The sequence below is a fragment of the Brevibacillus formosus genome (assembly GCF_003013405.1).
GTDB classification, from domain to species: domain Bacteria; phylum Bacillota; class Bacilli; order Brevibacillales; family Brevibacillaceae; genus Brevibacillus; species Brevibacillus formosus.
In genome coordinates this window covers 346,029-403,699 of sequence record NZ_PXZL01000007.1, presented here as the reverse complement: position 1 = coordinate 403,699, position 57,671 = coordinate 346,029, and the positions used below count along the sequence as shown (strand labels likewise).

51 protein-coding genes and 1 riboswitch (2 of these 52 cut by a window edge) are annotated in these 57,671 nt (G+C 48.2%); of the genes, 32 read left to right on the top strand and 19 right to left on the bottom strand.

Going from position 1 to position 57,671, the window contains the following annotated elements; all coding sequences use genetic code 11:
- Positions 1 to 4,743: the 3' portion of an AAA family ATPase gene (locus C7R91_RS08625; protein ID WP_047070086.1), read on the top strand. The gene continues 1,173 nt to the left of window position 1, outside the view; 4,743 of the gene's 5,916 nt are visible here — the last part of the coding sequence; its start codon lies off the left edge, out of view; the stop codon is at positions 4,741 to 4,743.
- A 52-nt stretch (positions 4,744 to 4,795) separates the two neighbouring features.
- On the opposite strand, the gene C7R91_RS08620 is transcribed toward C7R91_RS08625, so the two are convergent.
- From C7R91_RS08620 to C7R91_RS08610, 3 genes are all read right to left on the bottom strand, one after another.
- Positions 4,796 to 5,152, bottom strand: a complete 357-nt coding sequence (locus C7R91_RS08620; RefSeq protein ID WP_047070085.1) for a response regulator — start codon at positions 5,150 to 5,152, stop codon at positions 4,796 to 4,798.
- Positions 5,153 to 5,346: 194 nt separating this feature from the next.
- On the bottom strand, positions 5,347 to 5,709 hold the full coding sequence (locus C7R91_RS08615; RefSeq protein ID WP_015893867.1) for a carboxymuconolactone decarboxylase family protein: 363 nt from the start codon (positions 5,707 to 5,709) through the stop codon (positions 5,347 to 5,349).
- 87 nt (positions 5,710 to 5,796) lie between these two features.
- Positions 5,797 to 6,471 (bottom strand): Crp/Fnr family transcriptional regulator, encoded by a 675-nt coding sequence (locus tag C7R91_RS08610; protein WP_047070084.1) that lies wholly within the window; start codon positions 6,469 to 6,471, stop codon positions 5,797 to 5,799.
- A gap of 198 nt (positions 6,472 to 6,669) precedes the next feature.
- Here C7R91_RS08610 and C7R91_RS08605 point away from each other — a divergent pair, with 198 nt between their 5' ends.
- The 5 genes from C7R91_RS08605 (at position 6,670) to C7R91_RS08585 (ending at position 11,423) form a co-directional block, all read left to right on the top strand.
- Positions 6,670 to 7,434, top strand: coding sequence for a DUF4097 family beta strand repeat-containing protein (locus C7R91_RS08605; RefSeq protein WP_047070082.1), 765 nt, complete (start codon positions 6,670 to 6,672; stop codon positions 7,432 to 7,434).
- Positions 7,435 to 7,682: 248 nt separating this feature from the next.
- Entirely contained in the window at positions 7,683 to 8,636 is a 954-nt protein-coding gene (locus C7R91_RS08600) for an ABC transporter permease (protein ID WP_047070081.1), read from the top strand.
- Positions 8,633 to 9,574, top strand: coding sequence for an iron chelate uptake ABC transporter family permease subunit (locus tag C7R91_RS08595; protein WP_047070079.1), 942 nt, complete (start codon positions 8,633 to 8,635; stop codon positions 9,572 to 9,574). The genes C7R91_RS08600 and C7R91_RS08595 overlap by 4 nt, the downstream gene beginning before the upstream one ends.
- Positions 9,571 to 10,329, top strand: coding sequence for an iron ABC transporter ATP-binding protein (locus tag C7R91_RS08590; protein ID WP_047070077.1), 759 nt, complete (start codon positions 9,571 to 9,573; stop codon positions 10,327 to 10,329). The genes C7R91_RS08595 and C7R91_RS08590 overlap by 4 nt, the downstream gene beginning before the upstream one ends.
- A 104-nt stretch (positions 10,330 to 10,433) precedes the next feature.
- Positions 10,434 to 11,423 (top strand): siderophore ABC transporter substrate-binding protein, encoded by a 990-nt coding sequence (locus C7R91_RS08585; RefSeq protein WP_047070076.1) that lies wholly within the window; start codon positions 10,434 to 10,436, stop codon positions 11,421 to 11,423.
- Between the two features lie 89 nt (positions 11,424 to 11,512).
- Here C7R91_RS08585 and C7R91_RS08580 read toward each other — a convergent pair whose 3' ends face one another.
- The 7 genes from C7R91_RS08580 to C7R91_RS08550 all read right to left on the bottom strand — a co-directional run bounded on the left by C7R91_RS08580 (position 11,513) and on the right by C7R91_RS08550 (position 16,852).
- A complete protein-coding gene (locus tag C7R91_RS08580) occupies positions 11,513 to 12,169 on the bottom strand; it encodes a DJ-1/PfpI family protein (RefSeq protein ID WP_047070074.1) in 657 nt (218 codons plus the stop codon).
- Between the two features lie 205 nt (positions 12,170 to 12,374).
- Complete coding sequence (locus C7R91_RS08575; protein WP_047070073.1) at positions 12,375 to 13,238, bottom strand: ABC transporter ATP-binding protein; 864 nt, start codon at positions 13,236 to 13,238, stop codon at positions 12,375 to 12,377.
- A 176-nt stretch (positions 13,239 to 13,414) separates the two neighbouring features.
- Positions 13,415 to 13,708, bottom strand: a complete 294-nt coding sequence (locus tag C7R91_RS08570; RefSeq protein ID WP_047070071.1) for a YxcD family protein — start codon at positions 13,706 to 13,708, stop codon at positions 13,415 to 13,417.
- Entirely contained in the window at positions 13,696 to 14,130 is a 435-nt protein-coding gene (locus C7R91_RS08565; RefSeq protein ID WP_047070069.1) for a hypothetical protein, read from the bottom strand. Before C7R91_RS08565 ends, C7R91_RS08570 begins: the two co-directional genes overlap by 13 nt.
- Before the next feature lie 149 nt (positions 14,131 to 14,279).
- Complete coding sequence (locus C7R91_RS08560; RefSeq protein WP_047070067.1) at positions 14,280 to 14,942, bottom strand: methionine ABC transporter permease; 663 nt, start codon at positions 14,940 to 14,942, stop codon at positions 14,280 to 14,282.
- Positions 14,942 to 15,979 carry a methionine ABC transporter ATP-binding protein gene (locus C7R91_RS08555; protein WP_047070066.1) on the bottom strand — a complete coding sequence of 346 codons (1,038 nt, stop codon included), beginning with the start codon at positions 15,977 to 15,979 and terminating at the stop codon, positions 14,942 to 14,944. Before C7R91_RS08555 ends, C7R91_RS08560 begins: the two co-directional genes overlap by 1 nt.
- Before the next feature lie 42 nt (positions 15,980 to 16,021).
- Complete coding sequence (locus C7R91_RS08550) at positions 16,022 to 16,852, bottom strand: MetQ/NlpA family ABC transporter substrate-binding protein (RefSeq protein ID WP_015893854.1); 831 nt, start codon at positions 16,850 to 16,852, stop codon at positions 16,022 to 16,024.
- 103 nt (positions 16,853 to 16,955) lie between these two features.
- Positions 16,956 to 17,058: riboswitch (SAM riboswitch) on the bottom strand.
- 220 nt (positions 17,059 to 17,278) lie between these two features.
- Between C7R91_RS08550 and C7R91_RS08545 the strand changes: the two genes are divergently transcribed.
- From C7R91_RS08545 to fumC, 11 genes are all read left to right on the top strand, one after another.
- On the top strand, positions 17,279 to 17,635 hold the full coding sequence (locus C7R91_RS08545) for a Na-translocating system protein MpsC family protein (protein WP_173610495.1): 357 nt from the start codon (positions 17,279 to 17,281) through the stop codon (positions 17,633 to 17,635).
- Positions 17,636 to 17,831: 196 nt separating this feature from the next.
- A complete protein-coding gene (locus tag C7R91_RS08540; protein ID WP_047070063.1) occupies positions 17,832 to 18,905 on the top strand; it encodes an ABC transporter substrate-binding protein in 1,074 nt (357 codons plus the stop codon).
- Positions 18,906 to 18,991: 86 nt separating this feature from the next.
- Positions 18,992 to 19,921, top strand: a complete 930-nt coding sequence (locus C7R91_RS08535) for a nucleoside hydrolase (protein ID WP_047070062.1) — start codon at positions 18,992 to 18,994, stop codon at positions 19,919 to 19,921.
- 26 nt (positions 19,922 to 19,947) lie between these two features.
- On the top strand, positions 19,948 to 20,769 hold the full coding sequence (locus tag C7R91_RS08530) for an ABC transporter permease (RefSeq protein WP_047070061.1): 822 nt from the start codon (positions 19,948 to 19,950) through the stop codon (positions 20,767 to 20,769).
- Positions 20,770 to 20,774: 5 nt separating this feature from the next.
- On the top strand, positions 20,775 to 21,563 hold the full coding sequence (locus C7R91_RS08525) for an ABC transporter permease (protein ID WP_047070060.1): 789 nt from the start codon (positions 20,775 to 20,777) through the stop codon (positions 21,561 to 21,563).
- Positions 21,564 to 21,578: 15 nt separating this feature from the next.
- A complete protein-coding gene (locus tag C7R91_RS08520; protein ID WP_047070059.1) occupies positions 21,579 to 22,640 on the top strand; it encodes an ABC transporter ATP-binding protein in 1,062 nt (353 codons plus the stop codon).
- 18 nt (positions 22,641 to 22,658) lie between these two features.
- On the top strand, positions 22,659 to 24,368 hold the full coding sequence (locus C7R91_RS08515; RefSeq protein ID WP_047070058.1) for an adenine deaminase: 1,710 nt from the start codon (positions 22,659 to 22,661) through the stop codon (positions 24,366 to 24,368).
- 236 nt (positions 24,369 to 24,604) lie between these two features.
- A complete protein-coding gene (locus tag C7R91_RS08510; RefSeq protein ID WP_047070057.1) occupies positions 24,605 to 26,089 on the top strand; it encodes a lytic polysaccharide monooxygenase in 1,485 nt (494 codons plus the stop codon).
- Between the two features lie 169 nt (positions 26,090 to 26,258).
- Positions 26,259 to 27,614: an MATE family efflux transporter gene (locus tag C7R91_RS08505; RefSeq protein WP_047070056.1), complete on the top strand. Its 1,356-nt coding sequence runs from the start codon at positions 26,259 to 26,261 to the stop codon at positions 27,612 to 27,614.
- 155 nt (positions 27,615 to 27,769) lie between these two features.
- Entirely contained in the window at positions 27,770 to 28,465 is a 696-nt protein-coding gene (locus C7R91_RS08500) for an MgtC/SapB family protein (protein ID WP_047070055.1), read from the top strand.
- A 504-nt stretch (positions 28,466 to 28,969) separates the two neighbouring features.
- On the top strand, positions 28,970 to 30,358 hold the full coding sequence (gene fumC / locus C7R91_RS08495) for a class II fumarate hydratase (protein WP_047070054.1): 1,389 nt from the start codon (positions 28,970 to 28,972) through the stop codon (positions 30,356 to 30,358).
- A 62-nt stretch (positions 30,359 to 30,420) separates the two neighbouring features.
- Here the strand turns inward: fumC and C7R91_RS08490 are convergent, their stop codons facing one another.
- On the bottom strand, positions 30,421 to 31,188 hold the full coding sequence (locus C7R91_RS08490) for an SDR family oxidoreductase (protein ID WP_047070053.1): 768 nt from the start codon (positions 31,186 to 31,188) through the stop codon (positions 30,421 to 30,423).
- A gap of 165 nt (positions 31,189 to 31,353) precedes the next feature.
- Between C7R91_RS08490 and C7R91_RS08485 the strand changes: the two genes are divergently transcribed.
- From C7R91_RS08485 to C7R91_RS08475, 3 genes are all read left to right on the top strand, one after another.
- Entirely contained in the window at positions 31,354 to 32,043 is a 690-nt protein-coding gene (locus C7R91_RS08485; RefSeq protein ID WP_218033839.1) for a response regulator transcription factor, read from the top strand.
- On the top strand, positions 32,033 to 33,142 hold the full coding sequence (locus tag C7R91_RS08480; protein ID WP_083995078.1) for a sensor histidine kinase: 1,110 nt from the start codon (positions 32,033 to 32,035) through the stop codon (positions 33,140 to 33,142). Before C7R91_RS08485 ends, C7R91_RS08480 begins: the two co-directional genes overlap by 11 nt.
- A gap of 168 nt (positions 33,143 to 33,310) precedes the next feature.
- A complete protein-coding gene (locus C7R91_RS08475; protein WP_047070048.1) occupies positions 33,311 to 33,856 on the top strand; it encodes a VanZ family protein in 546 nt (181 codons plus the stop codon).
- 113 nt (positions 33,857 to 33,969) lie between these two features.
- On the opposite strand, the gene C7R91_RS08470 is transcribed toward C7R91_RS08475, so the two are convergent.
- Entirely contained in the window at positions 33,970 to 34,161 is a 192-nt protein-coding gene (locus tag C7R91_RS08470) for a hypothetical protein (protein WP_047070047.1), read from the bottom strand.
- A 90-nt stretch (positions 34,162 to 34,251) separates the two neighbouring features.
- Between C7R91_RS08470 and recQ the strand changes: the two genes are divergently transcribed.
- Together recQ and C7R91_RS08460 are read left to right on the top strand one after the other, a co-directional pair.
- A complete protein-coding gene (gene recQ, locus C7R91_RS08465; protein ID WP_047070046.1) occupies positions 34,252 to 36,027 on the top strand; it encodes a DNA helicase RecQ in 1,776 nt (591 codons plus the stop codon).
- A 198-nt stretch (positions 36,028 to 36,225) separates the two neighbouring features.
- Positions 36,226 to 38,169 carry a bifunctional metallophosphatase/5'-nucleotidase gene (locus C7R91_RS08460; protein WP_371863598.1) on the top strand — a complete coding sequence of 648 codons (1,944 nt, stop codon included), beginning with the start codon at positions 36,226 to 36,228 and terminating at the stop codon, positions 38,167 to 38,169.
- 63 nt (positions 38,170 to 38,232) lie between these two features.
- On the opposite strand, the gene lplT is transcribed toward C7R91_RS08460, so the two are convergent.
- From lplT to C7R91_RS08440, 4 genes are all read right to left on the bottom strand, one after another.
- Complete coding sequence (gene lplT / locus C7R91_RS08455) at positions 38,233 to 39,423, bottom strand: lysophospholipid transporter LplT (RefSeq protein ID WP_047070044.1); 1,191 nt, start codon at positions 39,421 to 39,423, stop codon at positions 38,233 to 38,235.
- A gap of 1 nt (position 39,424) precedes the next feature.
- A complete protein-coding gene (locus C7R91_RS08450) occupies positions 39,425 to 41,533 on the bottom strand; it encodes an AMP-binding protein (protein WP_047070043.1) in 2,109 nt (702 codons plus the stop codon).
- Positions 41,534 to 41,641: 108 nt separating this feature from the next.
- Positions 41,642 to 42,280 (bottom strand): response regulator, encoded by a 639-nt coding sequence (locus C7R91_RS08445; RefSeq protein WP_047070042.1) that lies wholly within the window; start codon positions 42,278 to 42,280, stop codon positions 41,642 to 41,644.
- A gap of 19 nt (positions 42,281 to 42,299) precedes the next feature.
- Positions 42,300 to 43,679, bottom strand: coding sequence for a HAMP domain-containing sensor histidine kinase (locus C7R91_RS08440; RefSeq protein WP_047070041.1), 1,380 nt, complete (start codon positions 43,677 to 43,679; stop codon positions 42,300 to 42,302).
- Positions 43,680 to 43,877: 198 nt separating this feature from the next.
- On the opposite strand from C7R91_RS08440, the gene C7R91_RS08430 reads away from it, so the two are divergent.
- The 8 genes from C7R91_RS08430 (at position 43,878) to C7R91_RS08395 (ending at position 51,991) form a co-directional block, all read left to right on the top strand.
- Positions 43,878 to 46,556, top strand: coding sequence for a sigma-54-dependent transcriptional regulator (locus C7R91_RS08430; RefSeq protein ID WP_047070039.1), 2,679 nt, complete (start codon positions 43,878 to 43,880; stop codon positions 46,554 to 46,556).
- A 205-nt stretch (positions 46,557 to 46,761) separates the two neighbouring features.
- Positions 46,762 to 47,064 (top strand): PTS sugar transporter subunit IIB, encoded by a 303-nt coding sequence (locus C7R91_RS08425; RefSeq protein ID WP_015893830.1) that lies wholly within the window; start codon positions 46,762 to 46,764, stop codon positions 47,062 to 47,064.
- A 7-nt stretch (positions 47,065 to 47,071) separates the two neighbouring features.
- The gene (gene celB, locus C7R91_RS08420; RefSeq protein WP_047070038.1) at positions 47,072 to 48,421 is read left to right on the top strand and encodes a PTS cellobiose transporter subunit IIC; all 1,350 of its coding nucleotides are present in this window, start codon (positions 47,072 to 47,074) and stop codon (positions 48,419 to 48,421) included.
- Positions 48,422 to 48,442: 21 nt separating this feature from the next.
- The gene (gene chbG / locus C7R91_RS08415) at positions 48,443 to 49,189 is read left to right on the top strand and encodes a chitin disaccharide deacetylase (protein ID WP_047070036.1); all 747 of its coding nucleotides are present in this window, start codon (positions 48,443 to 48,445) and stop codon (positions 49,187 to 49,189) included.
- Positions 49,190 to 49,200: 11 nt separating this feature from the next.
- Positions 49,201 to 49,527 carry a PTS sugar transporter subunit IIA gene (locus C7R91_RS08410; RefSeq protein WP_047070034.1) on the top strand — a complete coding sequence of 109 codons (327 nt, stop codon included), beginning with the start codon at positions 49,201 to 49,203 and terminating at the stop codon, positions 49,525 to 49,527.
- Positions 49,524 to 50,846 carry a 6-phospho-beta-glucosidase gene (locus C7R91_RS08405; RefSeq protein ID WP_047070033.1) on the top strand — a complete coding sequence of 441 codons (1,323 nt, stop codon included), beginning with the start codon at positions 49,524 to 49,526 and terminating at the stop codon, positions 50,844 to 50,846. The genes C7R91_RS08410 and C7R91_RS08405 overlap by 4 nt, the downstream gene beginning before the upstream one ends.
- A gap of 13 nt (positions 50,847 to 50,859) precedes the next feature.
- On the top strand, positions 50,860 to 51,699 hold the full coding sequence (locus C7R91_RS08400; protein WP_047070031.1) for a Cof-type HAD-IIB family hydrolase: 840 nt from the start codon (positions 50,860 to 50,862) through the stop codon (positions 51,697 to 51,699).
- A gap of 28 nt (positions 51,700 to 51,727) precedes the next feature.
- On the top strand, positions 51,728 to 51,991 hold the full coding sequence (locus tag C7R91_RS08395; RefSeq protein WP_083995077.1) for an HPr family phosphocarrier protein: 264 nt from the start codon (positions 51,728 to 51,730) through the stop codon (positions 51,989 to 51,991).
- Positions 51,992 to 52,054: 63 nt separating this feature from the next.
- Here C7R91_RS08395 and C7R91_RS08390 read toward each other — a convergent pair whose 3' ends face one another.
- Both C7R91_RS08390 and C7R91_RS08385 read right to left on the bottom strand, forming a co-directional pair.
- Positions 52,055 to 54,208: a sensor histidine kinase gene (locus tag C7R91_RS08390; RefSeq protein ID WP_047070029.1), complete on the bottom strand. Its 2,154-nt coding sequence runs from the start codon at positions 54,206 to 54,208 to the stop codon at positions 52,055 to 52,057.
- A complete protein-coding gene (locus tag C7R91_RS08385) occupies positions 54,186 to 54,878 on the bottom strand; it encodes a response regulator transcription factor (protein WP_047070028.1) in 693 nt (230 codons plus the stop codon). The genes C7R91_RS08390 and C7R91_RS08385 overlap by 23 nt, the downstream gene beginning before the upstream one ends.
- A 168-nt stretch (positions 54,879 to 55,046) precedes the next feature.
- Here C7R91_RS08385 and C7R91_RS08380 point away from each other — a divergent pair, with 168 nt between their 5' ends.
- Both C7R91_RS08380 and C7R91_RS08375 read left to right on the top strand, forming a co-directional pair.
- Complete coding sequence (locus C7R91_RS08380) at positions 55,047 to 55,673, top strand: class I SAM-dependent methyltransferase (protein ID WP_083995076.1); 627 nt, start codon at positions 55,047 to 55,049, stop codon at positions 55,671 to 55,673.
- Positions 55,674 to 55,691: 18 nt separating this feature from the next.
- Positions 55,692 to 57,311, top strand: coding sequence for a DEAD/DEAH box helicase (locus tag C7R91_RS08375; RefSeq protein WP_047070026.1), 1,620 nt, complete (start codon positions 55,692 to 55,694; stop codon positions 57,309 to 57,311).
- Positions 57,312 to 57,368: 57 nt separating this feature from the next.
- On the opposite strand, the gene C7R91_RS08370 is transcribed toward C7R91_RS08375, so the two are convergent.
- A protein-coding gene (locus tag C7R91_RS08370) for a DUF779 domain-containing protein (RefSeq protein ID WP_047070024.1) crosses the window boundary here: on the bottom strand, positions 57,369 to 57,671 show its 3' portion. It continues 48 nt past the right edge of the window; only the last 303 of its 351 coding nucleotides appear in the window; the start codon falls outside the window, past its right edge; it ends in the stop codon at positions 57,369 to 57,371.

Genomic DNA, 57,671 nt, shown 5'->3' with positions numbered 1-57,671 from the left:
CTCGCTTGGCGAGAGATGATACTCGACGCCATGCAAGGACTTGGTCAAGTGATCGTGGATGTCATTCCACAGCTTGAAACAGTGATCGGCAAACAGCCTGCCGTACCTGAGCTGCCTGCAGCAGAAGCAAAAAATCGCTTTCAATGGGTGATGCAACGCTTTATTCGAATTTGGGCGCGACCAGACCATCCACTCGTCTTGTTCCTGGATGATTTGCAGTGGGCGGATTCTTCTTCGCTTTTCCTGATCCGAGAGTTGGTTGCGGATATGCAGATCAGTCATCTTCTATTGATTTGCGCTTATCGTGAGCATGATGGCAGCATGATGAATCCGTTGATTGCCATTTTGACAGAGACAGGCATCAAGAGCCGCATTTTGCGCCAATTCACGTTATTGCCGCTTCGAGAACACGAATTCAATGCGTTAGTAGCAGATACATTGCATAGTGATCCGGACATGACGAAGCCGCTGGTTACGATTATCATGCAAAAAACAGCCGGGAATCCGTTTTATGTAAGAGAATTCATTAAAACACTATATGATCGCAATTTGCTGTGGTATGTGAGAGAAGAACGGAACTGGCAATGGGATTTGGCCGAAATTGAGAAGCTGGGTACTACGGAAAATGTGGCCGATTTTCTTGTGGAAAAAATGAGAAGATTGCCTGATTCTACTCAGCAGCAGCTCGCTTATGCTGCTTGTCTGGGCAATTCATTTTTGCTTCATTTGATAGCCAAGTCACGGAATCAAACGGAGTCAGAAGCCATTCAGCATATATGGCCTGCGATTGAGGAAGGTCTCATCTATCCGATTGAAGGAGCGGAATATCTGACATACGCTGCGCTTGTGGAAGAAGAAGTGGCGTCTCAGATGAGGATTCGTTTCCGTTTTGTGCATGATCGGATTCAACAGGCCGCCTATTCGTTGTTAGCAGAGGCAGAGCGCGGACAAATGCACGTCAAGCTGGGCAGGATGATGTGGGAAATGTCTCAAGTAAGTGAATCTGGCTTTCTGTTCGAAATTTGCGATCATATGTATCGGGGCAAAGAGATACTGGAGGATCAGGCGGAGCGCATGCATGTTGCGCACTGTCATTTGCTCGCTGGGCAAAAAGCGAAATCCTCTGCGGCATTTGAGTCCGCCTTGCAGTATTTCCAACGCGGTCTCGAGCTGGTGGGGGAAGAGGGCTGGCAGCGCGATCATGATCTGACCATGGAGCTGTGTGCGTTGTCTGCGGAGACGACGTACCTCTGTAACCAATTGGATGAGGCCAAACAATTGTTTGAACGCGGGATTCAGCATGCCAAAACAGACCGAGAACGAGTCCGCATTTTGGAAATGGAAATTCGCATGTATACGCGACTGGCTGAATTTCCGCGTGTCATGGAGATCGCAAGCGAGGCCTTGGGGTTATTGGGCGTACCGATTCCGAAAAAGCCTGGCAAGCTCGATATCATTAAGGAAATGTTTCATATCAAGCGCCTCCTCAAGGGCCGGAAAATAGATGAGCTGCTGTATTTGCCGGATGTTCCCGATGAAAATTATCAGATGGCGATGAGCATCATCAGCTACGCCGGGCCATCTGCTTACTATGTCAATCTCAATTGGTTTGCTTTAACGATATTGCGTGCCCTTCATCTGTCGCTCGTGCACGGAAACGCGGTCGCCTCCGCAAATGGTTATACCGGTTACGGGATCGTACAAGCTGCTCAATTCGGAAATTATCGGGAGGCTTACGAATTTGGGCAATTGGCTTGCCGTGTAGCAGACAGCTTCGCCGATCCGATTGCCATGACGAAGGCGTATGGCGCGTTTGCCCTACTGATCAATCACTGGTGCGAGCATGCGCGGACGAACATCCCTCTTTTGAAAAAAGCGATTCAGCTCGGCTTGGACGGCGGGGGCAACATTTATGCTGCCTACAATGCCCATGGGCTTTTGGAGGCCATGCTCTATTGCGGTGTGCCGGTGGAAGAATTGGAGCAGCAAATCGAGGAATACAGCGATATGATTCAACAAATCAAGGTCGTTGATCACGATGATCGGCTCCTGTTATTGCGCCAGGCGCTGCATGCTTTTACACGGTGGACGGACGATGAACGAACGGCGTTTTGCCATGATGGCTTTGACGAAGCTGCCTATGTAAACAACCTGCAAAAAGAAGGAAATAGCTACAAGCGGTACATGTACCACTACTATAAATCGATGGTTCATCTCATGTACGGGAACCACCTGGAGGCTGCCGAGCTGCTGGCTGAAGCGGAGCAATGGATGGATTCAGTAAGCGGACAGGTTCTTGTCAGTCAGCAAGTTTTTATGCAAACACTGGCATTGACAGGGCTCTATGAGATCGCCAGCCGACAGGAAAAATCGAAGTACGGGAAAAAAATCAAAGCAAATCTCAAAAAAATGAAGACGTGGGCAAACGAATGCCCGGAAAATTTTCAGCACAAGTGGTTGCTGATGTACGCTGAATGGCTCCGTGTCACGGAGAAAAAACAAGAAGCCGGTCCTTTTTATGAACAGGCAGTCCAACTTGCCAAAAAAGATGTTTTCTTACAAAACGAGGCAATGGCAAATGAATTGGCCGCCCAGCATTACTTGGCCCTCGGACTCGAAACGATTGCGAAGGCATATATGACGGAGGCGCACGAGGTTTACATGCTTTGGGGAGCGGTCGCCAAGGCACGGGAGATTGGGGAACGGTACCCTTATCTTTTGCAACGGGCAAGAAGCTTGGGTGCTTCTGCCGAGATTGCCACGACTGACCAGACAGCAGACCTCGTCGATTTAATGAGTGTCATCAAGGCGTCGCAAACGATTGCTAGCGAGCTCCGCTTGGAAATGCTGCTGGCGACGATGCTGCGCACGGTGATGAGCAATGCAGGTGCGGAGAAGGGAATCCTCCTGCTGAAAAAAGATGGTGACTGGCTCATTGAAGCGGCAGGCTCCGTTGATTTGGACGTGGAGATCATGCAGTCTGTCCCGTATGAGCATAGCGGGATGCTCTCTGTCGCTGTCGTGAATTACACCATTCGTACGGAAGAGATGCTAGTGCTCCACAACGCTTCAGTGGAAGGCGTTTTTTTCCGCGATACGTACATTGCGAAGCACAAGCCGAAATCGATTCTATGCTCCCCGCTATGGCAGCAAGGAAAAATGATCGGTGTCATTTATTTGGAGAACAACGAGACGACACATGTATTCAATGAAAAACGCTCAGAACCGCTCAGACTGATCTTCTCGCAAATTGCGATCTTTATTGAAAATGCGAGATTGTATCATCAATTGGAGCAATGGAATCAATCCTTGGAAAAGATCGTGACAGAGCGTACCTATGAGATTCAGGCGCTTTTGCAGGCGAATAAAAATCTGTTAAACAATGCGGGACAAGGCTTCCTTTCTTTTTCCAAAAACCTGCTGGTCCATTCCGAATACAGTCGGGAATGTCTACGGATTTTTGGCAGAGAACTGGCTGGGGTATCGGTCGCAGAGCTCCTTTACCCAGATCGCCCAGAGGACAGCAAGTTTATTGAATCTCTTTTGGAAAAGTACTTTGAAGCAAAAGACCAAGGGCAAAAAGAGCTGTATCTCAGTCTGTTTCCTACGGAAATCCAGATCAATCAAATGCCGTTGAAGCTGGCATGTAAGCCGATATATGAAGATCGGCGAGATTCGCCAGAGGGCTTGATGCTGATCCTGACTGATATGAGTGAACAGCGGGCGCTCAAATCAAAGATGGAGCGAGAATGGCAAAGGTTGAATATGGTCGTAACTGTGGCAATTAGTCTCCCGCTCTTCCAAAAGGTACTGCGAGCTTTTGACGCTTTCTTTGGGGATGGGTGGAAGCAGGTCCTGAGAGAAGAGATTGCAGAAACCGAGAAACTATTCAAATTGATCGCTCAGATTCATCAGTTTAAAGGTGACTTCAGCCAATTACATTTGATTCATACACCGCAAAAGCTACATGATTTGGAGTCGTGGTTGATTCAATGGGCAAAGTCCGAGGAACGCCTGTCCGATGAGGGGGAGCACGCTGAGCAGGCGTTCGCAGAGGTTCAAGCTGCGATGCAACAGGATTTGTCAATCATGCAGCACAAGCTCGGGATCGGGTTCCTGGATCATAACGAGCATGTATACCCCATTGCAAAAGAGCGATGGGATAGCTTCGAGCACGAGATCACCAGTCTGGTACAAGGGGAAGCTCAGCAGGAGCTACTCCATAGCATCCGCAAGCTGCGCTATCGTCCCATGAAGGACATGCTATCCCGGTATGAAGATTATGTAAGTGAGCTTGCCATCCGTCTGAATAAGACCATCGATCGGGTCGAATGGGATGCAGAAGAAGTGCTGGTCGATCCAGAGCGATTCGAGAATTTTGCGAGGAGCCTGGTTCACGTATTCAACAATGCGATCGATCATGGAATGGAAGAAGAGCAAGAACGATTGGCATGCGGAAAAGAACGCAGCGGCAAGATTCAATGCCGCATTTGGCAAGAGGATACTTCCCTGTGCGTCACGATTCGCGATGATGGGCGGGGAGGAGATTTGGAAAAGCTACAGCTGGCATTGGCGGAGCATGTCACGGTACAAGAAAATGCGAGTCTCGTATCGGGCAGAGGAATTGGCCTGTCCATTGTCAAGCAAGAGGTTGAGCAGTTGGGCGGAACCCTTCAGGTTCATACCCAAAAGGGGGAGGGTACCCTCTTTACCTTCCGAATCCCATTGGAAGACATTCGCTAGACCCATGGAAAAAAACTGAGGCGACAGTGCCTCAGTTTTTTTCATTGATCGACTAAAGAGAATTCGTAATGGCAGCCAAAAGCCGCTCTTCATCGATCGGTTTTAGAATGTAATGGCGCGCTCCAGCGTTGATTGCTTCAAAAACGAGCGGCTTTAATCCGTTGGTGCTGACCATAATGATGTTGGCGTCGGGGAAGGTGCCGATGATTTTTTTGACGGTCTCTATGCCGTTCATTCCCGGCATATTGATATCCATCGTCACCACGTCGGGGAGGTGGGCCGTATACTTTTGATAGGCGTCCAATCCATTTGTCGCTTCTGCAATGACTTGATGGCCCGCCCGTTCCAAAATGATTTTCATGTAATCTCGTACTACAAGGGAGTCGTCTGCTATCAGTATACGAGCCATAAAACCTCCTGTTTCGAAACGGTTAGTAATTATTGGTAAGTATTCATCCTGCTTTTACCATAACACTGATAGGAAAAATGTCGCAATCATTTGATCATCAAAAGTGTGCAAACATACAAAAAAACAAACGAATTCCAGCTTTTGATGAAACTGGATTCGTTTGTTTAGCTTTTCCAGATGGGTCATGTATTCGGTTAGCAAAAGCAATCTGGCTTGCCAGGAGCATCATGATAGGCGAGCAAGGCATTGACCCCATGACTTAAGATAGCACCGGAACGTGTCACTGCGGCAACGAGTAGAGCCTCCATAATTTCCTCCATGGTGCCGCCCAGTTCTTTATACTTTTTTACGTGAACATCGATGCAATAAGGGCAGCCAGTCACGTGAGCGACCACAATGGCAATCAACTCTTTCGTTTTGACCGGAAGCTGGTGGGATTGCTGGTAGATTTGCCGCTCGAAAGAAAAATAAGAAGCGGCAGCGTCAGGCGCCAATTTCATCAATTCTGGGATATGCGACAAATTTGCTGATTCATAATAAGAACGTGCTTTTGACATGAAACATCCTCTCCCTTTTCATGGGTAGTCACTACGACTTTATTGTAAAGTGAGAAAATGGTTGCTTCTGTAACTTACTCACCAATCTCACCAATCACTAGGAAAAAGTTTTTCCTGGAGGGCATCACGGCGAATAGCTGTGATTCGGCCTCGGCCTAACTGAAGCCACCCGGCTTTTTCAAACTCCTTGAGTGACCGACTGATTACCTCTCGGGCAGTTCCGAGTTCTATGGCAATCGCTTCATGGGTGATGGAAAGATGATTGTGAGAATCTGTGGTACGACGGAGCAATAATTCGGCGATGCGGGCGTTGATCGGTTTAAACGCGATATCCTCGACCAGAGATGTGACGGAGACCATTCGGTTGATCATGTTTCGGTAAATAAACTGACGCAAGTCCTTATAGTGATCCATCCAGTCTTTGAAAACATCTACAGGCAAAAGCAGCAGCTCGGTTTCCTCTTCTAGCTGTGCGGATGCTTCATAGCCCGTCTCACCTAAAATACTGGCCATCATGAGGACGCAGACTCCCCCGCGTTGTACCCGATATAACGTAACCTCACGTCCTGACTCGCTGATGATATAGATGCGGACCTTGCCCGACAATACAAAAGCGGCATGGGCAAACAGATGACCCTGCTGCATCGTAAGCTGGGTAGAAAAGCGTTCCACTGTTATGTCAGGATGGCGCCATGCGGCTTCCGGAACAAGGGAAAAGCACGGAAAAGCATCAGTCACAAGTTGGATTCGATTCAAGTCCATTGTTTTACCCTCCGCGACAACTCAATTAGAGAAATATGCTTACTTGTAGTGTAGGGAAAAGACGGGATCTCTACAATGGAATATCCGTCTGCGGACTGACGAGAGAACAACCCTGCAGCCTGATTTCTCTTCTACGCTGTTTTGCTATGATGGTATAGAACTTATCTTGTAAAAATAACCAGTATCGAGGGGAAACAGATGAAACAAATGAAGCAGTGGATAGGAGTTGGCCTGATTGCTGTGGGAATCGGCTTGGCCGGATGCACGATCAACGATAACGTGATCAAGATTGAAGAAGAAAAAAGACAGCTTGAATTGCCTGCGGAGTCCATCGAGGCGTTGAATATTGTTACGGATTCGGGCAATTTGATCGTCAAAGGTGATGAAAAAGCAACGGTGATTCATGTAGATGCTGATATTAAATCGAAAAATGTCAAACCCGAAGAAATCATCATAACACTCGAGAAGGATGGGAATACCGCAACACTACGATCCGAAATAAATACAGGTATCGGTATTAACTATGTGGATATGACACTAACCGTAACAGTTCCTGCCCAGCTGCCGATAAACCTTACCGACGGATCAGGAGATATTGACATAACGGATCTGGCAGGAAAGCTCACGATTGAGGATGGCGCCGGTGATATTCGATTGACGAATACGAGCGGAGAGGTAGAGATTCATGACCAGTCTGGTGACATCAAAATCAAGGACGCGTCAGCCCTCAAACTGATCGAAGACGATTCAGGTGATATCACCCTGGAAAATACGGGGGGAAATGTAGCCATTCGCGATCAGTCCGGTGATATGGATATCAGGAAGCATAAGGGTGACATGACGATATCGGACCAAAGCGGCGATATTGTCATTGATACCGTCGAAGGAAATGTGTTGATTGAGAATGACGGGAGCGGAGAGCGATCCGTTCAAAACATAAAAGGCTCGTACACATCCAAATAAATCAGGACCGTCAGGGTTTTCCCTGGCGGTTTTCTTGTTCTTGTCCGTATTTTGACAGGTTGAAGAAAAAATTAGCCGACTAATGAAAAAAAGCTTTCCCTTCCGATAAAGAAGTGCTAATATAACAAAGGTAGTTCTAATTGAGAATGAATCTCTTTATTAATGGACATGAGAATTATTCTCTTTCGTAAATACTCGAGTCAATACGGAACATTACTTCAGGAAAACGTAAGAAGAGTAGGGACGCGATGAAAAAGAGATATTTGGTTGTAGCACTTATTTTGCTATCGTTCGTTTCACTGTTTATTGGTGTGAAAGATATATCTCCGTGGGATCTGTTCAATCTCACAGATGACAAAGTGCAAGTGCTATGGATTAGCAGGATTCCGCGTTTGATCAGTATTATCATCGCAGGGATCAGCATGAGTATCGCTGGCTTGATCATGCAACAGCTGACCCGAAACAAGTTCGTTTCTCCGACGACAGCAGGGACAGAGGACTCCGTTCGATTCGGAATATTGGTTTCCCTCTTGGTATTCGCTGATGCGAGCTCTTGGGTGAAGCTACTCGTTGCTTTTGCATTTGCTCTCTTTGGAACCTTTGTCTTTATGAAGATTCTTGAAAGAATCAAATTTAAAGACTCCATTTTCATCCCGTTAGTGGGACTGATGTTTGGAAACATCGTCGGATCCATCACGACGTTTTTCGCTTATAAGCATGACCTGATGCAAAACATGTCTGCTTGGTTGCATGGAGATTTCTCCACCATTATGAAAGGCAGCTATGAGCTTTTGTACATAAGCATTCCGCTGGTGATTATCGCGTACTTGTTTGCGAACAAGTTTACCATTGCCGGAATGGGTGAAGAGTTCGCCATCAACCTCGGGTTGAACTACAAGCATGTCGTCAACATTGGACTGGTCATTGTCGCTTGTGTGACTTCGGTAGTTATTCTCACAGTAGGGACAATCCCGTTTTTGGGGCTGATCATTCCCAACCTGGTTACGATCTACCTGGGAGACAACCTGAAAAAAAGCTTATCTCATACCGCTTTGCTTGGCGCGGTGTTTGTACTTGCTTGTGATATTCTCGGTCGCCTCATTATTTTCCCATACGAGATTTCCATCGGCTTGATGGTTGGGGTCATAGGCAGCGGGATATTCGTGTACTTACTCATGAGAAGAAAGGCATATGAACAATGAAAGCGAAGATAGCTGCCCTGTCGATTGTGGCCATTGCTTTGATAGCCATTTTTATGATGATTGACGCCGGTGGCAACTGGGATTACGTCCTTCCTCGGCGGGCTAAGAAAATTCTTGCCATCATTTTAACCGGTTGCATCATCGCCTTCTCTACGATGATCTTCCAGACAATCACGAACAACCGAATCTTGACGCCTAGCATCATCGGCCTCGATTCGCTCTATATGTTCATCCAAACATTTGTGATCTTTGTGTTTGGCTCCACCCATTTCACCTTGATGAACAACAATGTGAACTTTCTGATCTCAACAGGTGGGATGGTGCTTTTCGCAGGCTTGCTCTACAAATTCCTGTTTAAGAGGGAAGGGCAAAACATTTACTTCCTGCTTCTTATCGGATTGATCTTGGGCACATTGTTCAGCAGTTTGTCTACGTTCATGCAAGTGTTGATTGATCCGAATGAGTTTCTGGTTGTGCAAGACCGAATGTTCGCCAGCTTCAACAATGTAAAAACAGACCTGTTGATCACGAGCTTTGTTCTGGTCATCGGAATCATGATTTACTTCTGGCGATACATCAAGTACTTGGATGTGTTAGCACTCGGCCGCGATCAGGCGATCAATTTGGGAATTCCGTACGATTTTGTGATCAAACGGTTCCTCGTCGTCATTGCCATTCTCGTATCAATCGCGACAGCGCTTGTTGGACCGATTACCTTCCTTGGACTGCTGGTAGCGAATCTAGCCCATCAGTTTATGAAAACCTATCAGCATAAATACTTGCTGGTGGGCTCGGCTTTAATCAGTGTGATTGCACTGGTTGGCGGTCTGTTGATTGTGGAGCGTGTACTTGCGTTCTCCACAACGCTCAGTGTCATTGTCAACTTTATAGGTGGGGTTTACTTCATCTATCTTCTGTTAAAGGAGAATAAAGCGTGATAGAAGTCCGGAATGTCACAAAACAGTATGGTACCAAAAATGTCGTGGAAAATGTCTCTGTGAAGATTGCCAAGGGGAAAATCACGTCCTTTATCGGACCCAATGGGGCCGGAAAGAGCACGCTGCTGTCGATGATTAGTCGCCTATTGACCAAGGATCAAGGCGAGGTTTTCATTGAGGGCAAGGAGATTGGGCAGACAAAGAGCAGTGAGCTGGCAAAGAAAATCTCGATTCTCAAGCAATCGAACCACATTACGGTGCGTTTGACGATTCGTGAGCTGGTCAGCTTTGGTCGCTTCCCATATTCACAAGGCAATTTGACAAAAGAGGATTGGAAGTATGTAGACGAAGCCATTCAATATTTGGAGCTTACGGACATTCAACACAAGTACCTCGACCAGTTGAGTGGCGGTCAGCGTCAACGCGCTTACATCGCAATGGTTGTCGCTCAAAATACGGAATACGTCCTCTTGGATGAGCCGCTGAACAATTTGGATATGAAGCATTCTGTCCAGATCATGAAAGTGCTGCGACGTCTGGTAGACGAAATGGGCAAAACGGTTGTCATTGTCATTCACGATATCAACTTTGCTTCCGTCTATTCGGATTATATCGTCGCGCTCAAGGATGGCAAGGTCGTGAAAGAGGGCACTACAGACGAGATCATCACCCAGCCTATCTTGAAAGATGTCTATGACATGGATATCCATATTGAAGACATTGAACAGAACAAAATATGCGTTTATTTCGCGTAAGCTCTATCTTCCTTTCGTTAAAATTTTGATGGCCTGCCGGGGGTTTCATCAGCAAGCTATCAATAATTTTATATACTTTTACATTCTATATAGAGGTGAGAGAAGTGAACAAAAAATTACTCATGCTGTTTATGGCAGCACTGTTGGCTGTATTCACAGCTGCATGCGGCTCCAATAACGCCGCTCCTGCAACACCTTCGGCGGACGCAACCAAAGCACCGGAAGCTGCACAAACATCCGAAGAAGTTACAATCAAGCATAAATTGGGTGAAGCAAAACTGAAAAAGAATCCAAAAACTGTTGTAGCATTTGACTTCGGTGTTCTGGATTCCTTGGATAAATTGGGTATCGAAGTAGCGGGTGTTGCACAGTCTACTAACATTCCTGCGTACCTGGAAAAGTTCAAAGATGCGAAATACACAAACGTTGGCGGTTTGAAAGAGCCAGACTTTGAAAAAATCAATGCAATGAAACCGGATGTCATCTTTATTTCCGGTCGTCAACAAGATGCTTACGAAGAATTGAACAAAATTGCTCCAACCATCTTCATGGGTGTAGACAATGCGAAGTACATGGAAACTTTCAAAGAGAATATGAAAACATTGGGTACCATCTTCGGTAAAGAAGCACAAGTAGAAGAAGAGCTGGGCAAAATCGATGCAGCTATCAAAGAATTGAATGCAAAAGCAACGGCAAGCGGCAAGACTGCTCTGATCGTAATGGTTAACGAAGGCAAGCTGAACGCTTACGGTGCTGGTTCCCGTTTTGGTATCCTGCACGGTGAATTCGGATTTACGCCTGTAGACAAAAACATTTCTGTAGAAAATCATGGTCAAAGCGTTTCCTTTGAATATATCGCAGAAAAAGATCCAGACTACCTGTTCGTAATTGATCGTGGCAACGCGATTTCCAAGAATCAAGAAGTGTCTACTTCTACACAGCAAACGGTAGAAAACGATCTGATTAAGAACACGAAAGCATTCAAAACAGGCAACATCATTTACCTGGATTCCAGCAACTGGTACTTGTCCGGTGGCGGATTGGTATCCACCGCTGGCATGGCAGAAGAAGTTCTGAAAGAAGTTAAGTGGTAAGAGGCTAGAAAAGAAAGTGGCGACAGCCCATGGGAGTAAGGCATTCCCTGGGCTGTCGCCTTTTCATTTTTTGGAAGGTGCTGATTCAGTTATACCTGGGGCTCCCGCTTGGCAAACTCTTGTAACATCCCTCTTATTTCTTCTACCAATAAAGCAGGTGCCTTCTTTGGTGAACCCGAGTCAAACGGTGGCTGGGGATCGTATTCCAAAATCAACTGAACTCCTTTGCTCATATCCTCTCCCAATTCCCATGCAACTAGTTGGAGTGCCATGTCGATACCAGAGGAAACGCCAGCTGCTGTAACGATTTTGCCCTGACGAACGACTCTCTCCTCTGTTGGAATGGTTCCAAGAGATTGGAGCAGTTCGAACGACCCCCAATGAGTGGTGGCTACGGCTCCATGTAACAAGCCTGCGGCGCTCAAGATCAGAGAGCCATTGCAAACAGACGTAGTCCACTTCGTCGTCTCATGAATGCGGCGAATCCACTGGAGGGTTTCTTCGTCATTCATAGGGGCTTTATAATTGGGCGGACTGCAACCGGGAACAACAAGAATATCAGCGGAAGTAACTTCAGAAAAACTGTAATCGGCATGTAAATAGCCCATATTGGAGTCAAGCTTGATTACCCCTTTTTTCTTAGCAACAAACTTCACTTCACATTTCAGCGTAGCGGCGAATACATCGTATGGACCAATTGCATCTAATGCGGTGATGCCGTCGAAAAGCAAGATGGCAATTTTCATGGTGATCTCTCCTTCCGAATGGAATATTTTTCTTGCAAACAAATACTATCATACATATAGGGGGTATATGTATGTCTGGATTGTGACTAACTGCAAGGTTTTCTAAGCCCTTGTAACGAGGAGAGATAAACAGTCGGCATAGCAAAAAGCCGGTTACACCGTAAAACGTGGTGAAAACCGGCTTTTTGCTGGCGGAATCTAACAGTTATCTGGCTCCAACCAGCTTGCGCTCTTCCGTGTAAACAGGTTGGGTCGTGTTTTCGTTTGGCTGCTTTTGATCCAGAGCATGAGACAGCTCATATGGGAGGCAGAGCGGTACACCCGTGCGAGGATCAGTCAGGATGTCTGCTTCGATGTTGAATACCTTACGCAGCATCTCAGGCGTCATGACCTCAGCAGGGCTGCCCTCAGCGACGACGGTACCGCGAGAGATGGCAACCATGTGCTGTGCATAACGGGTTGCGTGGTTCAAATCGTGGACGACCATGACGATCGTACGATTTTCTTCGTCATTCAGCTTTTGCAGGAGCTTGAGAACCTCCAGCTGGTGAGCCATATCCAGGAAGGTCGTAGGCTCATCCAGGAACAGGATGTCCGTTCCTTGCGCCAGAGCCATCGCAATCCAGGCGCGCTGGCGCTGACCACCGGATAGCTGGTCAACCGGACGATCATGGAAATCAGCCATGCCGGTCATGGAGATAGCCCAGTTTACGATCTCCTTGTCTTCCTTAGTCAAAGAGCCGAAGCCTTTTTGATGGGGGAAGCGGCCATAGGTAACGAGCTCAGACACGGTCAAGCCATCGGGTGCGGTTGGGTTTTGCGGCAAAATCGCGAGTTGCTTGGCGACTTCCTTGGTCGATTGCTGATGGATCGACTTTCCGTCCAAAAATACTTGTCCGCCGGTTGGTTTCATAATCCGCGCGAGAGTTTTGAGGATCGTCGATTTACCAGAACCGTTTGCACCGACCAGGGCAGTGATTTTTCCAGAAGGAATGCTGATGTTCAAGTCTTTGACAATGGAAAGCTCACCGTATCCGATGTCCAGCTTTTGCGTGTATAAGCGCTCCAAAATGGGCCAACTCCTTTTTATGAAAGTATGTACATGTATGAGTAAACATAGACAATGATAATCATTTTCACTAAAGTAAAGTATATAACGGAATGAGGTCAAATTCAATATGAAAAAGCCAACCTGCTCACATGCGTGAACAAATTGGCCTTGGGTTAACAAATGATTATCCGGTGTTAGTAGGTGATATGAGCGATGATCCCTTCTTCGTCGTCCAATACCAGCTCGATACCAGCGGAATAAGGGTTGCGCTGCATCTGGGTCTCCAGGTAGTAGCGAATCGCTTCAATCATATTAATCTCGACGAAGATTTGTTGGCGATCCATCCAGTGTATTTCAGCAGAGAAGCCATACTCCTCGTCCCACATTAGCTCGACGGAGATGTCTTGTGGCTTCAACTGCTTTTTGTAAGCTGCATGAATGCAGATTGCATTAATGATGTCTTGTTCAGAAAATGTTATCTTTTCCATGCGTTCAGTTCCTGTTCTTTCGCACGCTTGGTTTTGAAGTAGACGAACGCTTTACGGATCAGGATAATCACAGCGAGGATTGCCATCAGGTTGATCATGAAGCCAAGGATGGAACCCAGAATACCCATGTCAGCGAACAGGCTTCCAAACAACAAACCAGCCAGACCACCAATCAGGAGACCTTTCATGAATCCGCCGCTTTTGCTTGCGGTAGCAGCAGGAGTTGTTGTAGTACCTTTATTGGTTGTTGCGTTTACATTTGAATCGGCTTTGTTGGTTGTTTGTGTATTGGTAGGAGCCGTGTTAGAGTTAAAAGATTTTTTCCCGGACTTATAACCTTTCGCATCAGCATGATCAATGAATCCTCCGGCCGGAGCGAGTACGAGCATTACGGCAACCAACATCATGATGAGTTTTTTCATGTTATTTGAGTAGCCCCTCTCATTAAAATGACTTGTATATATAAGTCTACATGAATATTGAGCGAAATACCAACGAACTTTCAGTGACGATCGGTCTAAATACCTACAAAAAATCCCCTGACAAGCGATCTGGTCAGGGGTTCTTCGATTTACGCGCTCTTTTTCAGTTTTCGGGCTGCCCAGTTACCCAACGATTGAATGAGCTGGACCAAGACAACGAGGATAATGACGGTAATGATCATGACTTCGATGTCCCATTGCTGATAGCCGTAGCGCAAAGCGAGATCGCCCAGTCCACCGGCACCAACTGCTCCGGCCATAGCAGTAGCACCGATCAAACCGATGGTCGCGATCGTCAAGCAGAGGACGATGCCAGGCCGTGCTTCACGCAGCATGATGCGAAAAATAATCTGCATCCGGGATGCGCCCATCGCTTGGTACGCTTCGATCACGCCGGAATCTACGTCGTGCAGGGCCGTTTCCATCAGGCGTGAGATGTACGGCGACGTATAGACGATGAGCGGCACAATGGCTCCTTCAATCCCAATCGAAGTGCCCACGATCAACTCCGTAAAAGGAATGATTGCAACCATGAGGATAATAAAAGGTAGTGAACGCACAATGTTGATGAGTGTATTCAAGGTGTGATAGATGATCTTGTTCGGGAAAAGGTGATTCGCCTGTGTGATGACCAACAAAATCCCGAGCGGAATCCCGATCAGTGTCGCAATGAACAACGAAAACCCGACCATGATGACGGTCTCTTGCAGGGATTGCCCGAATACCGGAATCATTTCAATTAGACGCTCCATTAGCTCCGCACCTCCTCTGGTGACACAATATCTACGCGGTAAACGGATTCGCGCAAGAAGCGAATGCCATCCTGAATGGGCTGGTCTTCACCAGAAATGTGCAAAAGCAAAATGCCAAGCGCCGTTCCCTTAATGGTCGTAATCGAGCCGTACAACAGATTGGTGCTAATCGGAAAGCGTGCGGACAGGGTGCCTAGAACAGGATCGAGAGCGGCATCTCCGCGAAAGGCAACGCGAACAATTTTGGAAACAGGTCCGGTTTCTTTTATTTTGGACAAGATCTCCTGTGGTACCTGATCGTCGAAAACCGTTTTGATAAAATTACGGGTCGTTTGCTCTTGCGGATTGCTGAACACATCCAGAACGGAGCCTTGCTCGATGACAACGCCATTTTCCATGATAGCTACTTGGTCGCAGATTTTTTTGATGACCTGCATTTCATGTGTAATCAGCACGATGGTCAGGTTGAACTTTCGATTGATGTCGAGCAACAGCTCCAGGATCGATTCGGTCGTCTGCGGGTCAAGAGCGGAAGTCGCTTCGTCACAGAGCAGAATTTCCGGATCGGTCGCAAGCGCACGAGCGATGCCCACCCGTTGCTTTTGTCCACCGGATAGCTGAGAAGGATAAGCGTTTGCTTTATCAGACAAGCCAACCAAGCCGAGAAGGTCTTCTACCTTGCGCTTAACGACATCTTTGGGGACGCGATTCATCCGCAAGATTTCCGCCACATTGTCAAAGACATTATAGGAAGAGAGCAGGTTGAAGTGTTGAAAAATAATCCCGATCTTTTTGCGAGCTTGCCGCAGCTCCTTTTCCTTGAGGGTCAGCATGTTCTGGCCATTGACGATCACTGAACCGCTGGTTGGCTTCTCCAACAGGTTGATGGTACGGAGCAGGGTACTTTTCCCCGCTCCGCTAAAGCCGATCACCCCGTAGATTTGCCCTTTTTCCACCTGCAGGGATACGCCCTTCAATGCTTCTACCTGCTTGTTTCCTACTTGATACGACTTATGAATATCGGTTAGCTGTATCATAACGAGTTCTCCTTGTTGTTCTTGATGTTCCTGGCGTGGATTTTACCAGGACGGCAGTACAGCTCCTTCAAAACGTTCGTCGATGAATTTTTTCACTTCTTCGGAACGGTAGATGTCCACCAGCTTTTTGACAGCAGGGTTGTCTTTGTTGGTTTCGTTGACTGCCAAGATGTTTACGTATGGAGAGTCAGCCGTTTCAGCGAAGATCGCATCTTTTTTCGGGGAGTAGCCAGCTTCCATTGCGAAATTCGTATTAATTGAAGCAACCTCTACGTTGCTCAGTGAGCGCGCCAGGAAAGCAGCCTCCAGCTCTTTGAATTGCAAATTTTTTGGATTCTCTACGATGTCCAGTGGTGTTGCGTTGTCGCCCACGCCATCCTTGAGCTTAATTAAGCCAGCTGCCTGATAGAGCAGAAGGGCGCGTGCTCGGTTGGTCGGGTCGTTTTGGATGCCGACAACGCCGCCTGCCGGGATGTCCTCCACTTTTTTATGCTTGGTGGAGTACAGGCCCATCGGGTACGTCACGGTTTTTCCGACCTCGACGATTTTGGTTTTGTGATCTTGATTGAACTTCGCCAAGAACGGAATGGTTTGGAAGCTGTTCACATCGAGGTTTCCTTTATCGAGCGCTTGGTTCGGCTGTACGTAATCGTTGAAAACGATGACTTCGACGTCGAGCCCTTTGCCTTTGGCGACTTCTTTCACCTTGTTTAGAATCTCTTCATGCGGGCCGCCAGTGACGCCCACTTTGAGCGAGGTTTGTTCAGCAGCAGTGCCGCCATTAGCAGGAGCAGCTTCTTGTTTACCGCCGCAAGCCGTTACGAGGGATGCAGCGAGCAGTAGTGTAGTGAGCAGTAGACCAGTCTTTTTCATGAAAATAACCCCTTTTCTCTGGATGTAAGATGGAAAAGAAAAAAGCCTCTTCCGACAGAAGAGGCGAAAACTGCGAGTATGTAACCACACTGCAACAATACCTCTCTTATCTGTCGGAATAAATTCCGCTGGATTTGGCACCGTATCGTTTGCGATAGGTTGCCGAGGTGTCATAGGGCCAGTCCCTCAACCTCTCTTCATAAGAGAATGTGCTATGAAATTATCATTCCAAACATTGTTGTTAATTCTTATTTGGATAGTTGGATTATAACGACTGATTTTTCAGGTGTCAACTGTTTTTGCAAACGAATGACTTGGTGGAAAAATGTGAAATTGATCTAAATACGAATATTCTATTGAAGAATCGGAAAATCATTTGTATAATGAGAGCGAATGAACCCGATACCAGCTATCGCAGGTGATGACATGACTCTCGTGGACTCCAATGAAACCAGAAAAAAGCTGTCTGCCATCTATAATGAGATAGCAAAAGAGTTGTTCGGATTTGGAACGACTTTGCTCCGAGTCACGATTGAAAATCAGATGATTACGTTCCAAGCCAAGCATCGCCGTTCTCCGCGCTCACAAGCGTTGGAAGGAGAAGCACCGGCCCTCAAGCTCGAAGTCGATTTTCGCATGTCCCTTCTTTATAAGAAGAAACTGAGAGAACGATTGGAAGAAGAGATGGGGTTGCCGTTGGAGGCCGTGCTCCGGGACTATGATGCGCCTACGCAGTGGGCGATCACGAATGTTATTTTAGCTGAATCAGAACTGAATACCTGACGCAATCGTTCGGATTTTCTCTTTTGATCTATCTTAAGGGGAGACCGTAGACTTTGCGTAAAACGGGTGTCACTTCTCTTTGTTTACGAAGAAAAGTGCTCTTGTTTAGAATGATACGTTCTAATCAAGGGTACTTTTCTTTTTATTGTATCACCATATTTTGTCATCAAATGAACCCAACTGGAGGAGAATTACGATGAAAAAATTACTTGCTGGAATCCTGTCTTTTTCTATGATGTCATTGGCTCTCGCTGGCTGTGGCAGCAATGATCAACCACAAGCGGGAGGAGCTGGCGGCGAAGCCAAGGGCGAACCACAAAAGCTGGTCATCTCCACATGGGGCTTCTCCGAAGACTTTTTCCGCAAAGAAGTATATGAGCCGTTTGAAAAAGAACATAACGTGAAAATCGTGCTGGAAATCGGAAATAATGCAGAGCGCCTGAACAAAATTCGCCAAGGAAGCTCCGATGTAGACTTGATCTACCTCTCTGACTACTATGCACAGCAAGGGATTGAGAGTGGCGCATTTGAAAAAATCGACCGCAGCCGCATCACGAACTTGGATCAAATCTACGACATCGCCAAAGCACCACTGGGCGAGGAGTATGGTCCAGCCTATACGATTGGCCAATTCGGGATTGCCTACAATCCAAAGCTCGTGAAAACCGAGATCAAGGATTGGAAAGATCTGTGGAACCCGGAGCTGGCGGGCAAGCTGACACTGCCAAGCATTACGTCCACGACAGGCCCGATGGTTCTCGACAGTGCTTCTGCGGTTGCGGGCAGCAAGGAATTTAACGAGGATCAAGCCTTCGCGAAAATGAAAGAAGTCAACCAAAGTGTCGTGAAGTTCTACGACAAGACCTCCGAATACGTGAACATGTTTGGACAAGAAGAAATCGGCGTAGGACCGATCATGGAAATGTACTTCAAAGACATCAAAGCCGCTGTTCCAGAAGCTGTTTTCGTACAACCTGCAAGCGGCGGGTATGCGGTCATGAATACGGTTAACATCGTAAAAGGCTCGAAAAACAAAGCACTCGCAGAAGACTTCATCAACTACCAGCTGAGCAAGGAAGTTCAGGAGAAAACAGCAAAAGCAAAAATCGATTCTCCTGTAAACAAGACGGTTCAACTGACAGAAGAAGAAGCAAAAGGCGTAACGTACGGAGAAGAAACGGTAAGCAAGCTGAAAATGCTGGACATGAAATTCGTTAACGAGCACTCCAAAGCATGGATTGACCGTTGGAATCGTGAAATCACGCAATAACGAACGATAGAAAAACATGGGCGAGGGTATAGACATTTGCGGATATACCCTCTTTTCATGAGGAATGAACGTGAGGAGGACCATTCGTGCAAAAGATCATTCTTGACGTGGATACCGGCATTGATGACGCACTTGGCATTATTCTCGCTGTGAAGAGCGGGCAATTCGATCTGGTTGGCATTACTACGGTGAATGGCAACGTGTCGCTGCGAAAAGCCACAGAAAATACGTGCAAAATTCTCGATTTCTTGCAAGTCGGCGAGCAAATCCCTGTCGTCTGTGGAGCATCTGAACCGTTGCTGCGGCCGTTGTTTTTCGAGCATGCCGTACATGGTGAAGATGGTTTGGGAGGAGCCCTTGCCGGCGTTCCGATTTACAAGGAACCGACTGCTGGCTTTGCCCCTGATTTCATCGTGGAAAACGTACTCGCTCATTCTGGAGAAATTACGCTTATCATGACGGGGCCGCTGACTAATTTGGCTTTGGCGGTGAAAAAATGTCCGGAGCTTGTTCGACACGTCAAGGAAGTCATTTTCATGGGTGGAGTGGTCCGCGAGCATGGCAATGTGACGCCCGTTGCGGAGTATAACATGTACGTCGATCCAGAGGCAGCCAAGGTCGTATTTCATGCCGGATTCCCGCAATTGACGCTGGTTGGACTGGATGTGACACGAAGAGTGCTGCTGAACGAGGAGCATATTCGCGAGCTAGGAGATACCCCGATGGGCGAGTACGTCAGACAGAGTACGTCTGATTACCTTCATCGCTATTTTCAGCGAAATGGCATTTATGCGTGCGCTATGCATGATCCGTTGGCTGTCGCAGTCGCACTTGATCCGAAGCTGGTGAAGACGCAGAAGTTATATGTAGATATCGAAACGAGAAGTGAGCTGTGTGATGGGCAAACGGTTTGCGACTTTCAAAACCGCCTGAAAAAAGAACCGAACATAAACGTCTGTCTGGACGTAGATGCAGATGCGTTCTTTGCGCGTTTTCTCGGCGCATTGAAAGCCTGACGATACCGTGAACAGGAGTTAATCAGATGAGAAAAACGGGTCTTTATTTATTGCTGTTGCCGGGTGTGCTGTTTTTGACGCTGTTCATGGTCATTCCGATCGTGATGACGATTGCGTCCACCTTTTATCAAGATGGTAGCTTTACGATTCAAGGCTATCTCCAATTTCTGACCGATGCGTACTTCCTGAAAATTATGCTGACAACATTGCAGGTCAGTCTGGTCACGACGATTGCATGTATTCTGATCGGTTTTCCTGCCGCGTACTACATTTCCAAGCTCGGGCCACGCAAAAAAGGCATCCTGCTGGCATTGGCGATTTTTCCTTTGCTGACCAGCTCTGTCGTGCGGTCGTTCTCTTGGATGATTATTCTCGGAAAAAAGGGCTTATTGAACAGCTCGCTGCTTGCAATCGGGCTCATTGATAAGCCGTTGGAAATATTGTATACGCCGACTGCGATGATGATTGGTTTGATTCATCTGTTCCTGCCGCTGATCATTATTACGCTGGTAGGGGTGATGGAAAACATCGACCCAGATTTGCTGAAGGCGGCGGAAAGCTTGGGTGCTTCCAAGTTGACTGCCTTCTGGAAGGTCATTGTGCCACTTAGTGTACCGGGACTCATCATCGGTAGCATTCTCGTGTTTGTCGGAAGCTTGACCGCATACACCACGCCTGCCCTGCTAGGTGGAAAACAGCGGGTCATCTCCACGTTCCTGTATCAAAATGCGATTACGCTCAATGACTGGCATTTGGCGTCCGTCATTGCCACGATCATGATTGTCATTACATTTGTCGTCATCTATTTCATGAACAAGCTGGCGACGAAATTAAATCCGAAGGGGTAGAAGCTATGCAGGAGAAAAATCGCGGGTTGGCCCTGTTTACCTCTCTCGTTTTTCTGTTTTTGCTAGGGCCGCTCATTATCATTTCTTTTACGTCGTTTGAGCCGGGGAGCGTCTTGAAGTTTCCGCCGGAGGGCTTTTCCTGGCGGTGGTACGAAAACATTTTCGAGGTAGAGATGTTTATGACGACATTCAAGACGTCGATGTTCGTTTCTTTGCTGGGGAATCTCTTGGCGCTCTTGTTAGGGATTCCGGCTGCTTATGCGCTCAGTCGCTTTGATTTTCGCGGCAAGGGCATCTTGAATGGCATTTTCATCTCACCTGTCCTGATTCCAGGTATCGTGATGGGCTTTGCCATGCTGAAATACGTCATTGTCGTATACAATTTGCCGATCTATGCGGGACTTCTCGTTGGTCATACGGTGCTGATGCTTCCGTTTATCATTCGTGTCATCGCATCTTCCTTGTCCAACTTTGACTTCGCTATTGAAGAAGCGGCATTAAGCCTTGGGGCAGGTCGTCTCGAGACCTTTTTCAAAGTCGTCTTGCCGAATATTCGCTCCGGTATTATTGCTGCGATTCTGATCGCTTTTCTGGAGTCGTTCAACAACGTAGATATCTCTGTTTTCATGACAGGACCAGGGGTAAGCACGCTGCCGATCCAGATGCTGACGTACGTAGAAAACAACTTCGATCCCACGATCGCCGCGATTTCCGTGCTGCTCATGATTCTTACGGCTATTCTCATGTTCATCATTGAACGTCTGATGGGGCTTTCCTACTTTACAAAACGATAACGGAGGCATCAACTCATGGCATTGCTCACGCTGGAAAACGTATCGGTTGCCTATGACAATCAATATATTTTGCAAAACTTTAATCTCAATATCGAAAAGGGACAGCTCATCTCATTGCTCGGTCCGAGCGGCTGCGGAAAGACGACGACGCTGCGCCTGATTGCGGGTTTTCTGGAAGCAAAAGATGGCCGGTTTATGTTTGATGGAAAAGATTATACGCGTGTCCCGGTCAACAAACGCAACTTCGGGTTTGTGTTCCAGAGCTATGCGCTGTTTCCGCATCTTTCTGTTTTCGATAACGTGGCGTTCGGTTTGCGCCTGCGCAAGGTCAATGAAACAGAGGTAAAGACCCGGGTGCAGCAAATTCTCGAAGTCGTGAGTCTCGGCGGCTACGAAAAGCGTTTCCCGAAGGAGCTGTCCGGTGGTCAAAGACAGCGTGTGGCAATTGCGCGGGCACTGGTGATTCAGCCTGACCTGCTCTTGTTCGATGAGCCGCTCAGCAACCTCGATGCCAACCTGCGGATCAACATGCGCGTAGAAATCCGCCGCATTCAGCAGGAGCTGGGAATTACGACTGTGTACGTGTCGCATGACCAGGAGGAGTGCTTCTCCATCTCGGATCAGGTGGCAATCATGAACAAGGGTGTGATCGAGCAGCTCGACGATCCAGCCACGATTTTCAAATATCCGAAGACGGAGTTCATCGCTCGCTTTATCGGTTTTACCAACTTCATCGACTTCGCGGAGCGCACCGAACAGAACGGAGAAATTGGCTTGCGTGTCGGTGACCATCATTTTACCGCGTCCAAAAATCCGGGCACAGCGAATCCGTCCGGCAAAAAATGCGCAATGCGACCAGATGACCTTCTTGTAACGACAGAAGAGAGCACCGAGCCGGGAATGAACCGTCTGCGCGGGACAGTAAAGGTAAGCACGTTTTTGGGACGCAGCTATCAATATGTCGTGGAAACAGAGCTGGGCGACTTCACGGTCAATCAAGAGATGGAGACGCCGTACAAGACTGGCCTAAACGTCAATCTGCTGTTTCCAAAAGACAAAGTGGTACTCGTGGACTAAAGACAGGAGGTTATTTTCGTGAAGGTCGATTTGTTGATTCAAGACGTCCAAGTGTTTAACAGCTATTTTAAAAAGTTCATCAAAGGAAATGTCGCTGTTTTGGATGGACGATTCTTCTATATTGGTGAGCGGAATACGGAAACATTTGAAGCTGCCGAGATCGTGGACGGACAAGGCCGCTACATGATTCCTGGTCTGGTCGATATTCACTTGCATATTGAGAGCACGATGGTGACGCCGGAGACATTTTCCTATGGCTTGATTCAAAACGGAGTGACAACGATCGTACCGGAGCCGCATGAGATGGCCAATGTGTTCGGAATTGAAGGGATCAAAGAGATGATTCGTGCGAGCCGTGATTGTGTCGTTGATATGCTGTACGCAATCCCGAGCTCCGTACCAGCTACCTCAATGGAAACGACGGGTGGGTCTGTCGAGATTGCAGACATGGACGAGCTCTTGCGCTCCGAAGAGATCATTTGCCTCGGCGAAATCATGAACTACGTAGACATTATCAAGGACCCTGACTGCAAGACGAATCGCATCCTGGAGCATATCCGCAAGACGTATCCAAAGCTCGTCATCGAGGGGCATGTTCCGAAGTTGCTCGATCTGGATCTGCATCGTGTCATTTATGCGGGGGTGGATTCTGATCATACGCACCAGACGCGTGAGGGCATGGAAGCGAGAATTGCAGCGGGCATGTTCCTGGAGATTCAAGAAAAATCGATGACGGATGAAGTCATGGACTATTTGATCAAAGAGGATGTTTCCGAGCATTTTTGCTTTGTGACGGATGATGTGATGACAGATTCCTTGGTCAATCGCGGACATTTGAACCATATCGTGAAAAAAGCCATTCAAATGGGCATGCAGCCGGAGCGCGCGATCTACGCGAGTACATTTACCCCAGCCAGACGTATGAACATGACGGATCGAGGGGCGATTGCTCCTGGCAAAATAGCGGACTTCCTGTTGCTGTCTGATCTGCATGAACTCAAGATCGAACGCGTCTACAAAAATGGGAAGAAAGCTTACGACGCCAGGGAAGAGTACCGACAAGTAGTCAAAGAGAAGCAGTTTCCTGCGCATTTTTATGAGAGCATCAAGCTGTCGCCGCTTACAGAGCAAGACTTCCACGTCGCGGTAGATGTGCCGGACAATCGCTATCCATGTCGGGTCATGCTCGTTCAAAACGGTTCTACGTTTACAGAGGACCACCGTGGAATCGCTGAGGTGCGGGAAGGAAAACTCTTGTGGGAGGAGAGCCCATACGGCTTGATTGCCGTCTTTGAACGCTATGGCAAAAATGGCAATCGCGGTTACGGCTTGATCAGCGGCGACACGATCAAGCGAGGTGCGGTAGCCACCAGCTATTCGCATGACAACCACAATCTCTTGGTTGTCGGACACAATCCGCACGATATGATGGTCGCAGCCAATGAAGTCATCCGCAACCAGGGCGGCTTTTACGTGGTGGAGGATGGCAAGGTGATCGCGAGCCTTCATTTGCCGGTCGGAGGCATTTTGACAGAGGAACCATTGGAAAAGACTGCAAAGGAAGTTGAGCAACTTCGCCGTGCCATGGAGTCGCTCGGCTACAATCACTACAACCCGATCATGTCGATCAGCACGCATTCCTTACCGGTCAGTCCAGCCCTGAAGCTGACGGATCTGGGGTTGATCGATGTAAATGAAGGGAAAATAGTTCCGTTGCTTTTGATGTGATAAAAGTTGTCTGCTGAGAATATTATTTTCGGCAGGCAACTTTTTTTGATCAAAAAGTCCCGAAAGAAGCATATAAAATTTCATGCATAGGCATACACTCCCGATTAATCTCCTAATCACTTACTGGAATTAGGGTATTTGGCAGGTTTTGGTTTAGGTATTCGGAATCTGTAATACTGGAAAATTTTTCTGTAACATGGTATTCGATCCTAATCCAGAAAAGAGGAGATAAATAAATGGATAACGTAGGGTTGAGAAACAAACTGTTCAGTAAAGGGCTGTCGCTTTTGTTCATGCTGGCAATGATGCTGGTGGCAGGCACAGCTACTCTCGTGTTCGCTGAGAAAGCCTCGGCTCACGGGTACATCGAATCGCCAGCGAGTCGCTCTTACTTGTGTAAGACGGGGCAAAACAAAGGCTGCGGTCAAATCCAGTGGGAACCACAAAGCGTGGAGGGCATTGGCGGGTTCCCGCAGTCTGGTCCTGCCGATGGTGAATTTACTGGTGGAGGCCGCTATCCTGAGCTTTATGCACAAACAGCAGATCGCTGGACCAAGGTTACCTTGCAGGGTGGACAAAATGCGTTTACTTGGAATCTGACAGCCCCGCATAGTACAGCGGAGTGGAAATATTACATCACGAAAAAAGATTGGAATCCTAACAAGCCGCTTGCCCGAGCGGATTTGGAACTGTTCTGCTCGTTCCAGGACGGAGGGAAAAGACCGCCATTCACGGTAACGCAATCGTGTAATGTACCTACAGATCGTAGCGGTTACCACATTATTTTGGCTGTCTGGGAAATTGCTGATACGGGCATGGCTTTTTACCAGGCAATTGATGTGAATTTGATTAACACGGGAACAGGCATCATTGAAAAGCCTACCGTTCCAGGCAATGTGACTTCTGTATCGCAAACAGCTACAAGCATTGAGCTTAGCTGGACAAAATCCGTGGCATCTGAGGGAATCAAGCAATACGATGTGTATCGCGATGGCAAACTAATCGCATCTACCAAAGAAACAGCATACACGGACAAAGATTTGACGCCTGCTACGGCTTACAGCTACACCGTTGTGGCAGTCGATGGCAAAGGGAAAGAGTCTGGCGCTAGCAAAGCCCTTACCGTTCGCACAAAAGCAGAAGATATCGTGGATACAGAAGCACCGACGGCACCAGCGGGAATCATGACGCACCATCCAACAGAGACAGAAATCGACCTCATGTGGAGTCCTTCTCGAGACAATGTTGGCGTGGCGAAATACGAGGTATATCGTGATGGCTCCCACGTAGGGACAGCTGAAAAGCCTTCCTTTGTCGATAAAGGATTAACAGCAGGCACATCTTATACGTATACGATCAAGGCGGTTGATGCCGCAGGAAATATTTCCGAAGAGAGCGCGCCTTTTGCTGCAAGCACCAAGGAGAAAAAGCCTGAAGTGCCAGGTGAAATCGCTGAGTGGGATTCCTCTGCTGTGTATGTACAGGGCGACCGCGTCTTATATGATGGAATGGAATTCGTAGCAAAATGGTGGGTAACTGGTGAACAGCCAGACCGTTCTGATGCGTGGAAACTGGTAAGCGATGTCGTACTGTCATGGGATTCCAGTAAAGCGTATGATGGCGGAGCGCAAGTGAATTACGAAGACAAGGTTTATGAGGCAAAATGGTGGACCAAGGGCGAAGAGCCAGGGAAAGCCGATGTATGGAAGCTGGTTGAATAATGCAGCAAAGCCCGGGTGATCTGCCTGGGCTTTTGGTTGTGTAAGTGCAGTCACTATTTTGCCGATTTCTACTTGTTTTGCTATACTTATAATTTGAAAGATAAACAGTCTCCGGCCACATTGATGCAGGATTGTTTGCCCATCTTATAAGGTTAGAAGGAAATCAAAAATGAATGAAACCTATTCGCTAAAAGAAAAATGGCGACAGTTTTTGGCTGTTTTGCTTCCGATCTTGATCTCACAACTGGCGCTGTTTTCGATGACGTTCGCCGATACCATCATGTCTGGACATGCCAGTCCAACTGATTTGGCGGGGGTAGCGATTGGGGCTAGTCTATGGACACCTGTTCAAGCAGGCTTGACGGGGATTCTGATGGCTGTCATGCCGATGGTTGCACAGATGGTTGGGGCAGGGAAACAAGATCAGGTGTCTTACACGGTTATGCAGGCCTTGTATTTGAGTGTGGGGATTGCGGTCGGTGTCATCATCGTCGGTGGTTTGGTGCTTGATCCGATCCTGAACTGGATGCAATTGGAGCCTGAGGTGCGTACGATTGCTCGCGGCTTCCTGCATGCAATCGCTCTTGGAATTGTTCCGATGTTTCTTTATACGGTGCTTCGTTGCTTTATCGACGCATTAGGACAGACACGGGTAACGATGTTTATTACCTTGCTTTCGTTGCCGATTAATGTCTTGTTGAACTATGCTCTTATCTTTGGTAACTTTGGCTTGCCTCGACTGGGTGGAGTCGGTGCCGGACTTGCATCTGGCATCACATACTGGTGTATTTTGCTGATTACTCTGTTTGTCGTGAATCGCGTACACCCATTCGTTGCGTTCGGTTTGTTCTCCCAATTTCATCGTATCTCGATGAAAGCATGGAAAGAGCTGCTGAAGCTGGGGCTTCCTATCGGATTTTCGATCTTTTGCGAGGTTAGCATTTTTGCGGCCGTCACTTTGTTCATGAGTGAATACAGCACGATTACGATTGCTGCGCATCAGGCAGCGATGAATTTCGCATCATTCCTGTACATGGTGCCATTGAGCATATCCATGGCGTTGACGATTGTCGTCGGCTTTGAGGTGGGAGCCAAAAGGTTCCGGGACGCGAAGCAGTACAGTTATTTGGGTATAGGTATCGCGCTTGGTATTGCCCTTTTGTTCGGAATCAGTTTGCTGATGTTTAGCGAGCAGGTGGCTGGTTTTTACACGACTGACATCGAGGTGTTGGAGCTTGCTCAGCATTTCTTGATGTACTCGATCCTCTTCCTGATCTCCGATGCCATCGCAGCCCCTATTCAAGGAGTACTGCGCGGGTACAAGGATGTGACCGTTACCTTTATCGTTGCGCTGATATCTTATTGGGTGATTGGATTGCCTTTGGGATACATTCTGGCGAAATTCACTTCGCTTGCAGCATTCGGATATTGGATTGGTCTGATTACGGGATTGGCTGCTGGTGCCATCTTCCTTTTTGGACGTCTGCTGTCGTTACAGAAACGCATGATTCGCAGTCATTCATAAGGAAACAGATAAGCGGAAAATCCCTGGTGTGGGGTTTTCCGCTTTTTGCATGAAGAATGAAAGTCACGTTTACACTAGGTGAAAGACCAGATATACTTCTTATCATAGGTGATGGAAGAAAACCTGACATCAAAGCGGATGGGGGGGAGAGACTCATGTCACTCTCGGTATTCACAACGTATGATTTTTTGCTAAAACTAGGAGTTGCACTATTTCTAGGCCTGATGATTGGTATGGATCGGCAGCTCAAGCACAAGCCGCTGGGTGTAAAAACCAGCATGGTTATTTCGGTTGCGAGCTGTCTCATTACGATTGTCTCGATTGAATCTGTGCATCGGTTCTCCTTGCCCGGACACACAAATATGGATCCGCTGCGCTTGGCTGCTCAAATTGTGAGCGGTGTAGGTTTCCTTGGGGCTGGTGTTATTCTTCGCCGGAGTAATGATGTTATTTCGGGTTTGACCACCGCCTCGATGGTCTGGGCGGCTTCTGGACTTGGGATTGCAGTAGGAGCAGGATTTTATTTTGAGGCAGTCACCGCGACGATCCTCATTATTTTGGCGATTAATTTGTTCCCGATCATCCTTCGCTTGGTTGGCCCAGAATCGCTCAGACAAAGAGATTTGTCGATCAAGATTGTGGTCGAAGGCGGGGGCGAATTAGATTTGGTATTTAAGCAGATTAAGCACCTCGAACTGCAAGTGAAGCGGGTGAAGGTCAAAGACTTGGACAATAATCTGCAAAAGCTGGAAATGATGATTACAGCATCCGAAAATACGTATACGACGGATATATACAGCCTGTTGAAGGCCGTCGATCATGTCATTTCGGTAGAAGTAGAAAGCAGATAATATGGAATACTAGAAGACGGAGGCCATTAAGATTTGGCTTTCGTCTTTTTTAGTTGCTGTCGTGAGGGAAGAAGCGCATTTCCAGTCTACGCTTCGACCTCCGCCCCGCAAGGGGTGAAGACTGTCCGCTCCAGAGGCGCTTGGACTGGAAATGCGCTTCTTCTACGTAGTTTTTGTTTCCACTCTTGAGAGTGAACTCATGAAGTCTTCCTGAAATACTTACAAAACGTTGTAAAAACTCCTACTACACATAAGCTGTACGAAAGCACTGTCACATGTCTGGAAGGAGACCGCCCGAACGAAGAGAGGATACAGGCGACTGGAAGACATGTAGCAGGGCTTCCCCCGACCCCAATCGTTGGAGGACATCAATATTTTTGGTTTTTCCCGAAAAAACACTTCATCCCTTGATAACAAGAATGAAAATCATTATCATTTTAATGGAGAAGAACTGCTTTATCCTTTTTTACATAAGTAAACGCTTGATAACGAGGAGGATGCGAGATGGAATTCAGAATTGAAAAGGACACGATTGGAGAAATCAAGGTTCCGGCGGATAAGCTGTGGGGTGCGCAAACACAACGCAGCTTCCAAAACTTCGAAATCGGCGAAGAAAAAATGCCACTCCCACTGATTCGCATGTTTGCCATCCTGAAAAAAAGCGCTGCGTTGGCAAATCAAAAGCTGGGCAAGCTCGATAATGAAAAGGCAGAAGCGATTGTGGCGGCAGCAAACGAAGTGATCCAAGGAAAGTGGGATGAGCATTTCCCGCTCGTTGTCTGGCAAACTGGCAGCGGCACGCAATCTAACATGAACGTCAACGAAGTTATTGCCCATCGCGCGAACCAGTTGCTGCAAGAGAAGGGCAGCTCGGCTTGCATCCACGCCAACGATGATGTGAATAAATCGCAGAGCTCCAATGATACATTCCCGACAGCGATGCACATGGCTGGACTGGTTGCTATCGAGGAGCAAGTACTGCCTGCACTCCAGCTGTTAAAGGCAACGTTGAAAGAAAAAAGCGAAGCCTATATGGATATCATCAAAATCGGTCGCACGCATTTGCAGGACGCGACTCCGCTGACGCTGGGCCAAGAATTCAGCGGTTGGGTACGCATGCTGGAAAAATCGGAAAAGATGATCAAGGAGAGCAACGAGTACCTGCGTGAGCTGGCGATTGGAGGAACAGCGGTAGGAACAGGAATCAATGCGCATCCGCGCTTCGGTGAAATGGTCGCGGCAGAAATCAGCAAGGAAACCAACCATCAATTCGTGACGGCAGAAAACAAGTTCCACGCGCTGACCAGCCATGACGAGCTCGTTCATGTACATGGTGCCCTCAAAGCACTGGCGGCGGATCTCATGAAAATCGCCAATGACGTGAGATGGCTGGCGAGCGGCCCGCGTTGCGGAATCGGTGAACTTATCATTCCAGCGAACGAGCCAGGCAGCTCCATCATGCCAGGGAAGGTGAATCCGACCCAAAGCGAAGCGATGACGATGGTCGTATGCCAAGTGATGGGCAACGATGCTGCGATTGGCTTTGCTGCTAGCCAGGGGAACTTCGAGCTGAATGTCTTTAAACCAGTCATCATCTACAATTTCCTCCAATCCGCAAGATTGTTGGCAGACGCGATGAAGTCCTTCAACGACAATTGCGCAGTAGGTATCGAGCCTGATTTGACAGTGATCAAGGAAAACCTGAACAACTCGCTGATGCTGGTGACGGCGCTGAACCCGCATATTGGCTATGAAAATGCGGCAGCAGTTGCGAAGCTGGCTCACAAAGAAGGCATTACCCTCAAGGAAGCGGCGATCAAGAGCAATTTGCTGACCGAAGAGCAATTCGATCAAGTCGTGCGCCCTGAACAAATGATTCATCCAAAAGAATAGGATCTTCATAAACAAAACCGATGGTCCCGTATTTGTGGCCATCGGTTATTTTTTGAGGACCATTACAGATGCGAACCGCCACTTGCATCAATCAATTGACCAGTTACCCAGCGGCTGTCCGAGGAAGCGAGAAAGGAGGCAATATCCGCTACATCATCAGGTTCTCCCCATCTGTTGAAGGTGGAAAGTCCAGCGGCATACTTCTGTCCGTTCGGGTTATTTTGCAAAGTGCCAGCATTCATTTCGGTGTTAATAATGCCAGGCAGGATCGCGTTTACCGTAATATGACGACTCCCCAGTTGTTTAGCCAGAGCTAGCGTCAGTGTGTTGACAGCCCCCTTCGATATGCTGTAAGTGAACACACTTGGGGAAGCTGCACGAGTCACGAAGGATGAGAGATTGATGATACGGCCTTCCTCTCTTAAGCGTGGCAATGCTTGTTGGATCATAAAAAACGGTGCTTTGACATTGATGTTCATGACCTCGTCAAACGATTCTTCGGTTGCCTCTTCCAACGTTAAGATTTGTCCGATCCCAGCGTTATTGACGAGAATGTCAAAATGATGATCTCCTGTACGTTTCTGCAATGCTTCGTCCAATGTCGCATAGAAATCACGAATGCCGTCAAGAGTCCGCAAGTCCGTACCGATTGCGAATGCTTGGCCTCCAGCTCGTTCAATCGCACGTACGACTGCTTCCGCTTCTTCCTGTCTTCTTCCATAGTGCACAACGACCAATGCGCCATCCTGCGCCAGACGTAATGCGATGCCACGGCCAATCCCACGGCTTGCTCCGGTTACCAATGCAATTTTCCCTTTCAAATTACTCATGGTTTCATCTCCCTTGATTGAAATTCAAGTTAGTTATAACACAACGGGATGTTTGAAATATTGCTCTCTCATTTGCTCGGTTGGTCTTACTTGCTTTACCTTTTCTTTAACAATTCTTGTTATAGTGATCCTATCTATATCTACCATGCACAAGTTCGGAGGTGTTTGTCCGTGAGGATTTTGATTGTAGATGACGACAAAGAGATTGTAGAGCTGATGGCGATATATTTGAGCAACGAAGGGTATGAGATTGAAAAGGCTTTTGACGGTTTGGAAGCGATGGAGAAGCTGGAGCAGAAGTCCATCGATCTCGTCATTCTGGATGTCATGATGCCCAATCTGGATGGGCTGGAAGTAACCAAGCGAATACGAAAAAACTCGACCATTCCTATCCTGATGGCGAGTGCCAAAACGAATGATATGGACAAAATCCTGGGCTTGATGACGGGTGCAGACGATTATGTCGCGAAGCCGTTTAATCCACTGGAAGTGATTGCGCGGGTCAAGTCTCTCCTGCGACGGGCGAACTACACGCAAGCAAGCAAACAGGATCATGTGATTGAGGCGGGACCATTGATTATTGACAAGCAAAGTCACTTCGTTCAGACAAAAGAAGGCACCCCGATCAAGCTGACTGCATTGGAATTTTCCGTCCTGCATCTTCTGGCAAGTCATCCGAATCGGGTATTCAGCTCGGAGGAAATTTTTGACCGCTGCTGGAAAATGGAGAATTTCGTTTCCTACAAGACGGTAATGGTTCACATCAGCAACCTGCGGGAAAAACTGGAGAAGGCGACCAATGGCGAGAAGGTGATACAGACGGTCTGGGGGGTCGGCTATAAAATTGAAGCTTAGAGCCAAGGATTTTATCCGCATCCTTTTCGATTTGCTGCTTGGCCTTATGATCATCTACGCTGTTTTTCAAATGGCTGATTTTTTTGCCAACAACTATTTGTACACCATTCCGGAAATCAGAGAGTTCATCTGGAAGTTGCGGGTCAATTTCGATATCAACTCCTTTAAAATCCCAATTATTTTGTTGGCAACCGGCATGTTTGCGGCGTGGTCGGTCGTTCGTATCCGCAAGTACCTGGAACAAAAGCAGATGGAGCAAATCATAAACGAGCTGCATTTCATTGCAAAAGGCAACTATCATCACCAGATTTCCATTCGTCCGAACGGCAGCTTGGGCCAAGTCGTCGATAGCATCCATGCTCTGGTCAAAAGCGCCTTGGATGCGATGGAGGAGGAGCGGCGGCTGGAGCAATCGAAGGATGAGCTGATCACCAACGTTTCCCACGATCTGCGAACGCCGTTGACCTCTATCATTGGCTACCTTGGGCTGATTGAGCAGAACAAACACACCGACGAGGAGAAGTTCAAGCACTACGCCCATATCGCCTATGAGAAGGCCAAACAGATGAACGTGCTCGTCAATGATCTATTTGAGTACACGAAGGTCCGCAATCGCGGGGCGTATTTGAAGCGAACGCAGTTTGACCTGGTAGAGCTGGTTGAGCAAGTATCGGTCGGCTTTCGACTCGTGGCGAATGAGGCAGGGCTGCGTTTAACCGTAGATACGCCCGATCAAAAAATCGAAATGGCAGGAGATACTGACAAGCTCGTTCGCGTTCTGGAAAACCTTATTTCCAACGCTGTGAAATACGGACGCGATGGTACGGAAATCATCATTCGCGTCTTTTGGCAAGGAGAAGGTATCGCAATTTCCGTTGCCAATAACGGAGCGCCGATCCCGGCTGAATATGTGCCGAGCCTGTTTGAACGCTTTTTTCGGGTGGAGGGCTCACGTTCGAAGGAAACAGGAGGATCAGGTCTTGGTCTCGCTATCGCCAAAAGCATCATCGATCTACACCAAGGCAGCATTTCCGTCGAAAGCACAAACGAATGGACAACCTTTACCGTTTGGCTACCACGTACAATCTCAAGCATTTGAGAAAAGCTTTACTTTTTCTTTACCTTTCGTTTCCGTTAATTTTAATCGAAAAGTCTATCCTGACTGCATGAAGGTTATGACAAGCGGCTCATTTCCGTCGTGATGGACGCTGAAGAAGATGCCAATCGTTTTACAGAGACAAAAAACTGATGGAGAGAGGGTTTGACAATGGATAACGTGCAAAAAGTGGAGAGACCGACAGAACTGCTTATTCTTGCAGGTTATGCAGTGTTTGCCCTTTATTTGTTTCTCGTAGTGAAGGTACTGCTGCTCAAATTCGGCAGTTTGGATAGCAGCTTGCTATTGGATCAGTGTAAACTCATTTGGAGCGATCCGTCTGTAATTGTGGAGCGGTTGCGCTACCGGAGCAATTTGGTGCCCTTTCATGAAATCGAGAACTATATCAAAGCGATTCGAAATAACCAAAGCTGGCACAGTGCAGTGAACTTCGTAGGCAACGTGATCGCCTTCATGCCATTAGGCTTCCTGCTGCCGCTATTGTTCCCAAAAAAAGCCGGCTCCCTGTTCAGAGTCATCCTGCTATCCCTAATGCTAAGCCTCGGTGTGGAACTGACACAACTCGTAATGAACGTTGGAACATTCGATGTCGATGATTTGCTCCTGAATACAGCGGGCGGGATAATCGGGTATATCGTGTACTTGTTCATTTGGCTTCTACAGAAAAAACGATTCATCTATTCGGTAACTTCATAGACCACTTATTAGGCACCCACATGGTGCTTTTTATTTTTCAGTAAAAAAGGTGTCGATCAACCAACAAAGCTGGCGAGAAGAAAAAGCACAGGGCTCGCAGACCTTGACAACGCCTACCGAGTCGGAACTTCCAAAAGGGGACCACGCTTGTCGAACACTTCTTCCTTGAGAAACGTCCGCCCGTAGGGTGGCTTTGGCTCGACGGTCCCCTTTTGGAAGTGTAGACGGACAGTGAATCCCCCTTGCGGGCGTGTCAGAGTCGAAGAGAACTGTGCTTTTTCTTCCCCTCCACCATGTTGACCCAACCAAAGAAGTCCCCCTTGTTTTGTCCCAATCCCTATGTTTACACTAGTAGAAACCCATTGAAAATCCGTCGAAAGAGAAGGTGATTCTCTTTGTTAGATAAAGCGCAAGAGATTTTACGAAAGTACTTTGGCTACGAATCATTTCGAGAAGGCCAGAAGAAAATCATCACGAGCCTGTTAGCTGGACATGACACCGTAGGCATCATGCCAACCGGCGGTGGGAAATCCATCTGTTATCAAGTACCAGCGATGCTCCAGGACGGCGTAACCATCGTGATCTCTCCACTCATCTCACTGATGAAGGATCAGGTCGACGTACTGGTCAGCATGGGCATTCCCGCCACCCAAATTAACAGCTCACTGGATTATAGCGAGGTTCGCGATCGACTCCGCATGGCAGCGCGGGGAGAGTACAAGCTGCTGTATATCGCCCCAGAGCGTTTGGAATCCGAAACATTCCAAAACCTGATTCAGGATGTTCCGATCTCGTTTGTGGCAGTGGACGAAGCGCATTGCGTCTCGCAGTGGGGGCATGATTTCCGTCCGAGCTATTTGGCAATTGCCCGTTTTCTTCAATCCTTGCCACAGCGCCCGATCGTCGCTGCCTTGACTGCGACAGCGACACCGGAGGTAACCGAGGACATCAAGCGACAGCTGGAATTAAAGAACGAGCGGCTTTTTATCACAGGATTTGGCAGAGATAATCTCATCTTGTCTGTACGCAAGGGGGAGAACCGTCGGGAATTCATCCAGGCGTACTTGCGGGCGAATAAGCAACAGGCGGGTATTATTTATGCGGCAACGAGAAAAGACGTGGACGCCTTGCATGCAGATTTGGACAAGCGTGGCTTTGCTGTGACCAAATACCATGCGGGACTGACGGAAGAGGAGCGTGCGGCCAACCAGGAAGCATTCCTGTACGATGATGTCCGGACGATGATCGCGACCAACGCATTTGGCATGGGCATCGACAAGTCTAATGTGCGCTACGTCATTCATTACAACATGCCGAAAAACCTGGAGGCGTATTACCAGGAAGCAGGCCGTGCGGGACGCGATGGAGAGCCAAGTGAGTGTATTCTACTGTTTCAGCCCCAGGATATCCAGACGCAAACGTTTTTCATCGAGCAGAATCAACTGCTGGACGAGCGCAAGGAGCTGGAGTACAAAAAGCTGTACGCGATGATCGACTATTGCCGGACGCCGCGCTGCTTGCAGCAAAACATCGTGCAATACTTCGGCGAAACAGATGCTGTCGCGTGCGGACGCTGCGGGAATTGCACCGATGAAACCGAGCTGTCCGATATTACGCTCGAAGCACAGAAGATTTTCTCCTGCGTCAAACGTATGAGAGAGCGGTTTGGTGCCGCACTCGTCGCGCAGGTGCTGAAAGGCTCCAAGAATAAAAAGGTCACCCAGTTTTCCTTCGATCAGTTGCCTACGTACGGATTGATGAAGGAATACAAGGAAAAAGAGATCGCAGACCTGATCCAGCTCCTCATTGCCGAAGGGTATTTGCAAGTAACCGAGAGCCAATATCCAATCGTAAAGCTGGGAGAGCGGGCATTGCCTGTTCTGCGGGGTGAAGAGCGCGTCGTGCAAAAAATCTCGATTCGCCCTGTGCAGCTGACAGAGGATGACGAGTTGTTCGAGCACCTGCGCGCGTTGCGCAAGGAAATCTCGACGCGACAAAAAGTACCGCCGTACGTGATTTTCCCAGACAGTACCTTGAAGGAAATGAGCAGTGTTTGCCCGACTGACAAACAAGCCATGCTCAAGATCAAAGGAGTAGGCGAGGCGAAATTTGAGAAGTACGGAGAACTCTTTCTGGAGTGTTTGCAGAACTATGCAGCGATCAAGTCGTGACATGTACGTCACGGCTTTTTTTGCTATTTTTCCTTTCATATGCCTGCTATAGTTAAATAGCACCCAGAATTTTCATACAAAATAGAACAGGAGGACAATTAGAGCAAGACCATCGAGGGGCATTGACAGATTAAGAGAGACAGAGGGGAAAACATGAAAAAACTAGCGAAGGGCTTATTAAGTGTTGCACTTACATCCATGGTGCTAGGCAGTGCGATAATGGGGATCGCCGCACCAGTAAAGGCCGCAGAAACACCTACCAAGATTACGCTGCTGGGTACGTCTGACATTCACGGACGATTCATGCCGTGGGATTATGCTTTGGATGGCCCGAATCCTAATGGCAGCATGACGCAGTTGTTCACGATGATTAAAGAAATTCGCAAAGAAAATCCGAACACCGTGTTGCTGGATGCAGGCGATTCCATCCAAGACAACTCGGCAGAGCTGTTCAACGACCAACCGCAGTCTCCCGTCATGGTCGCGATGAACGAAATGAACTATGACGCATGGGCTTTTGGCAATCATGAATTTAATTTTGGACTCGATGTATTGGACAAGGTCAGCAGCCAATATAAAGGCGCTGTTCTGGCAGGGAACATTTACAAGGAAAATGGCGAGCGTTTCTTGCCTGCGTACACGATCATTGAGCGTGGCGGTGTAAAAATCGGCGTCATTGGGATGAACACACCGATGATTACCGATTTCGAAAAAGGAACCGATCATCTGGATGGACTCGTCATCAAAAATCCGGTAGAAGAAACCAAGAAAGCCGTAAAAGAGCTGGAAGGCAAAGTAGACGTCATGATCGGTCTCATGCACATGGGCATCGAGAATGAAAATGGTATTCCGGGTACGGGCGTAGCAGATATCGCGAACGCTGTTCCAGAACTGACTGCGATTTTTGCCGGGCACATGCACAAGCTTGTGAAAAAAGAAGAGATCAACGGTGTCCTGATTACAGAGCCGGACAAATACGGTACACATCTCTCTCGTATTGACCTGACTTTCGAGAAGAAAGACGGCAAGCTCGTGCTGACTGACAAGGAAGCGACTGCGGTCCCTGTAAAAGGCGCAGATGGCACACCAGCGGTATCCGATGCAGCGCTGGAGACCAAGCTCAAGCCTTTCCATGAGTTCGCGCGTGCAGATGCCAACATCGTCGTAGCAGAGCTAAAAGGCATGAACCTGGTGGCGAAAAACGAGATCGAGGGCATCCCGACGGTCCAAATTCAGGAGACGCCACTGTCTGACTTTTTCCATGAAGTGATGCTCTACTATAGCAAAGCAGACGTGGTTGCTCACCAGATCGACAACGACAAAGCCAAGCTGGATGTCGGTCCGATCAAGAAAAAGGATATCGCCTACAACTACCAATACGCGGGTGGCGAGATTACTGTATACAAAGTAACTGGAAAAGACTTGAAGGACTATATGGAATGGGCTGTGGGTTACTTCAATTCCACGCGCCCTGGTGACGTGACCGTAAGCTTTGATCCAAAACGCCGCGCTTCCAAATACAGCACCAACGATTTCTTCGGTGGCGTGAAATACGAAATCGACCTGACCAAGCCGTACGGCAGTCGCATCACGAACCTGCGCAAGCTCGATGAGACACCGATCAAGGCTGAAGATACCTTGACGCTCGGAATGAACTCATACCGGATGGAAGCTTTGCAGGCAAAAGGTGGCGCGTTGGAAGGACGCAAGTTCGAACAACTGTGGTCTTCCAAAGACAACAGTGCGTTTGGTGAAACGGGTGGAACGATCCGTAATCGTGCTATTGCATACCTGAAAGAAGTGAAAAAAGGCGTTTACGAGCCAAAGGTACAAAACAACTGGAAGATTACTGGTGTGGACACCACAGCACCTGAACGCAAGGACGTAGTAGAGCTGATCAATACAGGCATTCTGAGCGTTCCAAAAACGGCAGATGGCAAATACACCAATATCGCTTCCATCAACATCAAGGACGCGGTAACCAAAGAAGAAATCACCGAGCTGTCTGCAAAAGCAAAAATCGATGCAGCGAAGTTTTCGACCGTCAAAACCAAAGGCGAATTTTATCATCAACTGAACGAAGCGAGAAAGGCTGCGGAGAAATCGGGTACACCGACAACCAATACGCAGCAAAAGAAATAACAGAGATGAACGCAAGAAAGCCGTGACGCTAGTAGTCACGGCTTTTTCTGTGACGAAAACCTGTCAACGAACGATTCTTCTGCGATACTTCACCAAGTACAACAGGAACCCGAGCAGCAGCAGCCCTTGACCAACAATCGCACCGGAGATGGAGATGCCGATATAGGTAATCAAGTAGTAAATGCCAGAGCCTACTGCCATCAGCAGATTCTCGATGAAATTCTGAATCGCAATCGTTTTCCCGGAACCAACCATCCGCTTACCTTCGTCCTGCAAGACGGTATTCATCGGGATAATGAAAACCCCGCCCATGAATCCGACGAGAAGCAGTAAACAGATGGCAATAAAAGTGACGTTCACCCAAGGAAATAGCACGATGATAAGAAACATTCCGAATCCATATGTCAGCGATCGAGTGAAATGAGACAAGGGAATGAGCTTCGGAGCGAGAAAAGCTCCGGCAATAATTCCGATGGATGTCGTTGCGAGAATCAGCGATACAGAAAAGCTCTCCGGGTTAATCCCTAGCGCCAGGGGAATCCAGGCGAGAACGGCCACACGCAGAACAGCAGAGGACATCCAGAATGCCCCGGTTCCAATCAGGGCAAAGCTCGTTTCCGGACGATTCATCAGGTGCTGGAAGTCGATGAAAAAGCGTCGTGCTTCTGCCCCGTAGCGAATCGATGCATTTCCTCTCATGCGCGGAATGAAGAAAGTCATACCCAGCGACAGCAGATAGATCAGCAGACAAATTCCTGACGAGATAAGCGGCGCTGTCATGTTCGCGATGGCTCCACCACCACCGATTCCTGTCAGAATCGCAAAGATTGTATAGGCTTCGATGCGTGCATTCGCATGAAACAGTTCATCTTCATTTCGAGTCAGCTCCGGCAAAATTCCGTACTTGGCTGGAGAATACACGACCGCTCCGACTCCTACTGTGAAGTAACACAGCATCAGCATCATGATGCTCGACTGGTCAATGAAAAACAGTAAGACGACACCAAGCGCTTTAATCAGGTTGCCGATCACCAGTACGATTGACTTGGCGTGCTTGTCGGCAAAGGGCCCAACCAGTGGAGCGAGAAAAACATAAGGGAGAAAGAATGAAATCGATACGAGTGCGAGCATCGCGGGAGAAAAACCGTTCTCCCGCAGCAGATTCGCGATGACAAACAAAATCATGTTGTCGGCAAAGGCCGATAAAAATTGAGTGAAGTACAGGGCTTGTAGTGGTTTTAATCGTATATTCACATCATTTTCCTCCCGTCTCGGCCAGCTGTTTCAGACTGACGTAATCCGTTTTGCCGCTACCGAGAAGTGGTAGAGCCTTGATGACTTGCATCGTACCTGGGATGAGCAATGGCGAGTATTGTTTTTCCGTCAAATACGCGCGCAATTGGCTCAGTTGAACCGATTCATCTGTGGTAAATAGCAGGACACGCTCACCTTTTCGCGCATCATTCACCGTGATTGCAGCAAAACCGGAGTGTCCAAAGCATTGCATAGCCAGTTCCTCAACCAGATTGAGCGAAACCATCTCGCCGCCGATTTTGGCGAAGCGCTTCAAACGGGATTGAATGCTGAGAAAGCCGTCCTTGTCAGCCGTAACCAAATCACCTGTGTGGTACCATTCCTCAGCGGGGACAAAGCCTTTTCCGTGAATCATATAGCCCTTCATGACGTTCGGACCCTTCACCAAAAGCTCTCCGCCAGCCTCGATTCCTTCAACTGCTTCCAGCTTGGCGGACATCCCTGGCATCAAGCGCCCGACGGTTCCAGGTTTGTTAGCAAGCGGGGTGTTGAGCGACAGGATCGGAGCTGTTTCCGTTGCTCCATAGCCTTCAAAAATCCGCACACCGAACTTTTCCATCCACAGCTTGCGCACATCGTCCTTTAGCTTTTCTGCTCCAGCAAATACGTAGCGCAAGGTGTAGAAGTTGTAAGGATGGGCCATACGCCCGTAACCAGCCATAAAGGTCGAGGTTCCGAAGAGAATCGTTGCGTTTTGATCGTAGACCAATTCCGAAATGGCCTTGTAATGCAGCGGACTTGGATACAGATAAACCGGGATGCCTTTCACTACCGGCAAAAGTGTTCCCGCAGTAAGGCCGAAGCTGTGGAACATAGGCAGGGCATTGAAAAACTTGTCGCGACTCGTAATGTCAATCACACTGGTCACTTGTTGAATATTCGCGTACAGATTTGTGTGCGTCAGGATGACACCCTTTGGCTTGCTCTCACTGCCGGAGGTGAAGAGAATCAGCTCGTTGCTAGCCGCAGAAGCTTTTTTCTTCCGCAAATAAGAGAAGAGTGCGGACACTTTGTCAAAAGCAGTCGCGGATGCTTTCAAATCCTCGAGATAAATAATTTTCATGCTCGGTGAAAGACCTGCGATGATGTGCTCCAGCTTTCCTTTTTCAATGAATACACGCGATGTCAGGATCGTATCGATATGAGCAGTCTCACAGCAATCCAGCAGGGAACGAATCCCGAGTGAGAAGTTCAGGATGGCTGGAGTGGTCCCGATGCGGAACAACGATAGCAGCGTTACGAGATGACCCACTGAATTGGGAAGGAATACACCGACAACTGGTTTTCCCAAGAGCATTGGCTGCAATTTGTTACCGAGTAAGTAGCTGCCGATTAACAAGGTCTTGTAGTCGATCGATGACGTCAGGTCCTTGGCGATTTCCATTTTTGCACCATTCAGGCGAGCTGCTTCCAGAACTTCATCAAACAGATTCACGTTTTGCTTCATTCGGCTCTCGAACAAGCCTTCTTGGAGAATACGCAGGATACGATCATTGGCCGTGCTTTTTTGTTCGCGCATCGACAGGTTTTGATCGCGCTCGATGGTGAACGGAGTGCCTACTGTCATGGTCACATCTGGGAACCAGGAGAGCTTCAGCTTTCCTTTCAAATACGAGAAGATCGAGCGTTCCAGGCCATTAATAATGATTGGGTAAACCGTTACACCAGTTCGCAGCGCGAGATAGCCGACACCGCTGTAGATTTTCATGATGCCGCCCGTCGTCGTGATCCGACCCTCTGGGAAAATTACCAGTGTCTGCCCGTTGCGAAGGACGCGGAGCATGTGGCGGATGGAGTACGGGTTGAGCGGATCGATCGCGATATGCTTGCGGAAGCGGAGGAAAAACGCAAACCGCTTGGCGATCTCCGTATTGACGACAAAGGTCGCTTCTTTTGGCAAGCAAAAGGATAGGAGTACCGCATCTAGCAAGGAGACGTGATTGGGAGTGATAAGAGATGGCTTCGACAAGTCCATTTTGGAGAGTCCAAGCACACGAGGACGAAACCACAGCATCAGGATCGTTTTTAAGAAAGAATAAATAAGGGCCATGTGGACCACACCTTTACAAAGAATGATTGCGTTGTTCTATAGCTTTTATTGTAAGGAGTGGAGCATGTAAAAAAAGTACCAACATTCATTGGTACCTGGTAATAAGACCTAGAATAGCTTTTTCTGGCTGGCTTTTGCGGCCGCTTCCTTGCTTGTTTTGACGCCCATTTTTTTGAGGATTCGGTTGATGTGATTTTTGATCGTACGCTTCGTGATGTGGAGAGATTGTTCAATCTGCGTCTGCGTATGACCTTGGTGGATTAGTTGTAGGATGTCTCTTTCAGCGGGAGATAACAGCTTTTGATTTTCATCGTTTTTCAAACGCAAAAATTCGTTGCGCAGTGCCGCAGCTGCCGTAGGGTGAATGGCAGATTGGCTGTTGTGAGCAGCACGGATGGCGTCGGGAATTTCCTTGAAGCTCGATTTGCTGATGTAATTGACGGCACCCGCTGAGAAGGATTCCACGATCACTGCCTCGTCTGTCAGAGAGGTGAGCATGATGATTTTACTGTCAGCTCGGAGTGCCATGAATTCGATTGCTGTCTCGATTCCGTCCAAATTGTTCTCGGTCAAGTTAATGTCCATTAAGACGACATCCGCTTTGGCAGGCAAAAAGCGCTCGATTGCTTCTGCTTTGAACCCGGCTTCCCCTACTACAGTGAGATCCGGTTCTTTGTTCAGAAAGTCAATGAGACCTTTACGCCAGACGGGATCGTCCTCTACTAAAAATACCCTGATTGGATTCATGTGTGTTTGCGTCCTTTCGCTATTCAGAGTCGGTTGTGATGACGCGCTTTTTCGGGAAGAACAGGAAAACGGTGGTTCCTTTGCCTGGCTCACTGTAGATTTCCAGCTGGCCCTGATGCTTTTGCATGACATTGTAGCAGTAGGAGAGCCCAAGACCAAAGTTTTGTCCTGTTCTTTTTGTCGAGAAAAAAGGATCGAGTACATGAGGCAGGTTCTCTTTGGTAATGCCTGTGCCTGTGTCCGCGACAGTGATGATGAGATGCTTGTGGGACAAAAATAGCTGAAGATGGAGCTTGCCGCCCGACTTCATGGCTTCCAGCGCATTCATGCACAAGTTGGTGATGACTTCGCGCAGCTGTACGCCATCGCCATACAAGCGAAGTGTTTCATCCAATTCAGTAACGACTTCTACCTGCTGTTTCAGGATATAAGGCGTCAAATTTTGTGTGACTTGCCCGATGATTTGGCCGGGGTCACATGGTTCTTCGCGCAGCTCGACGTCGCGTAGCTGGTTTTGAATCCGATTCATCATGTCCAGCATATGCTGCGAGGATTGCATCAGGATAAGCGCGTCTTCTTTTAGCGACGGCTGGTTGGTTTCATCCGCATATGTCTCGATACGGTCGGCATACAGGGAGATTTTGCCTGCTTCATTTTTGATCGTATGGTTAATGATTTGCGCACCGGAAGTCAAGGCGCGCAAGGTACTGTCCAGACGCCTTTTTTCTACGCGGAGACGGACGCCAAGGAAGCCGTATTTCAGACTGATGGCAACGATCAGGATAAACTGGATCGTGACTACGAGCATGTTGTAGCGCCAAGCTTCGTAATCGTTCTGGATACGCATGATGTAGATGAAAATAAAGACAAAAAACAATGGAACGATGATGAGTACGTTCGTGAAAAAGCTGTTTTTTTTCACAAGTGGATCTTTTTCCCGCATGTACTGCACGACAAGCAGCGTACAGGAGAACAGAAAAAACGGAATCACCCATGCCACCATAATCCAGTAGTTAAAAAGCAACGCGGGATAAACGGGTGTAATCCAAAGCATCCCAAGCGGCATGAGAAGAGCAGCGTATTGTATCGTCAGCTTTACCCTGCGAGACAAAAATTCAGCTGAGTGTACGGCAAACATGAGAAACGTGTAGGGCAAACCCGCTTGGCAAATAAAAGAAGAGATGCGGCTTGCCAATATCAAGGTGTTCGTGGTCCCGGGCTTTGCGGCCAGGTAATCTGCAAAATGGGGCATAATCGTTTCGTCAATCACGCCTGAGATAAAGCCCCCAGCCCCAACAAAGGCTGTCGCACAAGCCCAGCGGATCGATGTTCGTTTCGGGTCTGTGAACAGTACGAACAGACCTAATGCCCATATGGTAAACAAGATGAAAACCATCATGGATTTGCTATCTCCTGTCAATCATTATTTATCTATTATATCGTACACCAGGGAAAGGAGACGGAAAAATAAATCATCGGGACAAAAACGGGGGGAGGGGGAAAAAGCAGCAAGCAGGTTTTTCCAAATACTCGTGGAATTGAAAAGGACTGGTAGTGCATTTCGTGACTTTCTATCTATTCAACGGCGGGTGATAGAGTGAAACGATTAGATTTAATATTCCAGACGTTAATAGACGCTGGTCCTGATAAAAAGGTAAGTGCTTCTGAGTTGGCTGAGCGGCTTGGCTTGAGTCGAGCGAATGTGAGCAGTGATTTGAACCGGCTGTGGAAGGAAGGCCGAGTCGAGAAGGAAGAAGGGCGTCCGACGCTGTTTTTTGCCAAGCAAGGAAACGATTCGCTCTATTTGGCGGAGACGTCGCTGGACAGACTGGCGAAAACCAACAAGAGCTTGATCACGCGTATTGAGCAGGCAAAGGCGGCCGTTTTGTATCCGCCGCGAGGGATGCATTGCTTGATTTTGGGAGAGACGGGTGTGGGAAAATCGTGGTTTGCCGGGATGATTCACGAGTTTGCCGTTGATATTGGACGCCTGGATAAGCATGCTCCTTTCGTGATTTTTAACTGTGCCGATTATGCCAACAACCCGCAGCTCTTAATCAGTCAATTGTTTGGAGTCAAAAAAGGGGCGTACACCGGAGCGGAGATGGACCGCAAAGGACTCGTGGAAAAGGCAGACGGTGGCATTCTATTTCTCGATGAAGTGCATCGGTTGCCTGCGGAAGGACAGGAAATCTTTTTTACCTTTATGGATAAGGGCATATTCCGCCGCGTAGGGGAAACAGAGATGGAGCGGACGGCTCACGTCCAGATTGTCATGGCCACGACAGAAAATCCGGAGTCGAGTCTCTTAAAAACGTTTATGAGGCGCATTCCCATGGTCATCAAGCTGCCATCTTTGGTTGAGCGTGGCTTGGAAGAGCGCTTTAGTATTACGATGGAAATTTTTCAAGAAGAGGCTTTTCGATTGGGGAGAGAGATTCAGATATCGGCCAATGCTGTGCAGGCATTCTTGTGCTATCACTGCCCGAATAACATTGGACAGTTAAAAACGGATATTCAGCTCACCTGCGCCAGCGCCTATGCCGAATTCATTTCGTTAAAAAAGAATCAGCTGCACGTGTCGGTTCAGGACCTGCCGCATCATGTCAAGCAAGGGCTGCTTTTGGTGAAGGATCACAAGCAGGAGCTAGATGAAATCATAGGGACGGAGCACAATTGCTTTGTCGTGCAGCCATCAAAAGAGGGCATCTGGATCGGGAGAGAAACAGGGGATACGACGGACAGTGTCTATGAAAAAATCGAGCAAAAAATATATGAGCTGCAAAACCTCGGGGTAAGTGAGGAAGAATTGGAGTTTGACATCGAGAATTATTTTACGACCTTTATCAAAGGTGTCCACCAACGCGTGAATAAGGGCGACATGGCCCGGATTATCGACCCGTTCATCATTCACCTCGTGGAGGAGATCGTTCGCTTCGCAGAGGCCAAGCTGGAGAAGATTTTGAGCCAAAAGGTGATCTTTGGTCTCGCGTTGCATATTCAGACGTCGAAGGAGCGCCTCGCGCAAGGCAAGCAGATCGTAAATCCGCAAATCAACCATGTGCGAATCAAATACAAGAAAGAGTTTGCTGTGGCGCTAGAGTGCGTGCGCATGATAGAAGAAGCGATACTCATGGATCTGCCGATTGGTGAGGCTGGATATTTGACCATGTTTTTCGTGCTCGACGATGTCAGCATGGAGGAAGAACGGGAAACAATCGGGGTGCTCGTTATTACGCACGGCAGCGGCGGTGCGACAGCGATGGTCGATGTGACGAACCGATTGCTGGTCACACAGTATGCGAGAGCCATTGACCTGCCGCTTGAAGAAGATTCCATGAGTGTTTTGGAAAAAGCACTGAAAGTAGCCAGAGAGATCGGGAGCAAGGCTGGATTGCTGTTGCTAGTGGATATGGGGTCGCTGCTCGGCTTTGGCGAAATTATTGAGCGGGAGATCGGCATTCCGGTCAAGGTCATTCCGATGGTCAGCACGCCGCATGTGATTGAAGCCACTCGAAAGGCCATGCTCGGTCATTCGCTGGAGGATGTTTACCGAGATGTCGTGGGCATTTCGCTCTATCAGCGGGAGGAGCAGCCGAAGGAGCAGGTGCAAAAGCATGTTCCGGCGCTGACGATCGTCGCTGCCTGCCTGTCTGGGGAAGGCAGTGCCTTGTTTTTGAAAAAGCTGCTGGAATCGAGGCTCCGATACGATGATAACCTGCTGGAATTTGTGCCGCTGCAACTGATCGATAAGGCACAGGCACGCAGTCAGCTTCGAAAAATCAAGGAGGAGAGAAAAATTCTGTTCGTGGTGAGCAATTACATTCTCGACCGAGAGCTGCGCCACCATAGCATGGACGATGTTTTGAACGGAGAGGCGATGGCTGATATCCAGCAAGTGATTGATCTGGAAGAGGCCTACCTGAAGATGCAAGAGTCGCTGGGGGAGCACCTGCAAATGGTAGAGGGGCAAGATATTCTCGCAGACGTGAGAATGTGTGTCGGCCGTATGGAAGAGCGACTGAACAATTACTTGGTTTTTGACACGCGAATTGGGGCCTACTTGCATATTTGCTGCCTGGTAGATCGTTTGAAAGCAGGAGTGCAATCCGTGGCGTATATTCAAAAAGAAAGTTTTTTGCAGGAGAATCGCAAGCTGTACAGCTTAATCCGCCATGAATTATTGCCGCTGGAAGAGAAGTATGAGGTAGCGATCAGCGAAGACGACGTTTGTTTTATCATGAATTTCTTCATACACAATAAAACACTGGCGTAACCAGTGTTTTATTTTTTTGACTTTTCCATATTCAAAATCAAACACTACAGCGCTTACATAAAAACACTAATGGGGAGGGTAGCCAATAAGGTCGCGAAATATGACTAACCATGCGGTTTTCTTGGTAAGCGCATACATTTTTTGGTGTTTTGGCACGCAACTTGCTCTTACAGTAAGGCATCACTCGTTGAGAGGAGGGGGTACAATGAATATTTTATTGTGTTGTGCAGCGGGTATGTCGACAAGCTTGCTGGTTCAAAAAATGGAGGAGGCTGCCAGAGAAAAAGGGTTGGACGCAAAAATATGGGCAGTTTCCGCAGATGAAGTCAAAAATCATATCGATCAAGCAGCAGTGCTCTTGTTGGGGCCTCAAGTTCGTTACAAGCTGACAGAGATGAAAAAAGAAGGGGCATCCAGAGGAATTCCTGTAGACGTAATCAGCACGGTCGATTACGGAACGTTGAACGGGAAAAACGTGCTTGAGTTTGCACTTCGTCTAAAACAGTAGGAGGGGGATGCGTGTGGGCGGATTTATTTCATTTATGGAAAACCGCATGATGCCGATAGCAGGAAAAATGGCGGAACAAAAGCATCTGCAGGCCATTCGTGACGGAATTATCCTTACTTTGCCTTTGTTGATCATTGGTTCACTGTTCCTCATCATTGGCTTCATACCGATACCTGGTTATGACGAATTCATGAGCGGAGTTTTCGGCGAAAAATGGCGGACGAAGCTGCTGTATCCGGTAGGCGCTACTTTTGACATCATGGGATTGATCGTCAGTTTTGGCGTCGCCTACCGACTAGCAGAAAAATACAAGGTCGACCCGCTGTCGGCTGGAGCGATTTCTGTTGCTTCCTTCTTGCTCGCTACTCCGTATAAAGTAATGTTCACCCCTGAGGGAATGAGTGCAGCTCAAGAGGTAGGCGGAGTCATTCCGGTTACGCTCATGGGTAGCCAGGGATTGTTCGTAGCCATGATATTGGCGATTTTAGGAACCGAGATTTATCGCAAAATCATCCAAATGAAAATCGTCATCTCCATGCCACCCGGAGTCCCCCCTGCTGTTTCCCGCTCTTTTGTGGCATTGATCCCTGCGGGTGCTGTGCTTATCGTTGTCTGGCTGATTCGGATTCTACTGGAAAACACCTCTTTCGAAAGTATTCATAATATTGTAAAAGATTTGCTTGTCGGACCATTGAGTGTGGTCGGCAGCAGCTTGATTGGCGCCATCATCTGCGTGTTGCTTATTCATATACTCTGGGCTGTTGGTTTGCATGGTGCGGCGATAGTCGGCGGCATTATGAGTCCCATCTGGCTGACACTGATGGACCAGAACAGAGCGGCGTTTCAGGCAAATCCGAACGGTGAATTGCCGAACGTCGTCACCACGCAATTTTTTGACATGTGGATATATGCAGGGGGATCAGGTGCCACTTTGGCTCTCGTTGTCCTGATGGTATTCATGGCACGAAGCAAACAGATGAAAAACATCGGCAGACTCTCGATCGGACCTGGTTTGTTTAACATCAATGAACCGGTCATTTTCGGAATGCCGATCGTCATGAACCCGCTCTTGATTATTCCGTTTGTGTTTACCCCTGTCATATTGGTTATTATCAGCTATTTTGCGATGTCGCTCGGATGGGTAGCAAAGCCAAGCGGAGTATCTGTTCCTTGGACGACACCATTATTTGTCAGTGGATATTTGGCTACGGGCGGAAAAGTATCGGGGATGGTTCTTCAAGCGGTGAACTTCCTCATTTCGCTCGCGATTTACTACCCGTTCTTTCGCTTGTGGGATAAACAAAAGGTAAGTGAAGAAAAGGCTGGTACTGCTTCCGATACAGCTGTGACTATGTAATCGCTAGAGGAGAGGCTATCTATGAAATTGATTGTGAATGCAGACGATTTTGGGTATTCCAAAGGCGTCAATCTGGGCATCGTCGAAGCACATCGGGAAGGAGTCGTTACTTCTGCGACCTTGATGGTCAATATGGAGGGGTTCGAGCATGCTGTAGGGCTGGCCAAAGAACATCCATCGCTCGGAGTAGGCATTCATCTGGTACTCACATGCGGAGCGCCAGTCAGTCAGGATGTACCATCGCTAACGGATGGAGAGGGGCGTTTTCGACGCGGGCAAGATCATTTGATTTCTGCTGCACCGGAGGAGATCGAGCGGGAGCTGCGGGCTCAATTGGAGAGGTTCGTGGCGTCGGGGCTCAAGCTGACGCATATCGACAGCCACCACCATGTACATGCACATCCAGCCGTTTTGCCGATTGTTCTGAAGCTGGCAGAGGAATATAGGGTGCCAGTTCGCTATCCGTGGATGTCCGGGACACAGGAGCAGCGAGACCAATCGAGTGTTTTGACGACAGAAGGCTTTTCTCATCATTTTTATGGAGACGACCTAACCGTACAATCCTTCGTCAAGATCGTAGAGGATATGGCAGATTATCCTGTAGTGGAGATTATGACGCACCCTGCTTATTTGGACGAAGCGCTACTGACAGGCAGTTCATACGCAAAGCAACGAACCACAGAATTGAAAATCTTAACAGCAGCAGAGTTAAAGCAGTACATTCGTGATCAAAAAATACAGCTCGTGACTTTTAGCGAACTTGGATAGGTGGAGATAGAATGGACCATACAGACGTTATTTTTCAACTAATCCTTCACGGAGGAAACGCGCGGAGTCTGGCAATGGAAGCGATCGCTCTGGCTAAAAATAGAGATTTGTCAGGTGCAGAGGACGCGTTGAAGCGTGCAGGAGAAGAGCTCAGTCGTGCACACCAAAATCAAACGGCACTTATCCAGAAGGAGATAGCGGGCGAAAAAACTGAGATCAGCATGCTCATGATTCACGCCCAGGATCATTTGATGAACGCGATAACAGTCAAGGATTTGGCTACGGAGTTTGTCGAGCTGTACAGCCAAATCCATGCAGGCAAGGAGGCAGGAGTATGAGCGGAATCAAAATTGTAACGATCGGTGGAGGGTCTAGCTATACACCTGAGCTGGTGGAGGGCTTCATCAAGCGCTACGATGAATTGCCCGTGCGAGAATTGTGGCTGGTTGATATTCCAGAGGGCGAGAAAAAGCTGCAAACAGTAGGTGCCCTGGCAAAAAGGATGGTAGAAAAGGCAGGGGTGCCTATCGAGATCCATTTGACGCAGGATCGGCGAAAAGCACTTGCAGGTGCAGATTTTGTTACGACACAAATGCGCGTGGGTCTGTTGGATGCGCGAATCAAGGATGAGCGGATTCCTTTGAAATACGGGGTGATCGGTCAGGAAACCAATGGTCCCGGCGGCTTGTTCAAAGGCTTGCGTACTATTCCGGTCATTATGGACATTTGTCGTGACATGGAGGAGCTATGTCCAGATGCTTGGCTGATTAACTTCACGAATCCGGCTGGTATGGTCACAGAGGCAGTGCTGCGGTATACCAATCGCAAAAAGGTCATTGGATTATGCAATGTTCCCATCGGGATGAAAATGGGTGTTGCCACTGTTTTAGGTGTCGATCAATCACGGGTTCATATTGATTTTGCTGGATTGAATCATATGATCTTCGGACTGGGTGTGTACCTGGATGGGGAAAACGTCATTTCCCAGGTAATCGACAAAATAACGGGCGACCAATCCGGCATTACGATGCAAAACATTTTGGACCTTGGCTGGGATAAAGATTTCATCAAAGCATTGGGGGTTCTCCCGTGCCCGTATCATCGTTACTACTACCAGACCCGCACGATGCTTGAGCATGAGCTGGAAGAAGCGGAGCAGAAGGGGACGCGGGCTGAGGTGGTCAAGCAGGTGGAAGCAGAGCTGTTTGCGCTCTATGAAGACCCAGACTTGGATATCAAGCCTCCGCAGTTGGAGAAACGCGGCGGGGCCTATTACAGCGAGGCTGCCTGCAATCTGATTTACTCCATTTACAACGACAAGCGCGATATCCAAACGGTAAATGTTCGCAATAATGGAGCGATTGCCAGCATTCCGGATGATTCGGCAGTCGAGGTGAACTGCGTCATTACAAGAGAAGGACCGATTCCTTTGGCTGTTGGTGACTTGCCTGTTCCGGTGCGTGGACTCGTACAGCAAATCAAATCGTTTGAGCGAGTGGCAGCTGAAGCAGCTGTAACGGGTGATTACCATAAGGCGTTATTGGCGATGAATATTAACCCGCTGGTGCCGTCTGATGTGATCGCCAAAAAAATACTCGATGAGATGCTGGAGGCGCACAAGGAGCATCTGCCCCAGTTTTTCAAGCCCGTCACATAAGGATGGGACTCGTGTGAAATACAAACTCCTCGCTTTAGATGTGGACGGAACGATTTTGATGTCGAACCATACCTTATCCAAAGTAACAGAGCGGGCCATCAGCCAGTTAGTGAAGCAAGGAGTCCACGTCACACTGGCAACCGGCAGGGCGTACCCTTCGGCCAAATCGTTGGCGCAGCAGTTCCAGATCAGCGCACCACTTGTTTCCCATGATGGCGCATACGTCGCAGATCCCAAGACGGACCAGGTGCTGTATGTTCAGCGTATTCCGCATGAGATAGCGGCGAGGATTACAGATATACTCGTATCGCATGGCTTGGATGTCATGTTGCTGCATGAGTCTTATGCTGTCACAAATCGCACGTGGAAGTGGACGGACTTTTTTCCGCTGTTAAATGCCTGGACACTGCGCCAGCTCTGGAAAAATCAATACCCGCTCAAAATCCAGGCTTCGCGGTTGATAGCCGGATACGTCCAAAAACATGAAGTGTGCGCCCCGAAAATATTCGTCACGGGCGACGAGAAGCGTCTGTTGGCAGCAAGACAAGAGCTGGAGAAAGCCGAGCTTCCGGGGATTCGCGTGACGGCATCGGGCGCGAATAATTTGGAAATATTGCCTGTGGGCATCTCCAAAGCAAGTGGTCTTGCCGTAGTGAGTGAGAGGCTTGCGATTCAGCCTGACGAAATCGTTGCTGTAGGCGACAATTACAATGATGCAGAGATGCTCCAATTCGCCGGAATGGGTGTGGCGATGGGCAATGCTCCTGATGATCTGAAACAGCTGGCTCGGCATGTCACGGAAACGAACGATCGGCATGGGGTAGCAGAAGTCATTAGGAAGTTTTTTCTGTGAGCATTCAGACAGGAAGGGAGGCGTGAAATTGATCCGAATGAATCTTGAGGTAGTCGTGAGTGGAGGTCTCCATGCTCGCCCTGCTTCTGTCTTGGTGAACCTGCTCAATCAGTATAGCTCGTCGGTCAAGATGATCTACAATGACAAGCAGGCTAATGGCAAAAGCATCCTCAGCGTAATGGCTCTGGGGGTAAAGACCGGAGATGAAATTATGTTTGAGGTGGAGGGGGCCGATGAGCAAGAAGTGGCTGCCAGTATAGAAGCCCTATTTGAAAGGAACTTTGCCATCTAATAGGGAGAACCACGTAATAAAGCCAGTGCCTGACGATCGGGCACTGGCTTTCCTATTTGATCCTTATGGGTGCTTGCTGAATACGACCATGACTTTGAAGTAATCGCCATCAATCTCGATAGACAGCCTGCCGCCTTGCAACTCTACGATGCTTTTTGCGATAGCCAAGCCGAGGCCAGAGCCTTCGGTATGACGGGATTGATCAGCGCGCTTGAACCGTTCAAACAGTTCCTGTGCGTCAAAGTCGATTTCGTAGGCGGAGACATTTTTGAACGACAGGATAACCTCGTCCTGTGTCTCTGCCAAATGGATCAGGACGCGTGTATTCGGCATGGAATACTTCAGGGCGTTGCCGATCAGATTCTCGAATACACGCCATGTTTTCTTGCCATCCAGAGGTGCGATGATCTTCGGCTGTTCCGTTGTTACACGGAAAGTGAGCGTCGATTGCTCGATTTTGTCACTGAATTCAGCGATGGATTGGTTGAGCAGGGAGGCTACATTCACTTGCTCGATATTCAGTTCCACCGCACCGCTGGACATTTTGGCTGCGTCGAACAGGTCATCGATGAGGACGCGCAGTCGATCTGCTTTGCGATCCAAGACATCGACGTAGTTCTTACGTTCCTCAGGTGTCAAATCTTCCTGCTTAAGTAAGGTAACGTAGTTGATAATCGACGTCAGCGGTGTTTTTAAATCATGAGAAACATTGGTGATCAATTCGGATTTCATGCGCTCGCTCTTCATCTGCTCCTCCATCGCGTGCTTGAGTCCCTTTGTGATGTTATTGAGAGAGTGCGCGAGATCAGATAACTTCCCTTTTTTTACCTTCTGGATCGTAGTGTTCAGATTGCCTCCAGCCATTTCGGAGGCACCTTGCATGATGCGGTTCATCAGTCCTAAGCGTCTAAGCGAGTATGGGAAAACCACGACCATGTAAAACATGCCATACAAAAAGCTGAAAAACAGTAAGCCACCAGACCTTTCGATTAGGGCGACGAATCCGAAACCGATACTCATTCCAAACATAACAGTCAGGATAAACAACGTGGATACTTTGAAGAACATGCCACGATTGGCGTAGCTTTCTTGAAGAAGGACACGTTGTCTGGCGAAGATACTCTTTTGCCACTGTTGCAAGAATCTCTCAGGTTCTTTGTACATGAGCCGCGCCTCCAGCAATTGTAAAAGCAGGTAAGCGGTGAACAAGGATACGAATGCAAGGGTAAAGATATGCTCACCTTCAATCGGCAAGAAGAAAAAGCGCAGGTTCGCCAACATAAGGAAGTACGTAATTCCAAGTACGAACAGCAGACCCATCCGAATATCCAGCGGGATAAGGCGGAACAGAGCCATGCTTTTTGTGACAATAGGCACTTCCGCCGGTTTGCCTGTTCGCAAGTATAAAAAGCTAAAAGCAATGATAAGGAGAGTAACCGTAAGCAAGACAAACTCGCCAATCAGCCGCTCCCGAATGGAATCGTAGTAAAGGGCATCTGCGTGGACCTGACTATATCCGTCTGGTTCTTTTGGGACATAAAAGATACCGCTTAGTTGATTCAGTTGATAAGTGCGATTGATGCTTTCCAAATCCCCGTTCGTATTAGGGAGGTTGATTGTATAGCGCGCATATCGGGCTAGTTCCCATTCTGTAGGTTCTTGCGCGAGATTGGTGTAAACTTTGTTGTTCTTTTTATCGGTGACGTAGTATTTGAAGGAGCCGCTTCGCAAGGTGAGGCTGTTTTTTTGTTCCTCGTACTCGGTATCTCTTTCGGCGATTCTGTTGTTCACCTGCTCCTGATAATGCGACGTTGCTTTTGCGATGTTTTCTTGCAAGCTTTGTGAATATTCTTCCGTTAATTGGGCGACTCTCTCGTTGTCACCCTCACTTTTTGCCCGTTTTATCGAATCTAAGAGCGGGTTATCTTCTTTAATCGTTCGGAGGGTTTCCTCATGCTCTTTTTTTAGTTCGTTGGCTGTCTTCTCGTCCAGCTTTCCTGGAGTGAAGTCTGCATAATCTACATGAACCTTTTTCACCAGCTCGGCAAATGTCTCTAATTCACGATTGAAGCCTGAGCTTTGAAAGTAATTATCCTCATGGAGATTCTCGCGTTTATGGTAGAGATCGGCCATCGTCAGGAGAGCGAGCGAAATACTCACGATCAGGACGATCAGCACGGGCACCGCAAAGCGCTTATTTTTCGATTTTGTATCCAATTCCCCATACCACCTTCAAGTATTTAGGTTCCTTCGGGTTGATCTCTATTTTTTCCCGAATGCGCCGCACGTGGACAGCGACCGTGTTTTCCGCGTTCATATAGGGCTCTCTCCAGACCCGTTCATAAATTTCCTCGATCGAAAACACCCGGCCTTTGTTTTCCATTAACAGCTCCAGGATTTTGTACTCAGTAGCAGTCAGCCGGACCTCGTTACCGTCAATGGCTACATTTTTTGTGCTTTTGTTCAAGGTCAAGCCGCGTACCTGAATCTCATCCTCTGTCATTTGAGCGCTTCCCAGATTGGTAAAACGTCTTAACTGAGATTTGACCCTGGCGATGAGCTCCAAGGGATTAAAAGGCTTCGTCACATAGTCATCGGCACCGATGTTGAGCCCGAGAATTTTATCGGTATCCTCTGACTTGGCAGACAGCATGATGATCGGGATGTTTTTTTTCTGGCGAATTTGAAAGGTGGCGGTCATTCCGTCCATTTTTGGCATCATGATGTCCATCAGGATGAGTTGGATCTCTTCATTCTCCAGTACTTCCAACGCTTCCAGTCCATTGCTAGCCTTGAATACGGTCATGGATTCATTTTTAAGATAGATTTCGATTGCGTCGCGGATTTCAGCCTCGTCGTCGACTACGAGGACTTGATATTTGGTCATGATTCGTCCCACCTTATGAATGCATTCATAGTACTATCTTAACGCCCAGCTCTAACAAAACAGTAATGAAATGTCTTACAAATTTCTTAATAAACTGCGTTCGGGAAATGCTAGCTGATAGGATCAAGCTGATAAATAAGGTAAGATGTGAGGAAGAATACGAGAAAATTGGTGATTGCTTTGCTGGAATGGACAGGGGAGAGAATCATCCCCAAGCTGTTAAAACCTACGAATGGCATGCTGTTGGAGCACATAGCCAGATATTATTTTGCTGCTCCTTATGTAAAAGGCAGGGTGTTGGACATTGCTTGCGGTACTGGCTACGGATGTCATATGATCGCAAAGGATCGAAAACGAGAGCTGACAGAACTGATCGGAGTCGACGACGATGAGGCGACGATATTGTATGCCAATCGGGAATACAACCATCAAAAGATTACATATCAGCAGGGTGACGCGCTTGATCCGGCGCTACCCGAGCAATTGGGGTTGTTTGATACGATTTTGAGCTTTGAGACCATTGAACATGTCGCAGACGATCTGCTGTTTATGGATAACTTGTATCGGATGCTGAAACCAGGCGGTACGCTCGTGCTGTCCAGTCCATTTGGCAGAGGGCGGGGCAAAGAGACGAGTGAGCCCTTCCATGTTCACCAGCTGACGCCGGAAGAATTCGCGGAGCTGTTTGTACGCTATTCTGACGTGGATATGTACTATCAGAGAGGCGTTACGTTTGAAAAAACACCTCGCGATGGCGTGCGATATTTTATCGGCATGGCAGTTTGTACGAAATAATTACGGGTTGATTCAAGAATGGAGATGGCGAAACTGGCTGATTTTTGGAGATTGGGAATTCGCAAGGAATTGATACACGCACTACAAGAAAACGGGATTACCGAACCGACACCGATTCAGGAGAAAGCAATTCCAGTCGTGCTCGAAGGAAAAGATGTAATCTCACAAGCACAGACGGGAACAGGTAAGACGCTTGCTTTTGTCCTGCCGATCCTGGAAAAAGCTGATCCGCAAGCTACGCATGTTCAGGCATTGATTTTGACGCCTACGCGGGAGCTAGCTCTGCAAATCACGGCAGAGGTGAAAAAGCTCGTAGCAAAGCTGGATGATATCCATGTGCTTGCTGTGTATGGTGGACAAGACGTCAATCAACAGCTGAGGAAGCTGGCAGGAAAAATACAAGTGGTCATCGCTACGCCGGGGCGTTTACTGGATCATCTGCGGAGAGGGACGATCGATTTATCACAGGTGTCGATGTTTGTCCTGGATGAGGCGGATCAAATGCTCCACATGGGTTTTTTGCCAGAGGTAGAAGATATTATGGCGAAAACTCCATTCGATAAACAGACGATGCTGTTTTCGGCCACCATGTCGGAACAGGTGCAATCACTGGCAAAGCGCTTTATGCAAAAGCCAGTAAATATCAAAGTTCAGGGCAAACGCATCACGCTAGAGGATATTCGCCAAATCGTGGTGGAGACGACAGACCGTGCAAAACAAGCTACGTTATGCAGTTTGCTTGATGAGGAACGGCCGTTTCTCGCGGTGATTTTTTGCAGGACGAAGCGCAGAGCGAGTAAGCTGAATGCTGCGCTGCAAGGTCTCGGTTATATTTCTGACGAGTTGCACGGCGATTTGTCGCAGGCGAAGCGCGAGGATGTCATGAAGCGATTCCGCGAGGCAAGAATTCAGTTTCTGGTCGCAACGGATGTGGCAGCGCGCGGGCTTGATGTGGAGGGTGTCACGCATGTGTTCAATTACGACATTCCGGAAGATGTGGACAGCTATATACATCGGATTGGTCGAACGGGGCGAGCCAAGGAAAAAGGGACCGCTTTTACCTTGGTAGCGGCGAAGGATTGGGGGCAGCTAAGAGAGATTGAAGAAGGGATCAAACTGTCTCTGGAGAGGCGTGAAATGGATCGCGGAGAGCAGGGAGATGAGAAAAAGCAAAGGCCTGAGAGGGAGCGAGCCGAGAAAGCAGAGCGGCGCGGGGACAAGCAGGGCAGAGAGGCCAGAGGGAAAGGAAAGTCCGCTGAGGGAAGACAACAAGGTTCTAGAGAGCGACGGGATGGAGATGGACGACGTCAAGCTCAAGCAAAGGGAGGCAGTTCTGAGCGTAATTCAGGGAAACGTGAACGCGTAGAAGGTCGCTATGAGAGCAACTCAAAGGGCAGAGACCGTGCAAAAGGCGGGTTCGAACGCAAGCCGAAGGACGGTAACCGAGCAACAACAGGTGGCTTTGATCGTAAACCGAAGGAAGGTAACCGAGCAACAGGTGGATTCGAACACAAGTCGAGCAATTCCAAGCGCAAGCCAGTGCCTGCACAACGCGGCTCAGCCCGTCCGAATGCAAAACAAGGCAATCGAGCAAGCACTGCTCCAGCAAAACGTACCACTCGCAAAAAATCGAGATAGCCATCCAGGCAAAAAAAGACCGTTCCAGCCAGTAAAAAGGCAGGAGCGGTCTTCTTTTTATTCCGGTTCCGTGTCCGGAAATACCCGTGAACGTGTGAGGAAGCGTACCCCCTCAGGTCCTTCCAGCGAAAACATTCCGCCCCGCCCATTTACGACGTCAATGATGAGCTGCGTATGCTTCCAATACTCATACTGCGCTTTGCCCATGTAGAACGGGCAACCACCGATCTCGCCCAGCAGAACGTCCTGCTCACCTACAAGAAATTCCCCGAGCGGGTAGCACATAGGGGAGCTGCCATCGCAGCAGCCCCCTGACTGGTGAAACATCAGGTCACCGTGTTTGGCGCGAAGCCGTTCTAT

Coding starts and splice junctions, on each gene's coding strand:
- C7R91_RS08570 (WP_047070071.1), bottom strand. CDS start 13,708: ATGGAAAAGATAACATTTTCTGAACAAGACATCATTAATGCAATCTGC.
- C7R91_RS08500 (WP_047070055.1), top strand. CDS start 27,770: ATGTCACTCTCGGTATTCACAACGTATGATTTTTTGCTAAAACTAGGA.
- C7R91_RS08555 (WP_047070066.1), bottom strand. CDS start 15,979: ATGATACAGCTAACCGATATTCATAAGTCGTATCAAGTAGGAAACAAG.
- C7R91_RS08490 (WP_047070053.1), bottom strand. CDS start 31,188: ATGAGTAATTTGAAAGGGAAAATTGCATTGGTAACCGGAGCAAGCCGT.
- C7R91_RS08460 (WP_371863598.1), top strand. CDS start 36,226: ATGGTGCTAGGCAGTGCGATAATGGGGATCGCCGCACCAGTAAAGGCC.
- C7R91_RS08385 (WP_047070028.1), bottom strand. CDS start 54,878: ATGACCAAATATCAAGTCCTCGTAGTCGACGACGAGGCTGAAATCCGC.
- C7R91_RS08510 (WP_047070057.1), top strand. CDS start 24,605: ATGGATAACGTAGGGTTGAGAAACAAACTGTTCAGTAAAGGGCTGTCG.
- chbG (WP_047070036.1), top strand. CDS start 48,443: ATGAAATTGATTGTGAATGCAGACGATTTTGGGTATTCCAAAGGCGTC.
- C7R91_RS08550 (WP_015893854.1), bottom strand. CDS start 16,852: ATGAAAAAGACTGGTCTACTGCTCACTACACTACTGCTCGCTGCATCC.
- C7R91_RS08620 (WP_047070085.1), bottom strand. CDS start 5,152: ATGGCTCGTATACTGATAGCAGACGACTCCCTTGTAGTACGAGATTAC.
- celB (WP_047070038.1), top strand. CDS start 47,072: ATGCGTGTGGGCGGATTTATTTCATTTATGGAAAACCGCATGATGCCG.
- C7R91_RS08440 (WP_047070041.1), bottom strand. CDS start 43,679: ATGATGGTTTTCATCTTGTTTACCATATGGGCATTAGGTCTGTTCGTA.
- C7R91_RS08595 (WP_047070079.1), top strand. CDS start 8,633: ATGAAAGCGAAGATAGCTGCCCTGTCGATTGTGGCCATTGCTTTGATA.
- C7R91_RS08445 (WP_047070042.1), bottom strand. CDS start 42,280: ATGAATCCAATCAGGGTATTTTTAGTAGAGGACGATCCCGTCTGGCGT.
- C7R91_RS08545 (WP_173610495.1), top strand. CDS start 17,279: ATGACTCTCGTGGACTCCAATGAAACCAGAAAAAAGCTGTCTGCCATC.
- C7R91_RS08505 (WP_047070056.1), top strand. CDS start 26,259: ATGAATGAAACCTATTCGCTAAAAGAAAAATGGCGACAGTTTTTGGCT.
- C7R91_RS08520 (WP_047070059.1), top strand. CDS start 21,579: ATGGCATTGCTCACGCTGGAAAACGTATCGGTTGCCTATGACAATCAA.
- C7R91_RS08530 (WP_047070061.1), top strand. CDS start 19,948: ATGAGAAAAACGGGTCTTTATTTATTGCTGTTGCCGGGTGTGCTGTTT.
- C7R91_RS08425 (WP_015893830.1), top strand. CDS start 46,762: ATGAATATTTTATTGTGTTGTGCAGCGGGTATGTCGACAAGCTTGCTG.
- C7R91_RS08475 (WP_047070048.1), top strand. CDS start 33,311: ATGGATAACGTGCAAAAAGTGGAGAGACCGACAGAACTGCTTATTCTT.
- C7R91_RS08610 (WP_047070084.1), bottom strand. CDS start 6,471: ATGGACTTGAATCGAATCCAACTTGTGACTGATGCTTTTCCGTGCTTT.
- C7R91_RS08375 (WP_047070026.1), top strand. CDS start 55,692: ATGGAGATGGCGAAACTGGCTGATTTTTGGAGATTGGGAATTCGCAAG.
- C7R91_RS08525 (WP_047070060.1), top strand. CDS start 20,775: ATGCAGGAGAAAAATCGCGGGTTGGCCCTGTTTACCTCTCTCGTTTTT.
- C7R91_RS08605 (WP_047070082.1), top strand. CDS start 6,670: ATGAAACAAATGAAGCAGTGGATAGGAGTTGGCCTGATTGCTGTGGGA.
- C7R91_RS08565 (WP_047070069.1), bottom strand. CDS start 14,130: ATGAAAAAACTCATCATGATGTTGGTTGCCGTAATGCTCGTACTCGCT.
- C7R91_RS08600 (WP_047070081.1), top strand. CDS start 7,683: ATGAAAAAGAGATATTTGGTTGTAGCACTTATTTTGCTATCGTTCGTT.
- C7R91_RS08560 (WP_047070067.1), bottom strand. CDS start 14,942: ATGGAGCGTCTAATTGAAATGATTCCGGTATTCGGGCAATCCCTGCAA.
- C7R91_RS08410 (WP_047070034.1), top strand. CDS start 49,201: ATGGACCATACAGACGTTATTTTTCAACTAATCCTTCACGGAGGAAAC.
- C7R91_RS08580 (WP_047070074.1), bottom strand. CDS start 12,169: ATGAAAATTGCCATCTTGCTTTTCGACGGCATCACCGCATTAGATGCA.
- C7R91_RS08540 (WP_047070063.1), top strand. CDS start 17,832: ATGAAAAAATTACTTGCTGGAATCCTGTCTTTTTCTATGATGTCATTG.
- fumC (WP_047070054.1), top strand. CDS start 28,970: ATGGAATTCAGAATTGAAAAGGACACGATTGGAGAAATCAAGGTTCCG.
- C7R91_RS08615 (WP_015893867.1), bottom strand. CDS start 5,709: ATGTCAAAAGCACGTTCTTATTATGAATCAGCAAATTTGTCGCATATC.
- C7R91_RS08450 (WP_047070043.1), bottom strand. CDS start 41,533: ATGGCCCTTATTTATTCTTTCTTAAAAACGATCCTGATGCTGTGGTTT.
- C7R91_RS08405 (WP_047070033.1), top strand. CDS start 49,524: ATGAGCGGAATCAAAATTGTAACGATCGGTGGAGGGTCTAGCTATACA.